A 53787-nucleotide genomic window follows, 5' to 3' on the forward strand; every position below is an offset into this window, starting at 1 on the left:
GGATGACGATCACCAGGATCCAGATGATCTTCATCGACATCTCGGCGTTGCTTTTCACCACGTTGATGATCGCCCAGATATCCAGGGCAAAGATGATCAGACTGATCAGGCCACTCAGGGTCGAACCCATATAGAAGATCCCTCTATGCAATTGTCGGCCTGATCAGCATAGCCGCCCGCGCCGCAACGGCACGGGCATGGGCATGGGCCAACGGTGGACTCAGACCCGCGCCGGGTCGATCACCGCAAAACTGGCCACGGTGTCGTGGCCTTCCAGCACACCACCCTCGCGGGCCAGGCCGATGGTCTGCAGACCGGCCTGCTGCGCGGCGTCCAGCTCCTGGACCACGTCGGACAGGAAGAGGATTTCCTCGCCCGGCAGGCCGATGGCAGCGGCGATGCGCTGGTAGGAATCAGCCTCGCGCTTGGGCCCGCTGGTGGTGTCGAAGTAGCCGGAGAACAGCGGCGACAGGTCGCCGGCCTCGGAGCAGCCGAAGATCAGCTTCTGCGCCTGGATCGAGCCGGAGGAATAGACGTACAGCTGGTAACCCTCGGCGTGCCAGTGACGCAGCGCGTCGACGGCGTCCGGGTAGACGTGCCCCTTGAGCTGGCCGGCACGGTAGCCCTGCTCCCAGACCATGCCCTGCAACGCTTTGAGCGGCGTGGCCTTGCGGTCTTCGGCAATCCAGCCGAGGAGGATGTCGATGCAGCGTTCGGTGTCGGCGTTCGCCTCGCCGCTGTCGGCGCGCACGGCAGCCAGCTGCTCGGCTACGGCGGGCTCCGCGGCGTGCTCGCGCACGTAGTGCGGCAGGTGCGCGGCGGCATAGGGGAAGAGCACATCGAAGACGAAGCTGACGGCGCTGGTGGTGCCTTCGATGTCAGTGAGGATGGCTTTGATGGGCATGGGAACTCCAGCTGCCCGCCCCTGGCACAGGCGGGGGATATGGCGGTAGGAGCGAGCAAGCTCGCTCCTACGAAAAGCAAGGAAAGCCCGGCAACGCCGAGGCGAAAGAATCAGTCTTCCAGCAACGGAAACCGCTTGGCGATCTCGTCACCCGTGAACTTCGCGACCCAGCCCTCGGCGTTGTTGAACAGGCGGATGGCGACGAAGTGCGGACGCTCACCCATGTCGAACCAGTGGCGGGTGCCGGCGGGCACCGAGATCAAGTCGTTCTTCTCGCACTGCACGGCGTACACGTGATCCTCGATGTGCAGGGTGAACAGCCCGCGGCCGGCGACGAAGAAGCGCACTTCGTCCTCGCCGTGGCGGTGTTCGTCGAGGAACTTGGCGCGCAACTCGTCCTTCTGCGGGTGGTCGGCAGTCAGGCTGACCACGTCGACAGTGACATAGCCCTCCTCTTCCTGCAGGCGACGAATCTCGTGCTGGTAGGCGGCGATCACTTCTTCCTGGCTGGCGCCGGGGACGATGGGTGCGTTGGCCGCCCAGCGCTGGAAGCGCACGCCCAGCTCGCCCAGGGTGGAGGCGATGTCCTCGGTGTGGGTCAGCAGCTTCAGTGGCTGCTCGGGGTTGGACTCGTGGTAGACGGTCAGGCTGCTCATGGTCGTTATCCTTCTGGGCTATTTCCGCAAAAGCGGGCCGGATTCGCTCAGCGCGTGCCGCCGCGAAGGCTCAGTACTTTCAGTTCGCATTCGAAGAGGAATTCGAAGGCTTCGATCTGGCGCAGGGCATCGGCCATGCGTGGACCCCAAGTGTACAGGCCGTGGCCGCGGATCAGGTAACCGGGGCAATCCGGATGCGCTTCCAGCCAGGGCTGCACCTGGGCGGCCAGGCGGGCGATGTCCTGGTCGTTATCGAAGATCGGCACAGTCACGCGACCTTCGTGGGTGGTGACGCCGCTGAAGGCCTTCTGCAACTCGTAGTCCTCCAGCTCCAGGCAGTCGCCGGCGGTCAGGCGCGACAGCACGGTGGCGTTGACCGAATGGGTGTGCAGCACCGCGCCGATCTCCGCGCGCCAGGCGTAGAGCTGGGTGTGCAGCAGGGTTTCCGCCGAAGGCTTCTTGCCCGGCTCCAGGCTGTTGCCGGAAAGATCCGTTTCCAGCACGTCGTCCTCGCCAAGCTGGCCCTTGTGCTTGCCCGAAACGGTGAGCAGCGCGCGGTCGGCCGCCAGGCGCGCCGAGTAGTTGCTGCTGGTGGCCGGCGACCAGCCACGGCCATAGAGGAAGCGGCCGGCGTCGATGATCTGCCGGGTCAGCTGTTCACGGGTGTCGTTCATGCGGGTCCTCGTTCAGACGGGTCCAGATGATGAAGGCGGCGGCCAGCGCGGCGATGCTGGCGATGGAAAAGGTCCAGGCCGGGCCAAGGCTACCCCAGCTGTAGCCGGAGTAAAGCGCGCCCAGCGCGCCACCGGTCCCCGCCAGCGCGGCGTATAGCGCCTGGCCCTGGCCCTGCTGGCGCGCCTGAAAGCTGCGCTGGACGAAGTGGATAGCGGCAGCGTGGAAGCTGCCGAAGGTCGCCGCGTGCAGCAACTGGGCGAACAGCAACACCACCAGGTGCCCGGCCAGCGTACCCAGCAGCAGCCAGCGCAAGGCCGCCAGCAGGAAGCTCGCCACCAGCACCTGGCGCAGGGAGAAGCGTTTGAGCAGGCGCGGCATGACCAGGAACAGCAGCACCTCGGCCACCACGCCCAGCGCCCAGAGCTGGCCGATCAGCCCACGGGCGTAGCCGAGCGCCTCCAGGTGCAGGGTCAGAAAGGTGTAGTACGGGCCGTGGGACAGCTGCATCAGGCACACGCAGAGGTAAAACGCGAGCACGCCGGGCTTGAGCAGTTGCTGGAGGAAACCGCCAGCGCTGGCCGCATCCTGTCGTGCCGGCGGTTGGGCGTTGGGCACCCACCAGCTGGCGCCGACGATACCGAGCATGATCGCCAGTAACGCTAGCGGATAGGCATCCAGGCTGGCGAACTCGAACAGCCAGCCGAGGCCGACCACGGTGCAGATAAAGCCGATGGAACCCCACAGGCGGATGCGACTGTAGCTCTCGGTGCGCCCACTCAGGTGCGCCAGGGTGATCACTTCGAATTGCGGCAACACCGCGTGCCAGAAGAACGCGTGCCCGGCCATGATCAGCGCCAGCCAGGCATAGCTTTGGCCGAGAAAGATGCCGGCGAAGCACAGTGCCGTGCACACCGCACCAAAGCGCACGATGGCCAGCCGCTGGCCGCTGCGGTCGCCCAGCCAACCCCACAGGTTCGGCGCCACGCAGCGCATCAGCATGGGGATGGCGACCAGCTCGCCGATGCGCGCGCTGGAGAAGCCCAGGTGATGGAAATACAGCGCGAGGAACGGCGCCGTCCCGCCCAGCAGGCAGAAGTAGAAGAAGTAGAAACTGGACAGCCGCCAGTAAGGGACCTGCGTCATCGGCGGCGCGACGAACCTTCCGCGAATCGGGTGATTCGCGGAAGGTTCTGGTCGGTCACAGCTGACCGAGGACCGGGGTGCCGGCCTTCACGTCGGCATTCTGCGCGCGATGGCGCAGCAGGTGGTCGAGCAGAACGATGGCCATCATCGCCTCGGCGATGGGGGTCGCGCGGATGCCCACACACGGGTCGTGGCGGCCCTTGGTGATCACGTCCACCGGGTTGCCGTTCACGTCGATGGAACGGCCGGGGGTGGTGATGCTGGAGGTCGGCTTGAGCGCCAGGTGGGCGATGATCGGCTGGCCGGAAGAAATACCGCCGAGGATGCCGCCGGCATTGTTCGACAGGAAGCCTTCCGGCGTCAGTTCGTCGCGGTGCTCGGTGCCGCGTTGGGCGACGCTGGTGAAGCCGGCGCCGATTTCCACACCCTTCACCGCGTTGATGCTCATCAGCGCGTGGGCCAGTTCGGCGTCCAGGCGGTCGAAGATCGGCTCGCCCAGGCCTGGCGGTACGCCTTCGGCGACCACGGTGATCTTCGCGCCGACCGAGTCCTGGTCACGGCGCAGCTGATCCATATAGGCCTCCAGCTCCGGCACCTTGTCCGGGTCGGGGCTGAAGAAGGCGTTCTCTTCGACGCTGTCCCAGGTCTTGAAGGGGATTTCGATCGGGCCGAGCTGGCTCATGTAGCCGCGCACGCTGATGCCCATGCCTGCCAGCACCTTCTTGGCGATGGCGCCGGCGGCCACACGCATGGCGGTCTCGCGCGCCGAGGAGCGGCCACCACCACGGTAGTCACGCACACCGTACTTGTGGTGGTAGGTGTAATCGGCGTGGGCCGGGCGGAACAGGTCCTTGATCGCCGAGTAGTCCTTGGACTTCTGGTCGGTGTTGCGGATCAGCAGGCCGATCGGGGTGCCGGTGGTCTTGCCCTCGAACACGCCGGAGAGGATTTCCACCTCGTCGGCTTCCTGGCGCTGGGTGGTGTGGCGGCTGGTGCCGGGCTTGCGGCGGTCCAGGTCGCGCTGCAGGTCTTCCAGGGAAATCTCCAGGCCGGGCGGGCAGCCGTCGACGATGGCGACCAGCGCCGGGCCGTGGCTTTCGCCAGCGGTGGTGACGGTGAACAGCTTGCCGTAGGTGTTGCCGGACATGCGAGGCTCCGCGAAAAGACTGGGATTCGAAAAGGCCGAGCAGTATACCTGCGTCACTCCGCCCTGCGAACCTTCGCGGACCTTGAGGATCAAAGCGCCATCAACCCCATCGTGAAGTCATCGATGCGCCGTCTCGCCCTGTTCTGCTTCCTGCTCATTTCTTCCTTCGCCCAGGCAGCCCCCACCAGCATCCTGCAACGCCCCTATGACCTGGACACAGGTCACGGCGTGCTGCGCGGCACGATGCTGCTGCCACAAACTGAAACTCCACCGCCGGTGGCCCTGCTGATCGCCGGCTCCGGTCCCACCGACCGCGACGGCAACAATCCCGAGGGCGGGCAGAACGCCTACCTGCGCAAGCTGGCCGAGGCACTGGCGGAGAACGGCATCGCCAGCGTGCGCTATGACAAGCGCGGCGTGGCCCGCAGCCTGCCCGCAGCGCCGCGCGAGGAAGAGCTCAGCGTCGAGGCCTACGTCAGCGACGTGGTGGCCTGGAGCGACAAGCTGGCCCACGACCCGCGCTTCGGCCGGCAGGTGCTCATCGGCCACAGCGAAGGCGCGCTGATCGCCAGCCTCGCCGCGCCGCAATCCCATGCCGAAGCGCTGGTTTCCCTGGCCGGCAGCGCCCGCCCGATCGGCGATGTGCTGCGCGAACAGTTGCAGGGCCGCCTGCCCCCGCCCCTGCTGACGCAAGCCAACCAGATGATCGACAACCTGCAGGCCGGACAGCTTCAGCCCAACGTGCCGGAGCCACTGAAGGTGCTGTTCCGCCCCAGCGTGCAGCCCTATCTGATCTCTCTGTTCCGCCAGGACCCGGCCCGCGCCTTCGCCACGCTCAAGCTGCCCACCCTGATCCTGCAGGGCACCAACGATATCCAGGTCGGCGTCGAGGATGCCCAGGCGCTCAAGCGCGCCAAGCCCGACAGCGACTTCCACCTGATCTCGGGGATGAACCACATCCTGCGCATCGTTCCGACCAGCGGTCCGCAGCAGCTCGCCTCCTACAACAACCCCAACCTGCCGCTGGCTCGTGAGCTGGTGCAGCACATCACGACTTTCATCCGGCAGGCGCAGAACCTGCCTGGTGGCACGCTGGCGGAATCTGGAGCGAACGTCTCAAGAAATCCGCCGGTGCGTCGATAAACCACGGGAGAGCCCTGGTCACGCCCACCAGGCCCCGAGGTAGATCCCCATGACTGAAGCCGAACAGACCGCCGTCGCCGCCGACGAGGCCGCCGCCCGCCCGCACCCGTGGGCCGAGCTGGCGCCGGAACACTATCGCCTGCTGCGCCTGGCGCCGCTGCCCACCGACCGTAGCACCGGTGCGCGCCCGCTGCGTTTCGTCCAGCTCGGTCGGGTGGAACGCCACAACGCCGAGCAGAGCCTGCTGCGCCTGACCGTCCAGGTGCCCGGCCAGGTGCTGCGCAAGGAAGTGAACCTGCTGGAGGTCTGGGCGGACCATCGCAACAAGGAGGTGCGTTTTGGCGCCGATTCAGGCTTCGCCACCGAACCGCTGAACCGCGGCCTCGGACGCTTTCTGCTGGCCCAGGGGGTGGCCTGGGCGAAAAAGAAGTGGTCGCACTACCGCGTCGAGGGTGGCGCGCTGGCGATGAAGGACGCGCCCAACGAAGAGGCCCGGCAGCGCCGCGACCACTTCCTGCGCGCCCAGGGCTTCGACGTGATCTACGAAGACTCGCGGTTGCTGAAGGCGCGCTACAGCGTCGGCCGGGTCAGCGAGCTGTATGACGACTGGCACAAGGAGAAGGTGCAGATACTGCCGCTGCTGGAAGCCGGTTCCATGCTGGAACAGGCCGACCAGAACCTCGCCACCCAGTCCAACGAAATCCGCCGGCTGGAGCAGCGCATCGAGACCTTCCGCCGCGACGACACCAGCCTGCGCTTCACCATTGCCTGCCTGACGGTGTTCGCCGTGTTCCAGGCCGGTCTGCTGATCTGGATCGCCACGCACTGAGGCGTGGCGATTCGCTGTAGGAGCGCCCCATGGGTGCGATCGCGGGCATGGCCCGCTCCTACAGGTTCATTCAGGCTTTGATCCGCGACCTGAACAGTTCCTGATGCTCGCGGCACTGCTTTGCCGAGAGCAGGAACACGCCGTGGCCGCCGTACTCGAAGTCCAGCCAGGTGAAGTCCACTTCCGGATAGAGCGCCGCCACGTGCACCTGGCTGTTGCCCACTTCCACTACCAGCGTGCCGCGTTCGGTCAGGTGGTCCCCGGCCTCGGCCAGCATGCGCCGCACCAGGTCCAGGCCGTCGTTGCCGCAGGCCAGGCCCAGTTCGGGCTCGTGGTGGTACTCCGCCGGCATGTCGGCGAAATCTTCGGCGTCGACATAGGGCGGGTTCGACACGATCAGGTCGAAACGCTGGCCCGGCAGGCCTTCGAAACCATCACCCTGCACGGTGTAGACGCGCTCGCCCAGCTCGTGGCGCTCGATGTTGATGTTGGCTACTTCCAGAGCGTCGAACGACAGGTCGCCCAGTACCACCTCGGAGTCCGGGAAGGCGCTGGCACAGGCGATGCCAATGCAGCCCGAGCCGGTGCACAGGTCAAGGATGCGTGCAGGGTCGGCCGCCAGCCAGGGCTCGAAGCGGCGTTCGATCAGCTCGGCGATGGGCGAGCGCGGCACCAGTACGCGCTCGTCCACCACGAAGGGCATGCCGCAGAACCAGGCTTCGCCCAGCAGGTAGGCAGTCGGCACGCGCTCCTCGATGCGCCGGCGCAGCAGGTGCATCAGGTAGTCGCGCTCCTCGTCCTCGAGGCGGCAGTCCAGGTAGGCATCGGCCATTTCCCAGGGCAGGTGCAGCGCGCCCAGCACCAGCTGGCGGGCTTCGTCCCAGGCGTTGTCGGTACCGTGGCCAAAGAACAGTTCCTCGGCGTGGAAGCGGCTGACGGCCCAGCGGATGTGGTCACGCAGGGTCAGCAAACGGGATTCGGTCACGGCAGCAGTCCTCGCAGCTCGCAAAAAGGGGCGCATTCTAGCGGAACGCGGGGGCTCTGGGGCGCCTCCGGGCGGTTCCTGAGAAGAATGCCAATACCACTTTGGCGCGAGTTCGCAAAGATTCACAGCGGACGCGTTACGGCCCACAATGAGTGAACATGCATTTACAGGAGTCCAGACATGTCCCATCCGCTCAGCATGCTGCAGATCAGTGGGCGCGGATATCCGCCGGCCACTCTGCGCCAGAGCACTCTGTTGATCATCGACGCCCAGGAGGAATACCGCAGCGGTGTGCTCGCCCTGCCTGACCTGGACGCCGCGGTGGCGCAGATTCGCCTGCTGCTGGAGACGGCCCGGAACATGGGCACTCCCGTCGTCCACGTACACCACCTGGGCGTGGTCGGTGGCCTGCTCGACCCGCAGGGCCCGCGCGGCCGCTTCCTGCCGGAACTGGCTCCGCTGCCGGGCGAGGTGGTGGTGGACAAACGCCTGCCCAACGCCTTCGCCGGCACCGACCTGCATGACCGCCTGCAGGCCAGCGGCCGCCTGGACCTGATCGTCTGCGGGTTCATGACCCACTCCAGCATCAGCACCACCGTCCGCGCCGCCAAGGACTATGGCTACCGCTGCACCCTGGTGGACGCGGCCTGCGCCACCCGCGACATCCCTACCCCCGAAGGTGGCGTGCTCGCGGCCCGTGACCTGCACCGCGCGGAAATCGCCGCGCTGGGCGACAACTTCGCCGCCGTTGTCGCGCAGGCCCAGGCGCTGGTCTGAAGCCACTCGTCCCGACGGGCGGCAACGACAAGCGCCCGGGGTTAGGCTCAGCTTAGGCGCGAAAGCCCGCGAACCCGCTCACCCAGCGGGTTCGCCGCGCTTCCCGACCCTGGGGTTGGAACCCCACCCCTCCCCACCGGTCATAGCCTCGTTCAACAGATGAGGAAGTCGGGATGAAGATGACCGAGAAGTTCGATCCACCCAGCCTGCGCCCGAAGCGTCCGGGGCGCTGGCGCTGGCGCTTCGCCGCCGCGATTGCCGCGGTGATCGCCACCTTCGGCATCCTGTCCAGCATGGCCGGCGTCGCCGCCCTGCTCCGCCGCCAGCCCGCGGTGGGCGTGCTGCACATCGAGCCGGGCGCCGGAGCCGTGCTGCTGGTCATCGGCCTGGTGTGCCTCTGGCTGGGCATCACCTTCTGGCGCGCCGCGCGCCGCCGTGCCCGTGGCCGCGACGGCCTGAGCCTGTCGCCGCGACTGATGAAGCGCCGCAACTGATTTCCTGGGCGAATTTCCGTAGGACCGGCACGATCCGTTAGACTGCGCGGCTCTTCGAGGAGGTGCGCATGCAAGACGACGATTTTTCCCAGTTCGCCCGCGAGATGCGCGGCGTCAAGCGCATCACCGTGGACCAGGCCGACACCGGCAAGCCCAAGGCCGACCGCAAGCAGCTCAAGGAGCTGCGGCAGAATGCGAGCGTGCGCACCGAGAACATCCGGGTGGACGGTCTGTCCGACCAGTTCGTCATCGACGTCGGCCCCGAAGACGAGCTCTACTGGGCCCGCGACGGCGTCCAGGAAGGCCAGATCCGCAAACTCAAGGCCGGCCAGATCGCCTTCGAGGGCAGCCTCGACCTGCACGGCATGAAGATCGAGACCGCCCGCGAAACCCTCTGGGACTTCATCGCCGAAGCCACCCGTTTCGAGATCCGCTGCGTCCGCGTCACCCACGGCAAGGCCGCACGCGTCGATGGCCGCAGCCCGATGGTGAAGAGCCACGTGAACACCTGGCTGCGCCAGCACCCGCAGGTGCTCGGCTTCGCCTCCTGCCTGCCACGCCACGGCGGCACCGGGGCGATCTACGTGATGCTGCGGCGCACCATGCTGGAAGGCCGCGACGAGTAATCAAGCCGGGAAACGCGCGCCGTAGCTTTCCCGCTCCACCTTCAGGCCGTTCACCACGAACGACACCGAATGGTAGAACCCCACCACCATCAGGCACTCGATCAACTGATCAGCGCTGAAGTGCTCGCTCAGCCACGCCCACAGCTCGTCGTTCACCGTCGCGCTGTCGTGCAGGCTGTCCGCCAGCGCCAGCAGAGCCCGCTGCGCGGGGCTCCACAACGCAGCGTCCGATGTTGCGCGGCAGGTGTCGGCCAGTTGCTCCTCGCTGAAGCCGGTCTTGCCGGTATAGAACGCCACGTGCACGCCCCACTCGTATTCCGCGCCGCAGCGCGCGGTGGTGCGCAGGAGCAGCAACTCACGGTCCTCCAGGGCGATGCTGCCGCGGTCCAGCAAGCCGCCAGCGAAGAAGCGCTGCAGCACCCGCGGGTTATGCGCCATGGTACGGAACAGCTTCAGCGGCTCCACGCCGGGCGGCATGATCCGGGTGAACGCGGCTTGCTGGTCTTCGGCGAACGGCGGTTGCAACGGCTCGATACGCGGTTGTGTCATGATGCGCCTCCGGCTGCTATCAATTAAGTAGCACTCAAGCTAGACCGCTACTGAAAAAGTAGCAAGGAGAGTCGATGACACTTCCCCTCCCCGGCAACCCCGTACGCGGCTCCGACAGCGGCCGGCCGATCATGGCGCTGCTCGACCTGCTCGGCCGCCGCTGGAGCCTGCGCGTGCTCTGGGAACTGCACCAGGGGCCGGCGAGTTTCCGCGAGCTGCAGGCGCGCTGCGAAGGCCTCTCGCCCTCGGTGCTCAATACCCGTCTGGGCGAACTGCGCGAGGCGCAGCTGGTGGAAAACGGCGCGGACGGCTACCAGCTTTCCGAGCAGGGCCAGGAGCTGGCGCTGCACTGCCTGCCGCTGGCGCAATGGGCCGAGGGCTGGGCGCAGCGCCTGGCGCCAAACCGGCAGCCATAACGCGCCAACCGGCGCGCGGGCCTTGCCAGAGGGGGCTGAGCGCCCTACCCTGCGCCACGGTTTTTATTTTTGTCATTGCCACAGGTAGATCATGTCCCTGGAACAAAACTACTCCGCGATCCTCAGCCAGCTTGGTGAGGACGTCACCCGCGAAGGTCTGGTCGACACGCCCAAGCGTGCCGCCAAGGCCATGCAGTACCTTTGCCGCGGCTACCAGCAGACGCTGGAGGAGATCGTCAACGGCGCCCTGTTCAGCTCCGACAACAGCGAAATGGTGCTGGTCAAGGACATCGAGCTCTACTCGCTGTGCGAGCACCACCTGCTGCCCTTCATCGGCAAGGCCCACGTCGCCTACATCCCCAACGGCAAGGTGCTGGGCCTGTCCAAGGTCGCGCGCATCGTCGACATGTACGCTCGCCGCCTGCAGATCCAGGAAAACATGTCGCGGCAGATCGCCGAGGCCGTGCAGCAGGTCACCGGCGCGCTGGGCGTGGCCGTGGTGATCGAGGCCAAGCACATGTGCATGATGATGCGCGGTGTGGAGAAGCAGAATTCCTCCATGGTCACCTCGGTGATGCTCGGCGAGTTCCGCGAGAACGCCGCCACCCGCAGCGAGTTCCTCAGCCTGATCCGCTGATCGCGAGCCGCCGCCATGAAAAAACCGGCCCTCGGCCGGTTTTTTTGTCCCTGCAAGAAGGCATCAGCGGGTGTAGTAACCCACCGCCACCAGGTAGTGACCGGCCTTGCGCAGGAAGGCGTGCTTGTTTTCCACCTTGCTGGTCACCGGGTTGCGCCACTGGTATTCGAACTCCGCCTCGCCCTTGGCCTTGACCAGCTCCAGCATGGCGTGGCCGATGGGGTTGCCGCCCGGGTCCTTCAACGAGTCGAAGTCGGTGCCGACCATGCGGGTATTGAAGCCGTGGGCGACGAACTTCGAGGACTCCAGGTCGACCACGAAGACGTAGAGGTCATCCTCGATGAAAGCCTTGTCCCGTGCGGTGATCTGCTTGAAGGTCCCTTGCGGGTCGGCCTCGACGGCCTTCACCGCCTTGTCGAGCATGGCCACCGCCTGCTGCGCCGAAGCACGCGGGATGTAGTAGCCCACCGCGAGGAAGCGCTCGCCAACGCGCTGGTAATAGACGTGCTTGCGTTCCACCTTGCCGTCCGCCCAGTTCTTCCAGCGGTAATCGGCCTGCTGCACCTTGCCGGTTTCCGGCGACTTCAAGGCCTTGGCAAACTGCTCCTGCAACGAAGGATCGAGCGTCGAGGAAACGTCGCGGTCGATCAGCACCACCGACGGCCCGCCGCTGGCGAGCATGGTGCCCTTGCTGTCCACCACGAACACATAGAGGTCGCCATCGACGAATTCGCCCTGGCGGCTGAATGCGGCGAAGGCCTTGTCGCCGTCCTGCTTGTAGGCAGCCACCGCCTTGGACAGCAGCGCCTTGGCGCGCTGGTCGTCAGAGCCTGAAGTGGCGCTCGACTGAGCGGCGAACAATGGGAAGGACGACAGGAAGGAAAGCAGCAACAGTGACTTCAACAGCGTCTTCATATGCGAATACCCCCGTGGCATAGCTTGTAGTTGTGCACAGAGCATAGCCAGCCAGGGGCGATTCGCGTCGGCATTCACTGCCGAAACAGCGGGCGATTCAGCCGAAGAATCGCTTCATCGAGCGAGAAAGCCAGCCGCCGTGGCCCTGGTCGCGGGTCAGCTCGTGCATGGTCGCCTTCACCGCCTCCACATAGTTGGCGTCGTCGTTGCGGATATGGTTGAACAGCCAGCGGCCGAGCAGCCCTTTGAGCTCCTCGGCGACGTCCTCGCCGGCCTCGAAGCGCGTGCGGTAATCGGAAACGCGCTTGATGAAGAGTTCATGGACCTTCTTGTGCGCGCGGGTGAACTGGTAGCCGGAGTCCTCCAGCAGGGTCTCCTCGAAGGCGAAGTGCGAGATGGTGTAGTCGACCAGCTCCTCCATCACGCCGCCGAGCAGGGCCCGGTCGTGATGGGCCTGGGCCTCGTGCAGCTGGTTGATCATTTCGACGATGCGCTTGTGCTGTGCGTCGATCACTCCGATCCCGGTGTCGAGATCCGCCTGCCAGACCAGATAGGCCATCTTTTCCCTCCCCATGCCAGGCGACGACACTGCCTGCCGCTCGCGCCCGGCCACATCGGTACATCCCGCATGGCAGCGCGTCCAGATTAGGGAGGGCGACAAAACGCCGCCATGATGCCGGTCAACCCCAAAGCGCCGGAATCCGCGGTTTAGAGCGGTTCTTTCGGATTCGTCTGATAGCATTTTGCCGGTTTTCTTCACCGACGCCCGGATCAGCCTGTAGGACGCACAACGAAAAACGCCGCTTCCAGGGAAGCGGCGTTTTCAAAAAGCAAGGCGCAGATCAGTCCTGCATGCCCACATGCCGCGGGTGATCCGCCACCCTCGCCAGCCAGGCGTTGATCGCCGGGAAGTTCGACAGGTCGAAGCCGCCCTGGTGAGCCACATGGGTGTAGGCGTACAGAGTGATATCGGCGATGGAGTACGTGTCGCCCACCAGATAAGGCGTCTGCTCCAGCTGCTTCTCCATCACCTTCAGCGCCTTGTAGCCGCCCTTGTGACAGCGCGCGTATTCCTCGCGGCGCTCCTCGGGCAGACCGAGGTAGAACTCGATGAAGCGCGCCACCGCCACGTAGGGCTCATGGCTGTACTGCTCGAAGAACTGCCACTGCAGCACCTGGGTGCGCAGGCGCGGTTCGCTGGGCAGCAGCTCGCTGCCATCGGCGAGGAAATTGAGGATGGCGTTGGATTCCCACAGGCAGGTGCCGTCCTCGAGCTTGAGCACCGGCACCTTGCCGTTGGGGTTCATCGCCAGGAACTCGGCGGTCTGCGTCTCGCCCTTGAGGATGTTGATCTCGCGCCACTGGTAAGGCAGGCCGAGCAGGTGCAGGGCCAGCTTGACCTTGTAGCAGTTGCCGGACAGTTGATCGCCGTAAACGGTGTACATGCTCATCTCCTCACTGGGCCTGGGCGTCACGGATCACCGTCGCCAGTCGACGGAGCCCTTCACCGGCGCGTTCGGGCGCCACGTGGCTGAAGTTAAGCCGCAAATAGCCGGGATTGGCATCCGGTTCGGTGAAGAAAGGCTCACCCGGCATGAAGGCCACGTTCTGCGCCAGCGCCGCGTCGAGCAGCGTGCGGGTGTCCAGCGGCTGCTTGAGCCTGAGCCAGAAGAACAGCCCGCCCTGGGGCACGTTCCACTCGGCCAGCTCACCGAAGTGCTCCTCCAGCTGCGCCTGCATGGCATCGCGGCGGATGCGGTAGAAATCGCGCAGCTCAGCCAGATGGCCACGGTACGCTTCGGTGCCGAACCACTGCAACGCCTGCCACTGGCCGACGCGGTTGGTATGCAGGTCGGCGGACTGCTTCAGCCGCAGCAAATGCGGGAACAGGTCCGGCGTGGCGATCAGGAAGCCCACGCGCAGGCCCGGCAGCAGCGTCTTCGACACGGTGCCGGTGTAGATCCAGCTGGACTTCTTCAGGCGGCTGACCAGCGGGGTCGCGGCGCCCTCATCGAACACCAGCTCGCGGTAGGGTTCGTCCTCGATCAGGGTCACGCCGAATTCGTCGAGCACGGCGGCCACCTCATCGCGGCGCTGTTCGCTGTAACGCACGCCGGACGGGTTCTGGAAAGTCGGGATCAGGTAAGCGAAGGCCGGCTTGCTGGTCTCCAGGCGCTGGCGCAGCGCGGCGACGTCCGGGCCTTCGGCGCCCAGCGGCACGGTCAGGCAGTTCGCGCCGAACAGTTGGAAGGCCTGCAGCGCAGCGAGGTAGGTCGGCGCCTCGAGCAGCACTTCGGTACCCGGATCGATGAACAGCTTGCTGGCCAGGTCGAGCGTCTGCTGCGAGCCGCTGACGATCAGCACCTGGCTTGCCTCGCAGGGCACGCCCAGTGCGCGCGCCTCGACGGCAATCGCTTCGCGCAGCGCCGGCTCCCCCTCGCTCATGCCGTACTGGCCCATGCTTGCGGGCATGGCGTCCCAGTTCACCTTCGGCAGCATCGGCTCGGCGGGCAGGCCGCCAGCGAAGGACATCACCTCCGGGCGCTGCGCCGCGGCGAGGATTTCACGGATCAGAGAGCTTTTCAGTCGGGCGATGCGTTCGGAGAAGGCCATGGGAGTCACCGGTAGCGGGAGCACGGAAGAATGAGTCAAACTGCTTGACCGAAGCTACGACGCCGGAGACGGATACGTCAATATGCCTGACCTAATAAAAAATGCCCTGCAACTCCAGGCCATGGAAGCCTTCTTCTTCAGCTACCGGGCCTTCACCGCGAAACCCGACGAGATGCTGGAGCGCCGCGGCCTGAGCCGTGTGCACCATCGCATCCTGTTCTTCATCGCGCGCAATCCGGGGCTGAGTGTCAGCGAGTTACTGTCCGCCCTGGGCGTGACCAAGCAGGCGCTGAACGTGCCGCTGCGCCAGTTGCTGGAACGCGACCTGATCCGCAGCGAAGCCTGCGACAACGACAAGCGCCGGCGCCTGCTGGAGCTGACGGCCGAAGGCGGCAAGCTGGAAAAGGCCCTGCGCCAGGAACAGGGACGCCTGCTACAACGCGCCTTCGACGAGGCCGGAGAAGACGCCGTGCGCGGCTGGCTGGCGGTCAACCAGGCCATCGCCTGGTCGCAGGACGAAGACTAGCGGGCGGCGGCTTCCAGCTCGCGGGCGGCGCGCAGGAACATCAGCGCCAGCGGCAGCAGGCTGGCCATCGCCAGCGCAGTGCCGGGCAGGAACAGCAGGACGCTGAGCAGGCACACCCCGGAGCTGACCTCCAGCCAGCCCATGACCTTCACCGACGGGTACGGCAACTCGATCTTCAGCAGGCGGATGCCGTACCACAGCGTGACGATACCGGTGGGCACGAACAGCCCCATGAAGCCCATCAGCGCGCCGTTGAATTCGCCGCTGAGCTGCTCGTCGAAGATCAGGCTGTAGACCTGCATCACCAGCGCGATGGCGATCGACAGCCCGACCGGCCAGGCCAGTCCACGGGCATTGAAGCGATCCTCGAGAAAGCTGCGGGTACGCCACAGCAGGAAGCAGCCGAGCACCGTGCTGAGCACGCCGACCCAGAGTTCGTAGCGCTGCCACGTACTCGACTCATGCAGCGCTGCCGCGAAGGACAAGGCGAACAACACCACATTGCACAGCAGCAGCGCGAGACTCAGGAAACCGAGCAGACGCAGGTGGCCGGGGTTCCAGCGCCCGGCGAGGAAGGCCCCCGGAGCGCTCTGATCCACCAGCTCGACCTTGGGCGCGGCGTAGGGATTCTGTTCCATGGTGGCGATCTTCCATCAGTCGTACGGCTTTCCCGCACCATACCGGCGCACTCCCGCGCACGCCACTGCCGCTCGCACTGTACGGGCCACTCGGCCGCTGGCTGTTATGGGACAGCCTGGAGCCCGCGGGATTAGGCTGGTCCTACAACTAGACCGGTATACCGCCATGCCCCTCGAACTCCTCGGCGCCTTCGTGCTCTTCGCCTTCGTCACCTCCATCACCCCCGGCCCCAACAACATGATGCTGCTGGCCTCGGGCGTGAACTTCGGCGTACGCCGGACCATCCCGCACATGCTCGGCATCAGCATCGGCTTCCTGCTGCTGGTGGTCGCCGTGGGCCTGGGCCTGCACCAGCTGTTCGAGCGCTTCCCGGCCACCTATACCGCGCTGCGCTACGCTGGCGGCGCCTATCTCCTGTACCTGGCGTGGAAGATCGCCCGTTCCGGCGCTCCCGAAGCCAATGGCGAGCACAGCGCCAAGCCGATGACCTTCCTTCAGGCTGCCGCCTTCCAGTGGGTCAACCCCAAGGCCTGGGTGATGGCCGTTGGCGCTATCGCCACCTACCTGCCAGCCAACAGCTGGATCGGCAACGTGGTGCTGATCGCCACCCTGTTCGCCGTGGTCAACCTGCCCAGCGTGGGCGTCTGGACGGTGCTCGGCAGCCTGCTGCGGCGCTGGCTGGAAGACCCGCTGCGACTTCGCCTGTTCAATGTCGGCATGGCGGCGCTGCTGGTCGCCTCGCTCTACCCTCTGTTCACCCGCACCTGATGGAAGTTCGTGCATGACTGACACCACTCCCGCCTCCGCGCCCATGCGCCCGCTGGCAGACTCCTCCCCCGCCGCCATCGTCGCCGGGTTCGTCGCCATGCTCACCGGCTACACCAGCTCGCTGGTGCTGATGTTCCAGGCCGGCCAGGCAGCAGGGCTGACCACCGCGCAGATTTCCTCGTGGATCTGGGCGCTATCCATCGGCATGGCCCTGACCACCATCGGCCTGACCCTGCGCTACCGCACGCCCATCGTCATCGCCTGGTCCACCCCCGGCGCCGCACTGCTGATCAGCAGCCTGCCCGGCGTGCCTTACGGCGAGGCCATCGGTGCGTTCATCGTGTGCGCCGCGCTGATCACCCTCTGCGGCGTCACCGGCAGCTTCGAGCGCCTGATGCGCCAGGTACCCGGTTCGCTGGCCTCGGCGCTGCTGGCCGGCGTGCTGTTCCGCATCTGCATCGAAATCTGCAACGCCGCGCAGCAGCAGACGGCGCTGGTGGTGGCGATGTTCGTCAGCTATTTGATCGCCAAGCGCCTGTCGCCGCGCTACGCGGTGTTCGCCGCGCTGCTGGTGGGCGTTGCCCTGGCCGGCTTCCTCGGCCTGCTCAACTTCAGCCACTTCCAGCTGGAAATCGCCCGCCCGGTGTGGACCACGCCGAGCTTCTCGCTCGCCGCCACCATCAGCATCGCCATCCCGCTGTTCATCGTGGCGATGGCCTCGCAGAACATGCCCGGCCTCGCCGTGCTGCGCGCCGACGGCTACCAGGTGCCCGCCTCGCCGCTGATCTCCACCACCGGTATCGCCTCGCTGCTGCTGGCACCGTTCGGCTCCCACGGCATCAACCTGGCGGCCATCAGCGCGGCCATCTGCACCGGCCCAGAGGCCCACGAAAACCCGCACAAGCGCTACACCGCCGCGCTCTGGTGCGGGCTGTTCTACGGCATCGCCGGCATCTTCGGCGCCACCCTGGCGGCGCTGTTCGCTGCATTGCCCAAGGCGCTGGTGCTGTCCATCGCCGCGCTGGCCCTGCTCGGTTCGATCACCAACGGCCTGACCAACGCCATGGCTGACGCGCGCCAGCGCGAAGCGGCGATGGTCACCTTCCTGGTCACCGCCTCGGGCTTCACCCTGTTCTCCGTCGGTTCGGCCTTCTGGGGACTGGTGGCCGGCCTGCTGACCCAGCTGGTGCTGAACTGGCGCCGCGCGCCGTAAAGGCGCAACCCTTCTGCTAGCATGCGGGCGATTGCCCGAACCGGATCGCCCCGCATGCTGCACACCCTGGCCGTCGCCAACTACCGCTCGATCAACTCGCTGGTGCTGCCGCTGGGCCGGCTGAACCTGATCACCGGCGCCAACGGCAGCGGCAAGTCCAACCTCTACCGCGCCTTGCGCCTGCTTGCGGAGACCGCCCAGGGCGGCGTGGTGAATGCACTGGCGCGCGAGGGCGGGCTGGAATCCACCTTCTGGGCCGGGCCGGAAACCCATTCCCGGCGCATGCGCACGGGCGAAGTGGAAGTCCAGGGCGGCCCGCGCAACGAAGTGAAGCGCCTGCGCCTGGGCTTTGCCGGCGAGGACTTCGGCTACGCCATCGCCCTCGGCCTGCCGCCACCGCCGGTGGTCAGCGCCTTCGGCCTCGACCCGGAGATCAAGCACGAAAGCATCTGGGCCGGCCCCTGGTACCGCCCCGCCTCGCAACTGGTGGAGCGCAACGGCCCGATGCTGCGCGCCCGCGAAGGCCGCAGCTGGCAGGTCATGGAACAGCACATTCCGACTTTCGACAGCCTGTTCACCCAGATCGGCAGCGGCTCGGACTGCCCCGAAGCCCTGCTGCTGCGCGAGCAGATTCGCGGCTGGCGTTTCTACGACCACTTCCGCACCGACGCCGACGCCCCCGCGCGCCAGCCGCAGCTCGGCACCCGCACCCCGGTGCTGCACCACGACGGCCGCGACCTCGCCGCCGCGCTGCAGACCATCCGTGAAATCGGCGACGCGACTGCGCTGGAAGCGGCCATCAGCGACGCCTTCCCCGGCGCCGAACTGCAGATCGACTGCCAGCCCGGCGGACGCTTCGCCGTGGCGCTGAAGCAATACGGCCTGCTGCGCCCGCTGAGCGCGGCGGAGCTCTCCGACGGCACCTTGCGCTACCTGCTGCTGGTCGCCGCCCTGCTCACCCCGCGCCCGCCGTCACTGATGGTGCTCAACGAACCGGAAACCAGCCTGCACCCGGACCTGCTGCCCGCGCTGGGGCGGTTGATCATCGAGGCCTCGAAGCACACCCAGGTCTGGGTCGTGTCCCACGCCAGCCGGCTGATCGCCACGCTGGAGGAGCACCCCGAGTGCAACTGCCTGCACCTGGACAAGGAACTGGGCCAGACACGCATCCGCGACCAGGGCATGTTCGATGCCCCGGCATGGCATTGGCCGGATTGAGACTGCGCCTTCAGGTCGACGCCGCAGTTGAAAGGGTCGTAGGAGCGGACTTCGTCCGCGAAGCCCTTCTGCCAGGAACGTGAGAACCCAACCGGCAAGGCACGGCGCCAACCTGTAGGAGCGCGCCATGCGCGCGATCGCGGGCATGGCCCGCTCCTACAGGGAAAATCCGGGCGTCAGGCGGGCGCCTGCTCCGGTGCGGTCTTGGCCACGCCACGGCTGACCCACCAGCCGAAGAGGCCGGCGGTGAAGAACATCAGCACGCCGTAGATGGCCGCCGGGATCGCCATGGTCTTGTTGTTCAGCAGCATCGGGCTGAGCGCCAGGGCGATGGCGAGGGTGCCGTTGTGGATGCCGATTTCCATGCCGATGGCGATGGATTGCGGCTTGGACAGCTTGAGCAGGCGCGGAATCCAGTAGCCCACGGCCAGGCTCAGCAGGTTGAAGCACAGTGCCGCCGCGCCGACGATGGGCGCATAAGTGAGGAACGTCTGCCAGTCCTTGGTCACGGCCACACCGATGATCACCGCCAGCAGCAGCGCGGAGAGGATCTTCACCGGCTTCTGCAGTGCCGCCGCCACGCCCGGCAGCAGGCGCCGCACGATCATACCGATGGCCACGGGGCCGAGGACAATGATGAACACCTGCACCACCTTGGCGAACTGCAGCGGGATGGTCTGGCCGTCGTTCATGAAGTACAGCAGCGACATGTTCACGATCAGCGGCATGGTGAGGATGGCGATCACCGAGTTCACCGCGGTCAGCGTGATGTTCAGCGCGACGTCGCCGTGGGCCAGGTGGCTGTAGAGGTTGGCGGTGGTGCCGCCGGGCGATGCGGCGAGCAGCATCATGCCCACGGCCAGCGCCGCTTCGAGGGCGAAGCCCAGGGTAATGAGGAAGCATGCCAGGGGCAGCAGGATGATCTGGCACACCAGGCCGATCAGCACGGGCTTGGGATAGCGCACCACGCGGGCGAAGTCGGCGATGGTCAGGGACAGGCCGAGGCCCAGCATGATGATGCCCAGGGCGATGGGCATGAACAGCGTCAGCAAGGGATCGTTGGTCATTGTCATTATTCTCCAACTGGAATGGGCCGATTGTTTCGGCCTCTTGGGCGCTTGTAACTGGCCTTGCAGGCCAATACCACTTCTTCCTGTAACAGAATGCGAAAGTTTGTAGCGAACGAGCGGGAACGTGAAGCGAGAGGGCCTTTCGTAGGACCGAGCGTGTAGGGCGCATAACCTGGAACAGGTTATCCGCCGCATGGTACGTGGCGGATAACGCTGGCGCGTTAAGCGCCCTACGGGGCTGCAGGTGCCTCACGGAAAAATGGTGAGGGCAGCCCGAACACCGGGCTGCCCCGAGACGATCAGATCGCTGTCGCCCCGCCATCCACCGGCAGCGCGATACCGGTGGTGAAGCCGGCGTGGTCACTGCACAGGTAGAGCACGGCGGAGGCGATTTCCTCGACGCGGCCGACGCGACCCACCGGGTGCATGGCGGCGGCGAACTCGGCCTTCTTCGGGTCGGCCTCGTAGGCGCGGCGGAACATGTCGGTGTCGATCACCGCCGGGCACACCGCGTTGACGCGGATTTTCTTCTTCGCGTACTCGATGGCGGCGGACTTGGTCAGGCCGATCACCGCGTGCTTGGAGGCGGCATAGATGCTCATCTTCGGCGCGGCGCCCAGGCCGGCAACCGAGGCGGTGTTGACGATGGCGCCGCCGCCCTGCTCCAGCATCACCGGAATCTGGTGCTTCATGCACAGCCAGACACCCTTGACGTTGACGCCCATGATGGCGTCGAACTCGCTCTCCTCGCCGTCGGCCAGCTTGCCCTTCTCGATCTCGATGCCGGCGTTGTTGAAGGCGTAGTCAAGGCGGCCGTAGCCAGCCACGGTGCCTTCCACCAGCGCCTTGACCTCGGCGTCGCGGGTCACGTCGCAACGGATGAAGGTCGCCTCGCCACCCGCCGCGCGGATCAGCTCGACGGTGCCTTCTCCGCCCTTGGCGTCGACGTCGGAAACCACGACCTTCACACCCTGCTGGGCGAAGGCCTGGGCGGTGGCGCGGCCGATGCCGTTGGCGGCGCCGGTGACCAGGGCGACCTGGCCGGAAAGCAGCTGACTCATGAGCGTTCCTCGAAAGCGTTGCGAAGCGAATGGGGATAACCGTCGCAGTCTAGCCAGCGCGTTACGGGCGCGAAGCACTATCAGGCGGGGCGACGTCGCTGCATCCATGCCGATGATGATTCGGCCAAATCCGGATCACTGGCACCAATGGGCGGACATTCCCCCGGCGGACGGAACTTGCCCCAACGCCGCGCGCGGACTATCACCTAGGCTTTCCCCCTGACTGAGTCCACTGCCATGTCCGCCCAGATCAACCGTCAGTTCCAGCTCGCCCAGCGCCCGGTCGGCGCCGCCACCCGCGACACCTTCGCCTACGTGGAAACCCCGGTCGACGAGCCCGGCCCCGGCCAGATCCTGGTGAAGAACCAGTACCTGTCGCTGGACCCGGCCATGCGCGGCTGGATGAACGACGCCAAGTCCTACATCGCCCCGGTGGCCATCGGCGACGTGATGCGCGCCCTGGGCGTGGGCAAGGTGATTGCCTCGCAGCACCCGGACTTCAAGGTCGGCGACGAAGTGAACGGCGCCCTCGGCGTGCAGGATTATTTCCTCGGCGAGCCCAAGGGTTTCTACAAGGTCGACAGCCAGCGCGCACCGCTGCCGCTGTACCTGTCCGCACTGGGCATGACCGGCATGACCGCCTACTTCGGCTTCCTCGACGTCGGCCTGCCCCAGGCCGGTGACACCGTGGTGGTTTCCGGCGCCGCCGGCGCGGTGGGTAGCGTGGTCGGGCAGATTGCGAAAATCAAAGGCTGCCGCGTGGTCGGCATCGCCGGCGGCGCCGACAAGTGCCGCTACCTGGTCGATGAACTGGGCTTCGACGGCGCCATCGACTACAAGGCCGAGGACGTCAACGCCGGCCTCAAGCGCGAATGCCCCAAGGGTGTGAACGTGTTCTTCGACAACGTTGGTGGTGACATCCTCGACGCCGTGCTGGCCCGCCTGGCGCCCAAGGCGCGGGTGGTGATCTGCGGCGCGATCAGCCAGTACAACAACAAGGAAGCCGTGCGCGGCCCGGCCAATTACCTCTCGCTGCTGGTCAACCGTGCACGCATGGAAGGCATGGTGGTGATGGACTACGCCCACCGCTTCCAGGAAGGCTTCAAGGACATGGCGACCTGGATCGCCGAGGGCAAGCTGAAGTCGAAGGAAGACATCGTCGAAGGCCTGGAAACCTTCCCCGAGACCCTGGCCAAGCTGTTCAGCGGCGAGAACTTCGGCAAGCTGGTGCTGAAGGTCTGACGGCCGCTCCTACCAGGATTCCTGTGCTCGGATCGGCCCTCACCCTCACCCTCTCCCTCTGGGAGAGGGTTAGGGTGAGGGAAAAGGCACTGCGCCAGAATTACAGGGGGAGGATGTTCGCGGACATGGCCCGCTCCCGGAGTTCTGCATTCCTCGCTCTATCTCGATGATTTCCGACAAGCTCTGTTGATCCTTTCCAGCTAGGATTTCCCCTGGTCGATTCCAAGGAAGATCCCCCCGAATGTCCCTCGCCCGTTGGCTGCCCGGCCTGGACAGCCTGCTGCACTATCGTTTCGACTGGCTACCGCGCGATGTGCAGGCCGGCCTGTCGGTGGCCGCGGTGCAGATTCCCACCGCCATCGCCTATTCGCAGATCATCGGCTTCCCGCCCCAGGTCGGGCTCTACGCCTGCATCCTGCCGATGCTGATCTACGCCATCGTCGGCAGCTCGCGGCAGCTGATGGTCGGCCCGGATGCCGCCACCGCGGCCATGGTCGCGGCGGCCATCACACCGCTGGCGGCCGGCAACCCGGAGCGCCTGCTGCAACTGTCGATGATCGTCGCGGTGCTGGTGGGCGCCATGTCCATCGCCGCCGGGTTCGCCCGCGCCGGCTTCGTTGCCAGTTTCCTCTCGCGGCCCACGCTGGTGGGCTACCTGAACGGCATCGGCCTGAGCCTGATCGCCGGCCAACTCGGCAAGATCCTCGGCTACCACAGTGAAACCGCCGGCTTCGTCCGCGGCCTGATCGCCCTGGTACGCAACCTCGCCGATACGCATTTCCCGACCCTGGCGCTGGGGGTCGGCACGCTGGCGCTGATGATCCTGTTGCCGCGTCGCTACCCGAAGATTCCCGGCGCACTGGTGGGCGTGCTGTTCGCCTCGGTCATCGCCGCCATATTCGGCCTCGACCAGTACGGCATAAAGCTGCTGGGTGAAGTGCCGCAAGGCCTCCCGCAGTTGAGCTGGCCGAAGACCAGCTACGAGGAACTGGGCAGCCTGTTCCGCGATGCCATGGGCATCACCATCGTCAGCTTCTGCAGCGCCATGCTGACCGCACGCAGCTTCGCCGCCCGCCACGGCTACGCCATCGATGCCAACCACGAGTTCATGGCACTGGGCATGGCCAACATCGGCGCGGGGATTTCCCAGGGCTTCGTCATCAGCGGCGCGGACTCGCGCACCGCGGTGAACGACATGGTCGGCGGCAAGAGCCAACTGGTCGGCGTGGTGGCCGCGCTGGTCATCGGCCTGGTCCTGCTGTTGTTCAGCAAACCACTGGGCTGGGTGCCGATGCCGGCGCTGGGCGCGGTGCTGCTGATGGCCGGCTGGGGGCTGATCGACTTCCGTGCGCTGCGCGGCTTCTGGGCACTGAGCCGGTTCGAGTTCGGCCTGTGCGTGCTGACCACGGCCGGTGTGCTCAGCGTCGGCGTGCTGCCGGGCATCTTCGTTGCCATCATGCTCGCCCTGCTGCGCCTGCTCTACCTCACCTATCGCCCGCACGACGCGGTGATGGGCTGGGTGCACGGCATCGACGGCCAGGTGGAGCTGGAGCAGTACCCCAACGCCCACACCCTGCCTGGACTGGTGATCTACCGCTTCGACGCGCCGATCCTGTTCTTCAATGCCGACTACTTCAAACAGCGCCTGCTGGAAGTAGTGGCCGAGGCGCCCAGCGCCCGCGCGGTGCTGCTCAATGCCGAGGGCATCCTCAACCTGGATATCAGCGGCCTGACCACCTTGCGCGAGGTTCAGCAAACCCTCGACGCCCAGGGCGTGCACCTGTCTCTGGCGCGGGTAACCGGCGAAGCCCTGGCCATGCTCAAGCGCTCCGGCGCCCTGGGTGAGGTAAAGCCGCCGCTGGTATTCAGCTCGGTGCGCGCCGGCGTCAACGCCTACCGGCGCGTGCATCAGCAACACAAGCGTGAACAGGCGGCCGAACGATCCGCGCCGGCTTCAGAGACGGAACTGCCCGACCAGCCCCTGTAGCTCGCGGCTGAGCTGCGCCAACTCGACGCTGGAAGACGCAGTGGACTCCATGGCCTGCGCCGATTCGTCGGCGATGCCACGGATGCTGCTGACGCTGCGGCTGATCTCCTCGGCCACCGCGCTCTGTTGCTCGGAAGCGGCGGCGATCTGCTGGTTCATCTGGTGGATCACCGCCACCGCCGAGGCGATGGTGCCCAGCGCGGCCTCGGTCTGTACCGCGTCGCCGACGGTCATTTCCACCAGCGCGTGACTGCGCTGCATACGTTGCACCGATGTATTCGCGCCGCTCTGCAGGGCGGCAATCAGCGTCTCGATCTCCGCGGTGGACTGCTGGGTGCGCCGCGCCAGCGCCCGCACCTCGTCCGCCACCACGGCAAAGCCCCTGCCCTGCTCGCCCGCCCGCGCGGCCTCGATGGCGGCGTTGAGTGCCAGCAGGTTGGTCTGCTCGGCGACGTTCTTGATCACGTCCAGCACGCTGCCGATGCTCTGGCTCTCGCGGCCAAGCTGCTCGATGCTCTGCGTGGCCGCTCGCACCGCATCGGCCAATTGTTCGATGCGACCCAGCGTCTGGCGCACCACGTCCTGCCCGCTGGCCACTTTGCCGTCAGCCTGTTCGGCGGAGCTGGCGGCTTCTTCGGCATTGCGCGCCACGTCATGGACGGTGGCCGCCATCTGGTTCATCGCCGTGGCAACCTGGTCAGTCTCGGCCTTCTGGCTGTTCACCCCGTGCTGGGTGCGCTCGGTGACGCTGGACAGCGCCTGCGCCGAGGCTGTGATCTGCCCCACGCCGTCGCTCAGGCGGCTGACGATGCCGCGCAGGCTGCCGGCCATGCTGCCGACTGCGCCCATCAGTTGGCCGACCTCATCCTTGCGCCGCACCTCGATGCTCACGCTCAGGTCACCCTCGGCGATGCGCCGAGCCATGCCGATCACCTGGCGCAGCGGTCGCACGATCATCCAGGTGATCAGCAACGAGGCCAGCGCGCCGACCAGCAGCGCCAGCGCCGCCGAAGCGACGATCAGCAGCGTATTGGTCCGCAACTGGCTCTGCATCGCCGCACGCTGGGCAGCGTAGGCATCGTCGACCTGCTGCATGACCAGTGCCGCACGGTCGTTCATCTGCGCATGAACCTGCTTTTCCTGCTCAAGGCTGGTGGTGTATTCGTCGAGCTTCTCGACGAAGGCGTTGATGTTGGTGATGACGTCCTTGAGTACCGAAACGTAGGTCGGATCGGTGATGGCCTCCTGCAGCTTGGCGGACAGCTCCAGCGCCTCGGCGGCGGACTTGATGCGTCCGCCCTCGGTCTTCTCGTCGCTGCCCGCTTCCATGCGCGAGCGGGCCTCGTTCAGCCCCTGCAGCACCAGGCGGTAAAGCTGGCTGACCTGGGCGGCCTGCTGCAGCAGTTCCTCACCCTTCTGGCCCTGGGAGTCCTTGAGTTCGTAGGCGCCGTCATCGGCCAGGCTGGATTGCAGGATGTCCAGACTGTTGGACGCGCCGTTCACCGACCAGGTGGCGGCGTCCAGCGACAGGCGCCGGCTCTTGCTGGATTTCTCGAAGCGGGCGAACGCCGCAAGGTAGTCGGCGACGCCCTGCTCCACGCGGGCCATGGCCGCAGCCTGATCCGGCTGGGTCTTGAGACGCGCCACCGCTTCGCCGAGGTTGCCGGCGTGTTCGCGCAGGCGCTTGGCCGAGGCATCGCTGGCGTCGATCACGAAGTCCTTCTCGCTCTGGCGCATCTCCAGCAACTCGCGGTTGATGGTCGACATGTCGCCGAGCAGGTCGAAGCGCTGGGAAATCGCCCGCAGTGAGGTCACGCCGATCACCGCCACCACGGCCGTCAGCAACAGCACCAGGCCGAATCCGATAGCCAGTTTCTTCGCCGTTCCCATGTCGGCCAGACGACGCTGCACGAAGGCAACCATGGCTTCTCCCCCCATCCGCAATGGCGTTGCAGGAAATCCCGAAGGTCTCCTGATCGTTATCGCTGCTTTTGCGCGGAACATTAGGAGCGCCGCCCACCGACTGGATAGAGGGCACGACGGTGATGGCACGGTGATGCTGCACAGAGATACGTGGAGGTCGTATCCAGAACACTGAACAGGACATTCCTGGCCCGGATACGGAAATCGCCGACAGCGAGCTGACAGCCTGACCGTTCAGATTCCGACACCTGACTTTCCACTCCAGGTGCTCGGATGAACGCCTACTACCAACTGGTCCTGCAGCGCCCGCTGGCGGGATTCGCTCACGCACTCCAATTGCCGGAGCTGTACCGCGAGCAGCGCCGCCTCGATCCGCTGCTGCTGGCTCGCGGGCAACTGCCGATCCGCCGCTTCGTCTGCCCGCTGGCCTGCGACGAGGTCAAGGGCGAGTGGCTCGACTGCTGGTTCGATGCCCAGACCGGCTGGCGCCTGGTGCACGGCATCGTCAGCCTGATTCACGGCAGCACGCCGGACTTCACCCGCCGTGACGAACTGCTCTCCGAACTCTTCGCTCTCGGCGAACGGTTCGATGTGGCGCGGATGGGTGGCATCCACTGGCAGCTCGGGCTGGAACTGGAGTTCGCCTGACGCCGCCGCGTCAGGCGCGCAGCACTACTTCGGACGGATCATGCTGAAGGTGTCGCGGGTGTAGCTGTACTGGGTGCCGCCCAGGCGACCGACCAGGTCCAGCTTCGCCGGGTCGACGTGGCGCTCGTCCTGCATCACCGATTCATCGATGTGCGCCAGCAGCACGCGGGCGAAGATCAGCATGCTGGAGGGGTTTTCTGCCGGGTACGGCATGATTTCCGCCAACTGGCATTCAAAGGCCACCGGCGCACCGAGCACGCGGGGCGGTGCCACGCGCTCGCTGGGCACGGTGGCGATGCCGGCTTGCTCGATCTCGCTGACGCCGTGGGGCAGCCAGGCTGCGGTGGCGTTCATGTGCTCGGCCTGATCGGCGCTGACCAGGTGGATCACCAGCTCGCCGGTCTCGCGCACGTTGCGCAGGGTGTCCTTGACGCTGCCGTCCTCACGCACGCTGGTGTTGACCAGCAGGGTCGGCGGTGAATCGCTGATGACCTGGAAGAAGCTGAACGGCGCGAGGTTGCTCTGGCCGTCCCTGGACAAGGTGGTAACCCAGGCAATGGGGCGTGGCGTGACGGTGGAGGCCAGCCAGCGGTAGGCCTCGGCCTTGGACAATTGGGTGAAGTCGAGTTGCATGGGCTGATCCTGGCAGAACGGCGGGCGGTGCGGTGGGAAAGGCGCGGGCCGCTTCAGGCAGCCCGGCGATGCGCGGCTCAGCGACCGGCGCGGGATTCCTTGATGTAGAAGCGCGCGCGGCTGGCCTTGTCGGCGCAACCGTCGTAGGCCTCGACCTGCTGCTGGGTCTTGGCGGCGGTCAGCAGGCCGACGGCCTTGGAGTAGCTGACGGTGCCGGCGAAACCTTCGGCCTTGGCCAGGTCCAGCTCGTGCCAGGCCGCGTTCAGCTCGTTGGCGCAGCTGTCGCGGTTGACGGTCTTGCCCGAGCAGCCGGCAACGGCGAGCAGCAGGGCGATGATCAGGGGAATGCGCGGCATGACGAAACTCCTGGAAGTATTCGGGGGTGAATCCAGCTTAGAACGCGGCGCAGGGGCCTGCCGGACGGCGCCGCAGTATGCCACCGGACGGATGGCATTCAAGCGACTACTACACTGTTTGCCCACGGGGTATCCCGACAAGGAGAAGGACCATGGTGCACCAGGGCAGCTGCCATTGCGGGCAGATCGCGTTCGAAGTGGAAGGGGATGTCGGTGAAGTCGTGTCATGCAACTGCTCGATCTGCCGGCGCAAGGGCTCGCTGCTGTGGTTCGTGCCGCGCGGCAAGCTGAAGCTGACGACTCCTGAGAGTGCGATGAGCACCTATACGTTCAACACCCATCGCATCGAACACCGCTTCTGCCCCACCTGCGGCTGCGCGCCGCTGGCCTACGGCGCGATGCCGGACGGCACGCCGATGGCGGCGATCAACGTGCGCTGCCTGCCGGGGGTGGACCTGGCGGGACTGACGGTGAAGGAGTACGACGGCAAGAGCGTGTGAGCACCTGTTGGTCCGCGGCAGCGTGCAGGGCGCATAACCCGGAACGGGTTATCCGCCGATGGCATAACGGCGGATAACGCTGGCGCGATATGCGCCCTAAGAAACTGAAAGCTAGTCGTAGGATGGCGTGGAGCGAAGCGATACCCATCGCTCTCATGCACCGACAGCAGCATGGGTATCGCAAGCTCCACCCATCCTACGTTGGTGCTCCGTCGTGATGCCGGTGCGGGCCGGTATGGCCCGCACCTGTAGGGGAACGCCGGGATCAGCGCTCCGCGCGGAAGCGCAGGTACTCCACCACCTCGTCCTGGGTGCCGCGGAACTCCACGCGCTCGCCCTTGCTCTCGCGCTGGAAGGCGTACATCGGGTCGTAGTATTCGCCCAGCAGCCCTTCGATCCAGCCCCGGTGCAGGTCCACCGCGCCGCTGCGCTTCTGCTCTTCCAGGGCTTCATCCATGATCGCCGCCAGGCGCTGGTAGCGCTCGCCGCCCAGGCGCTTGACGATGCCCGACAGGCTTTTGCGCAGGTAGGCGGCGAAGGACTCGAAGCCGCCCTCCTCGCCCACTACCTGCACGTGGTCGGCGCACAGGTTCACCACGTAGTCCTTGAGGATGCGCTCCACGCGCTGCTCGAAGCTGTCTTCCAGCCACACCAGCGGGTAGTGCTGCATGCCCTGGTACAGCTCCAGCGGCACCGAGCAGCTGCCGACGATGCGCCCCTCGTCCTCCAGCACGAACTGCTCCGTGCCGGCGTGGCGCTTCTTCAGGATGTCGATGGCCAGGCGGTTCTCGAAATCGATCTGCGCCGGCTGCGGCGTGGCGCGGCGGCCGAAGGCGGAACCGCGGTGGTTGGCGTGGCCTTCGAGGTCCAGGCTGTTGGCCAGCTGGGCGATGACTTCGGTCTTGCCGGTGCCGGTCAGGCCACCCACCAGCACGAACTGGCATTCCTCGACGGCGGCGCGGGTGGTGTCGAAGAGGAAACCGCGCATCGCCTTGTAGCCGCCGACCACACGCGGGTACTCGATGCCGGCTTCGGTCTTCAGCCACTGCTGGGTGATCTGCGAACGCAGCCCGCCACGGAAGCAGTACAGATAGCCCTCGGGGTTGGCCCTGGCGAAGTTCGCCCAGGCCTCGATGCGTGCGGCCTTGAGCTTGCCCATGACCAGCTCGTGGCCCAGGGCGATGGCCGCCTGCTGGCCGTTCTGCTTGTAGCAGGTGCCAACCTTCTGCCGCTCGCTGTCGTTCATCAGCGGCAGGTTGATCACATTGGGGAACGCGCCCTTGTCGAACTCGACCGGAGCGCGCACGTCCATCATCTTCACATCGCCGAGGAACAGTTCGCGGTAGTGGCGGGTGTTGTCGCGCATCACATCACCTCGACCGCGTGACGCTGTCGGCCGACCAGTTCGCCGATGGGTGCCAGGTCCATGCCCAGCTCCTTCGCCGTGGCGAGGAACTGCGCCTCACCCGCAGGCTCGACCGCCACCAGCAGGCCGCCGCTGGTCTGCGGGTCGCACAGCAGCAGCTTGTGCAGTTCGGGCAGCGGCGCGATGCGTTCGCCGTAGCTGTCGAAGTTGCGCAGGGTCCCGCCGGGGACGCAACCGGCTTCCAGGTAGTACTCGACGCTGGCCAGACGCGGCACGGCGTCATAACGAACGCGCGCGGTCAGGCCGCTGCCGTCGGCCATTTCCACCAGGTGGCCGAGCAGGCCGAAGCCGGTGACGTCGGTCATCGCCTTCACTCCGTCGAGCTTGCCGAAGCGCGCGCCGGGCTTGTTCAGGGTGCACATCCAGTCCCGGGCGACGCCCACGTCCTCGGCGCGCAGCTTGGCCTTCTTCTCGGCGGTGGTGAGGATGCCGATGCCCAGCGGCTTGGTCAGGTACAGCTTGCAGCCGGCGGTGGCGGTGTCGTTGCGCTTCATGAAGCGCTTCTCCACCAGCCCGGTGACGGCCAGGCCGAAGATCGGCTCGGGCGCATCGATGGAGTGCCCGCCTGCCAGCGGGATGCCGGCTTCGTCGCAGACCTTGCGGCCACCGGCGATCACTTCGCGGGCGATTTCCGGCGCCAGCACGTTCACCGGCCAGCCGAGGATGGCGATGGCCATCAGCGGGTCGCCGCCCATGGCGTAGATGTCGCTGATGGCATTGGTGGCGGCGATACGGCCGAAGTCGAAGGGATCATCGACGATCGGCATGAAGAAGTCGGTGGTGGATACCACGCCGCGCTCGGCATCGATTTCGTAGACGGCGGCGTCATCGCGCGAGGCGTTGCCGACCCAAAGCTTGGGGTCGAGGTTCTGCGCGCCGCTGCCCGCGAGGATGACCTCCAGGACCTTGGGGGAAATCTTGCAGCCACAGCCGGCACCATGGCTGTACTGGGTCAGGCGGATCGGTTCGCTCATCGGGAGGCTCCGGGCAGGGAAATCAAACGGCGATTCTAGCAAAGCCCGGCTTGGCGCGGCCGCTGCCCCCGGCGTATCGTCGCAGGGTTCGTCACGCGGAGTTGCCCCATGTCAAAACAGATCGCGCTGGTACTCGGTTCCGGCGGCGCGCGCGGTTATGCGCATATCGGAGTGATCGAGGAGATCGAACGGCGCGGCTATGAGGTGGTGTGTATCGCCGGCTGCTCCATGGGCGCGGTGATCGGCGGCATCTACGCCGCCGGCAAGCTGGGCGAGTACCGCGACTGGGTGGAAAGCCTGGACTACCTCGACGTGCTGCGCCTGCTGGACGTCAGCTTCCGGCTCGGCGCCATCCGTGGTGAGCGGGTATTCGGCAAGATCCACGAAATTCTCGGCGAGATCGACATCGAACAGCTGCCGATCCCCTACACGGCGGTGGCCACCGACCTCACCAACCAGCAGGAAATCTGGTTCCAGGAAGGCTGCCTGCACCAGGCCATGCGTGCTTCGGCGGCGATCCCCAGCCTGTTCACCCCGGTCATGCAGGGCACCCGCATGCTGGTGGACGGCGGCCTGCTCAACCCGCTGCCGATCGTTCCGGTGGTCTCGACCCACGCCGACCTGATCGTCGCAGTCAATCTCAACGCCACCAACCAGCGCCAGTACTCGCTGCCGGTGATCGAGCGCCCCGCCGCCCTCAAGGGCCGCTTCGACTCGGTGATCTCCGGACTGTCGAACAAGCTGAGCTTCTTCCGCCGCGGCGAAGCCGAGTCGCCGCCGGAACTGATCGCCGATGCCCTGCTGCACCCGGTACCGGTCGCCTCCGAAGAGCCCGCCGAACCGGAAATGCAGCAACCTGCCGCCGCCCCGCAGGCCAAGGGCTCGCCACGCTCGGCCACCGGCAGCCACGTGATCGACAGCAGCAGCCCGGCCTCGCTGCTGGAGTTGGTGAACCAGAGCTTCGAGGTCATGCAGACCTCGCTGGCACAGTACAAGATCGCCGGCTACCCGCCGGACATCCTGATCAACGTGCCCAAGCGCGTTTGCCGCTTCTTCGAGTTCTACAAGGCCCCTGAACTCATCGCCCTCGGCCGGCAGATCGCCAGCGATACGCTGGATCGGTATGAGGCGGAGAATCCTTATTGACCGGCTGGCGGGAGGCTTTTGCCATGCGGAGCGAACGGCGTATGCTTTGGCAAATTTTGCCATTTCCGAGAGAACCGGCATGAGCACGATGAATATCTCCCTGCCTGAATCATTGAAAGGCTTCGTCGATGATCAGGTCAGCCAACGTGGCTACGGCACCAGCAGCGAATATGTTCGCGAATTGATCCGCAAGGACCAGGACCGCCAGCACCTTCGTGATCTACTTCTGGCCGGTGCGGCGTCCGAGCCTGGTGAAGCGGTGGATGAAGGCTATTTCGAAGCACTGCGTGATCGCGTGCGCAGGCGCGACTCGTGAAAGCACGCCCGGTCAAGCCCCGGGGCATCGCCCGGCGGGATGTCGAAGAGTCCTTGGAATACTATCTGAGCGAAGGTGGCGAGAAGGCCGCCTTCGGCTTCATCGACGAGCTACAGCGTGCCTATCAGTTGATTGCACGTAATCCCACAGCATCCTCTTCACGATATGCCCACGAACTAGACATACCAGGTCTACGCAGTTGGCCTCTGAAACGCTATCCACACTTGGTGTTCTTCATCGTGCGAACCGACCACATTGATGTCTGGCGGGTACTTAATGACAAGCGGGATATTGCTGCGTGGCTACTGACTGGCGAAGACACAGATATCAATAAGTAGTGCCGGCTTTTCAACCTTCCCGCAACCGATAACCAACCCCCGCCTCGGTCACGATAAATCTCGGCGTCGCCGGATCATCCGCGAGCTTCTGCCGCAGATGCCCCACCACCACCCGCAGGTAGTGCGTGTCCTCGGTATGCGTCGGCCCCCAGATATCCTTGAGCAGTTGCTGCTGGGTCACCACCCGGCCCACATGGCGCGCCAGGGTCGAGAGCACCGCATACTCCTTGCGGGTCAGCGAGACTTCCTCACCCTCGAGCAGCACGCGGCGATAGGAGAAATCCACACTCAGCGGCCCCACCGCGACCACCGCCTCCTGCGTCTCGCCACTGGCGCCCTGGCGCAGCAGCACGCGGATGCGCGCGAGGAATTCCTGGATGCCGAAGGGCTTGGTCACGTAGTCATTGGCGCCGCTGTCCAGCGCCAGCACCTTCTCGCTTTCGCTGGCACGCACGGAAAGCACCAGCACCGGCACCTGCGACCACTCGCGCAGTTCGCGCAGCACGTCCTGACCGTCCTTGTCCGGCAGGCCGAGGTCGAGCACCACCAGGTCCGGGCGGCCCAGTGCGGCCTGGGCCAAACCTTCCTCGCCGGTGCCGGCTTCGAGCACCTTGTAGCCACCGGCGCTGAGGCTGATGCGGAGGAACTTGCGGATCTGCGGTTCGTCGTCGACGACCAGGATGGTGGCGGCGCTGGCGTTCATCGGCAGTCCGGGCTGGCGGGGGGCGTCCAGCTTGAGCCTTTCAGACAGCAGCATCAAGCTGCTCCAGGTCCGGCTGTTGCTGCAGCGGCAGGTGCAGCACGAGGGTGGTGCCGCGCCCGTCGATGCCGTCCTCGACGGTGATCCGCCCACCGTGGGCGCCAACCATGCCCTGGCAGATCGCCAGGCCCAGCCCGGTGCCCTGCCCGCCGCGGTCGCCACGTGCTGCGGTGTAGAACATGTCGAAGATCTTCTCGCGCTCGGCCGGCGGAATACCCGGCCCCTCGTCACTGACCAGGAAACGCAACTCCTCCTCGCCCTGCTCCACTGCCACCCGCAGGCGACCTTGCGGCGGCGAGAAGCGCGCGGCGTTTTCCAGCACGTTGACCAGCGCCTGTTCGATCAGTGCGGCATGCACATAGAGCAGCGGCAGTTCCGGCGCGACGCGGGTTTCCACCCGATACGGGGCGACCACCGCGCGCAGGCGATTGAGCGCGCTGCCAACGATATCGCCGGGCGATACCCAGTCGCGCGACAGCTTCAGGCCGCCATGGCCGAGACGGGTCATGTCCAGCAGGTTCTGGATGTAGCGATCCAGACGCTCGGCCTCGTCGCGGGTGCTTTCCAGCAGCTCGCGGCGATCCGGCGGCGGGATGGCATCGCCGAGGGCCAGCAGGCTGTCGATGGCGCCGCGCATGGAGGTCAACGGCGTGCGCAGGTCGTGGCTGACCGAGGCTAACAGCGCGCTGCGCAGTTGTTCGGTTTCGCCGTGCAGACGCGCGGCTTCGAGGTCTTCGGCCAGACGCGCACGGGCTAATGCCTGCGCCAGCGGTTGACCCAGAGCAGCCAGCAGACGGCGGCGCGATCCGGACAAAGGTTGCGAATCACGCGGGCTGACGCCGAGCAGCGCCAGCGGGCCGTCCTCGCCGGACAGCGACCACCACCACCAGCGCCCGCCCGGCAGCGTGCCGGTGCCCAGGCCGGCGGGCTGGTCGTGCTGCCAGGCCCAGTCGGCGGCGGCGCGCTCCTGGTCCTCCAGCGTGCGGTTGAGGCCACCCTCCAGTTTCCATTCGCCGTTGACCCGACCGAGCAGGCAGATATCCAGCCCCTCCCAACCGCCGAGCTGCTGCGCGGCGGCAGCCATCACTGCCTGGCGGTCGGTGGCGGCGGTGAGCTTGCGCGACAGTTCGAGCATCTGGCTGGTCTCTTCCTGCGTTTCGCGCAGCGCCTGCAACTGCCGACGCTGGCGGGCCGCGAGGTTGCCGGTGAGGCCGGCCATGAGGAGGAAGAACAGCAAGGTCAGTACGTCTTCTTCGCGCTGGATGGAGAAGGAGAAATGCGGCGGGATGAACAGGAAGTCGTAGGCCAGGAACGACAGCACCGCGCAGGCCAGCGCCGGGCCGAGGCTGCTGCGTACCGCCACCAGCAGTACGGCGGCGAGGAACACCAGGGAGATGTTCGGCAGCTCCAGCACACTGGCCACCGCCCAGGCCAGGGCGCTGGCGCAGCCGGCAGCCAGCGTAGCGAGCAGGTAGTTGCCCCAGGGCCAGGGCGATTGCGGACGGGCCCTGGGTGGCGCGAGGTCGGCCTCGCTGTCGAGCACGCTGACCTCCAGCCCGTCGCCCAGGCGCAGCAGGCGCGCCGCCAGGCCTCCGCCGAACAGACGGCGATACCAGCGTTGCCGCGAGCGGCCGACCAGCAACAGCGTGGCACGACGTTCCTTGGCATGTTCGACCAGGGTGCGCGCGACTTCGCCGCCGCGCAGTTCGACCACGTCGCCACCGAGGCGCTCGGCCAGTTGCTGGGCGTTCTGCAACTGCATGCGCGACGTTTCGCTGCGCGCCTCGCCGGTATCGACGTGGACCAGCGACCAGGGCAGATGCCGGCGTTCGGCGACGCGGCTGGCATGGCGCACCAGCCGTTCGGCGTTGTGTTCTCCATCCACCCCCACCAGCAACCGTCCGCGCACAGCGGGGGCGTCGCCGCCCTGCTGGCGATAGCGATGGGCGAGATCGTCGTCAACCCGCGCGGCAGCGGTCTGCATGGCCAGCTCGCGCAGCGCGGTGAGGTTGGTCTGACTGAAGAAGGCGTCGATGGCGGCGCGCGCCTGCTCGGGCACGTAAACCTTGCCCTCGCGCAGGCGCTCCAGCAGCTCGCGCGGCGGCAGGTCCACCAGCAGCAGCTCGTAGGCTTCCTGCAATACCCAGTCGGGCACGGTTTCGCGCACCTGCACGCCGGTGATGTCGCGCACCTGGTCGTTGAGGCTTTCCAGGTGCTGGACGTTGACCGTGGTGTAGACGTCGATGCCGGCGGAGAGTAGTTCCTGGATGTCCTGCCAGCGTTTGGCGTGGCGGCTGCCGGGGGCGTTGCTGTGGGCCAGCTCGTCCACCAGCGCCAGCGCCGGCGGGTCGCCCAGCAGGCCGTCGAGGTCCATTTCCTCCAGGGTGATGCCGCGGTAGACCGAGCGCTTGAGCGCCTGCTGCGGCAGGCCGGCGAGCAAGGCCTCCGTCTCCGCGCGGCCGTGGGTTTCGACGACGCCGACGCGCAGCTTCACGCCCTGGCGCAACTGGCTCTGGGCGGCCAGCAGCATGGCGTAGGTCTTGCCGACGCCCGGTGCGGCGCCAAGGAATACCTTGAGGCGGCCACGGCCCACGGGGGGCAGGTCGGCCAGCAGGGCGTCGGCGCGGTTGGGGTCGGTCATGGGGCTATCCTCGGAGCGCGCGGGGCGCTCGTTTCATGTTTTGCCAAGGCGCAGACAAGCCCCTCTCCCCAGCCCTCTCCCTGGAGGGAGAGGGAGCTGTCCGCAGCAGGCCGGCACCCTCGTGCAGCGGCCTGGACGGCTCTGGCGCTGGAGTCTAGCGAGGCAGGCTGGCCAGGGCCATGTTCAGCGCCAGTACGTTGACCACGGCGGGGCCGATCAGCGGGCGTTCGGTGTTGGCTTCCACCAGTTTCTCCAGGCTCGCCGCCGGTACGCCGCGCTCCAGGGCGATGCGCGGCACCTGGTACAGCGCGGCGGCGGGCGGCAGTTGCGGGTCAAGACCGCTGCCGGAAGTGGTGACCAGCGCCAGCGGCACCGGTTGCGCGCCGATCTGCTGGGCAGCGGCATCCTTGGCGATGCGTTCGGCCAGCGCCGGGTTGCCGGGCGCGAGGTTGCTGGCGCTGCTGGAGACGGTGGCGAAGTCGCCGGCGGAGGGGCGCGAGTGGAACCACTGGGCACCGTCGAATTTCTGCGCGATCAGCGCCGAGCCGCGCACGTTGCCCTGGTCGTCGCGAACCAGGCTGCCGTTGGCCTGGTCGTGGAAGGCGACCTGGGCAATGCCGGTGACGGCCAGCGGGTAGGCAACGCCGGTAACGGCGCTGAGCAGGACCAGCGAGGCGATGGCGGGGCGGAGTTGGTTGAGCATGTTCGTGTTCCTCTGTTGGGTTCGGAGCGGGGCTGTTTACCCTCTCCCCCGCCCTCTCCCTGAAGGGAGAGGGCGTTGTTCGGAGCATCCGGCGAGCTCCACATTTCCCGATACCACCGGACGGTCCCCTCTCCCTTCAGGGAGAGGGTTAGGGAGAGGGCGCACGGCACCAACGCCTCCCGTCAGTCGATCAAAGAAGCCCGTCAAGCCAGACCCACGGCGACGAGGATCATGTCGATTACCTTGATCCCCACGAACGGCGCCAGCAGCCCGCCCACGCCGTAGATCAGCAGGTTGCGCCGCAGCAGCTGCGAAGCGTCGCTGGCCTGCACGCGCACGCCGCGCAGGGCCAGGGGGATCAGCGCGACGATGATCAGCGCGTTGAACACGATGGCCGAGAGGATGGCGCTCTGCGGGCTGGCCAGCTTCATCACATTGAGCACGCCCAGTTGCGGGTAGATGCCGGCGAACAGCGCGGGGAGGATGGCGAAGTACTTGGCCACGTCGTTGGCCACCGAAAAGGTGGTCAGCGCACCACGGGTCACCAGCAGTTCCTTGCCCACCTGCACCACGTCCAGCAGCTTGGTCGGATCGCTGTCCAGGTCCACCAGGTTGGCGGCCTCACGGGCGGCCTGGGTGCCGTCGTTCATGGCCATGCCGACATCCGCCTGCGCCAGGGCCGGGGCGTCGTTGGCGCCGTCGCCGCACATGGCGACCATGCGGCCCTCGCCCTGCTCCTGGCGGATCCGCGCCAGTTTCTTCTCCGGCGTGGCTTCGGCAATCACGTCGTCCACCCCCGCTTCGGCGGCGATGGCGGCGGCGGTCAGCGGGTTGTCGCCAGTCACCATCACGGTGCGGATGCCCATGCGGCGCAGCTCGGCGAAGCGCTCGCGGATGCCCGGCTTAACCACGTCCTTGAGGTGGATGGCGCCGAGCAGCGTGCCGTCAGCCACCACCAGCAGCGGAGTGCCGCCACTCTGGGCGATGCGCTCGATTTCCTTGGCGAGGCTTTCGGGCATCTGCGCACGGTCCATGCCGACGAAGGCCAACGCGGCGTCCACCGCGCCCTTGCGGTACACGTGGCTGTCGATGTTGATGCCCGACAGGCGCGTCTCTGCACTGAAGGCCACCGGAGTCACGCGGTTGCGGTCCGGCTCCGGCAGGATGATCTGCGCCCTCAAGAACTCCACTATGGATTTGCCCTCCGGCGTGTCGTCAGCCAGCGAGGCGAGGAACGCGCCCTCGGCCAGCTCCAGCGGCTGCACGCCAGGAGCGGTGTGCAGCGCGCTGCAGCGGCGATTGCCGAAGGTGATGGTGCCGGTCTTGTCGAGCATCAGCACGTGCACGTCCCCCGCCGCTTCCACGGCGCGGCCGGACTTGGCGATGACGTTCAGGCGCACCAGGCGGTCCATGCCGGCGATGCCGATGGCCGAGAGCAACCCGCCGATGGTCGTGGGAATCAGCGTCACCAGCAGCGCCACCAGGAACACCAGCGGCAGGTTGCCGCCGACGAACAGGGCGAAGGGCTTCAGGGTCACGACCACCAGCAGGAAGATCAGCGTCAGGCCGATCAGCAGGATGTCCAGCGCCACTTCGTTGGGGGTCTTCTGGCGCTTGGCGCCTTCCACCAGGGCGATCATGCGGTCGAGGGTGGACTCGCCGGGGTTGGCGGTGATCTTCACCAGCAGAGCGTCGGAGACCAGCCGGGTGTTGCCGGTCACGGCCGAGCGGTCGCCGCCGGATTCGCGGATCACCGGCGCGGATTCGCCGGTGATGGCGGCCTCGTTGACCGCCGCCACGCCTTCGATCACTTCGCCGTCGCCGGGGATCAGTTCACCGGCTTCGACGCGCACCACGTCACCCTTGCGCAGGCTGCTGGCGGCGACCTTCTCGAAGTGCCCGCTGGCAGTCCGGCGCATGGCCTGCAGGCCCTGGGTGCCGGCCTTGAGGCTGTCCGCGCGGGCCTTGCCACGGCCCTCGGCGAGGGCTTCGGCGAAGTTGGCGAAGAGCACGGTGAACCACAGCCACACGGCAATCTGCACGGCGACGAAGGTGGGCACCGAGTCCCCGCCTGCCACGCAAAGCACAGTGGTCAGCACGGCGGTCAGGGCCACCACCAGCATCACCGGCGAGCGTTGCAGCTGGCGCGGGTCGAGCTTGACGAAGGCCTGTACCAGCGCCGGCTTCCACAGGGCGGACAGCGCGGTGGTCGGGCGTTTTTCGACGGCCTTGTTCAAGGCCAGTTCCTGGGTTTTCGCATTCATGGAGGCGGCTCCTCAGAAGCCAAGCGTCAGGTGATCGGCCACCGGGCCCAGCACCAGCGTCGGCAGGAAGTTCAGGCCGCCCACCAGCAGGATGGTGGCGGTCAGCAGGCTGACGAACAGCAGGCCGTGGGTCGGGAAGCTGTTGGGGCCGACCGGGGTGGCTTTCTTCGCCGCCAGGCTGCCGGCGATCGCCAGCACCGGGAGGATGTAGCCGAAGCGGCCGATCAGCATGGCCAGGGCGATCATCAGGTTGTGGAACGGGGTGTTGGCGCCGAAGCCGCCGAAGGCCGAACCGTTGTTCGCAGTGCCCGAGGTGTAGGCGTAGAGCAGTTGGCTGAAGCCGTGGGCACCGGGGTTGCTCACCGCCGAGGCCGGGCCCGGCAGGCTGGCGGCGATGGCGCCGAGCACCAGCACGCCGACCGGCATCACCAGCAGGGTCGCCACCAGCAGGCGCACTTCGCGGGCCTCGAGCTTCTTGCCGAGGTATTCCGGGGTGCGGCCGACCATCAGCCCGGCGAGGAACACCGCCACCAGGACGAACAGCAACATGCCGTAGAGGCCCGCACCGACGCCGCCGAAGATCACTTCGCCAACCATCATGTTGAGCATCGCGACCATGCCCGACAGCGGGTTGAGGCTGTCATGCATGGCGTTCACCGAGCCGTTGGAGGCCGCCGTGGTGGTCACCGCCCAGAGCACGCTGGCGGTGGTGCCGAAGCGGCTCTCCTTGCCCTCCAGCGGAGCGACCTGCTCCACCGGCAGCGCGCTGAGCGCGGGGTTGGGCTGGTACTCGGCCCACAGCGTCACGCCCAGGCCCAGGGCGAACAGCACCAGCATGCAACCGAGGATGGCGCGGCTCTGGCGCAGGTCCTTCACGTAATGGCCGAAGGTGAACACCAGCGCGGCCGGGATCAGGATGATCGACACGACCTCGAACAGGTTGCTCCAGATGGTCGGGTTCTCGAAGGGGTGCGCCGAGTTCACGCCGAAGAAGCCGCCGCCGTTGGTACCCAGCTGCTTGATGGCGATCTGGCTGGCCGCCGGGCCCAGCGGGATGGACTGGTCGGCGCCCTGCACGGTCAGCGCGTGGGCATAGTCGAGGAAGGTCTGCGGCACGCCCTGCCAGACCAGCAGCAGCGCCAGCAGCAGGCACAGCGGGATCAGCCCGTAGAGGGTGGCGCGGGTCAGGTCGACCCAGAAGTTTCCGAGGTTGTTCGTCGACTTGCGCGAGATGCCTCGGGCCAGCGCCACCAGCACGGCCAGGCCGACGGCGGCGCTGACGAAGTTCTGCACGGTCAGGCCGAGCATCTGGCTCAGGTAGCTGAGCGAAGCCTCGCCGCTGTACGCCTGCCAGTTGGTGTTGGTGACGAAACTCACCGCCGTATTGAACGCCAGCGTCCATTCCAGGCCAGGCAGGTTCTGCGGGTTGAGCGGCAGCAGGCCCTGCAGCAGGAGGATGGCGAACAGCAGCACCAGCCCCACCAGATTGAATGCCAGCAGGGCCAGGGTGTAGCTCTTCCAGTCCTGTTCATCTTCGGGGTGGATGCCGCACGCGCGGTAAATGGCCTGTTCAACCGGCAGGAACACGGGGCTGAGGAAGGTGCGCTGGCCCTCCATCACCTTGTAGTAGAAACGCCCGAGGAATGGCGCCGGCACCAGCACCAGCACCAGGAAGGCGACGATCAGCAACAGGTCATGACTGTTCATGACGTCTCCTAGGAACGGTCGGCGCGCAGCAGCGCCACCAGCAGGTAGATGAACAGTCCCGTGGCCAGGACCAGTGACACACCGTCGAGCACGCTCATGATTGCTTTCTCCTCACGCGGGCGACTCCATCGCTTGGGCGGCCGTTGCCGCCTGACGGAAATTTTCCGCAAGCGGCGCGTAAAGGAGCGATTCCCAGCCCCGGCGGGCGGCATAAAGAAAGCGTAAAAAACCGCTCTGGCGCGGTGACCGGAAGGCTTTGTATCGAGCCCGATACAGAGCGGACACGCTGGCGACACCCGCGTACCGCAGCCTCGCCGACCATGGCCCGCGCACGCGATGACGGGTTAGCATGCGAACGTCGCATGCCCCCTGGCGGCCCCTGGCCATCCTGCCCCACGTTTTCCCGCGACAGGTTTCTTCATGTACCCGACCACTACCGACGACCCACGCCGCTGGACTACCCGTGCCCTGCTGGTGGATGACGACGAGCCGATCCGCGAACTGCTCTGCGGCTACCTCGCGCGTTTCAACATCGAGACCCACGGCGTCGCCGACGGCGTCGAAATGCGCCGCGCGCTGGAGAACGAAAGCTTCGACGTGGTAGTGCTGGACCTGATGCTGCCCGGCGAAGACGGCCTGTCCCTGTGCCGCTACCTGCGCGCCGAGTCGGACATCCCGATCCTCATGCTCACCGCCCGCTGCGAACCGGCGGACCGCATCATCGGCCTGGAACTGGGCGCCGACGACTACATGGCCAAGCCCTTCGAGCCGCGCGAACTGGTAGCGCGCATCCAGACCATCCTGCGTCGCGTGCGCGGCACCAGCCTCACCAGCGAGGAAGGCACCCGCGGCGAACCGCGCGCCCAGGTGCGCTTCGACCAGTGGCGCCTGGACAGTGTGCTGCGCCAGCTGCATGCGCCCGATGGCCTGGTGGTCCCTCTGTCCAATGCTGAATTCCGCCTGCTCTGGGTGTTCCTCGAACGCCCTCGGCGGGTGCTCAACCGCGAATTGCTGCTGGATGCCGCCCGGGGCCGCGCCATCGAGGCCTTCGACCGCAGCATCGACCTGCTGGTCTCGCGCCTGCGGCAGAAGCTCGGCGACGATCCGCGCTCGCCCAGGCTGATCAAGACCGTGCGCGGCGAAGGGTACCTGTTCGATGTCCGCGATATCGCCTGAGTCCGCGCCCGAGCGCGCGAAGGAAAAACCCCTGGAGCGTGCCGACAGCCTGTTCGCCCGGCTGTTCGGGGTGTTCCTGCTGGCCATCGTGGTCGCGCACCTGCTGGCCTTCGCCTGGTTCCACCACTACGGCCCGCACCGGCCCGACATGCCGCCACCCCCGCCGCCGGAGCAGGGCTTCGAACGCGGTCCACCGCCGCAAGGTTTCGCGCCCGGCCCCGAGGGGTTCCGCCCGCCGCCTCCCCCGCCGCCGCGCCTGCCCTTCTGGAGCGCGCCGTTCGCCTTCCAGCTGCTGGCCCTGATCCTCGCCGCCGGCATCGGCGCCCGCCTGCTCGCCCGCCCGGTGCAGCGCATGGGCGACGCCGCGTTGCGCCTCTCCGAGGACCTGGACAGCCCGCCGCTGCCGGAAACCGGCCCGCGCGAAGCGCGCCAGGCCGCCCACGCCTTCAACCGCATGCGCGAACGTATCCGCGAACAGGTCCAGCAGCGCAGCCGCATGCTGGTGGCGGTGTCCCATGACCTGCGCACCCCGCTGTCGCGGCTGCGCCTGCGCGTCGAGGAAATCGACAACCCGCAGCTGCGCACCCGCATCGGCCAGGACCTGGCCGAGATGATCGGCATGCTCGATTCCACCCTGCACTACCTGCAGCAGGAGCGCGCCAGCGAACCGCTGCAGTGGTTCGACGTGAAGGCCCTGGCCGATTCGCTGGCCGAGGACGCCTGCGAGCGCGGCGCCGATGTCGGCGTGGAAGGCTTCTGCGCGCCGCTCAAGGTCCAGCCGATGGCGCTGCGTTCGTGCCTGAACAACCTGCTGGACAACGCCCTGCGCTACGCCGGTGATGTCAGCATCGAGCTGCGCGACGGCACCCGCGAAGTGGAAATCCGCGTCCGCGACCACGGCCCGGGCATCCCCTCAGAGCTGCGTGAGCAGGTGTTCGAACCGTTCTTCCGCCTGGAAGGCTCGCGCAACCGCAATTCCGGCGGCGTCGGCCTGGGCCTTTCCATCGCCCGCGATGCCGCGCGGCGCCAGGGCGGCGACCTGACCTTCGAGGAAACCCCCGGCGGCGGCGCCACCGCCGTGCTGCGCCTGCCCAGAAGCACAACGGCGTAACGCCGTTGTAGCGGCCAGCAAACAAAGCGCACAAACCCGCGACACAGGCGGACCCGAGGCTGTCATCAGCGGAGAACCCTCCGCTTCGGCAACCACGGAGACTCTCCCATGATCAGCGGCGTGAGCAGCAGCTATGCGAGCTACTACACCAGCTCGCTCGCCCGGACCCAGACCGCCACCAGCACCACCGCGACGCAGAGCGGTAGCACTGGCGGTTCCCAGGGCGCGGCGAAATTCCAGGAAGACCTGTTCAAGTCCATCGACAGCGATGGCGACGGCAGCATCAGCAAGGACGAACTGACCAGCGCGCTGTCCTCCAGCGATGACTCGGACAGCAGCGACATCGACATCGACGCCCTGCTCAGCGAGCTGGACAGCGACAGCAGCGGCGGCATCTCCCAGGACGAACTGGCAGCGGCCATGCCCCCGCCTCCCCCGCCGCCCGGCGACATGGGTGGCATGGGCGGTATGGGCGACTCCGCCGAAGACCTGATCAGCGCGCTGGACAGTGACGGTGACGGCAGCATCAGCAGCGACGAGCTCTCCGCCCTGGGCAGCAGCGACGACGATAGCGCGCGCCTGAGCGAACTGTTCAGCCAGCTCGACGCCGACGGCAGCGGCTCCATCAGCAGCGACGAACTCTCCAGCGCACTGCAGGCCCAACGCCCGGACGGCCCGCCGCCGCCCCCGCCGGCTTCGGCCTCCAGCGGTTCGTCCGACGATTCCGCCAGCAGTGCTTCGGACAGCTCGACGACCACCGCCTCCAGCGCTTCCTCGACCAGCGCCAACACGGGCGCCGCCTACCAGAAGCTGGTGGCCAACCTGCTCAAGCAGTACCAGAGCAGCGAAGTCACCGCCCTCCAGGCGACCAGTGGCAGCCTGGTGAACATCGCCGCCTGATCCGCGTCGATGCCCACCGCCGGAGCGCCCCCCGCTCCGGCGGCCTTCTCTTCTCCCCGCATTGCCAGCCAACACCGAACTGTCCTAATCTTGGCCACCTAAAATTCATCCGATGATTGGATGTTTCCATGCCAAGCCCCATTCAGAAGCGCTCGCTGGTGGACATCGCCCTCGAGCAGATCCACCTGCGTATCGACGACGGCACCTGGCCGCTGGGCCAGCGCCTGCCGCCGGAACCCGAACTGGCCGAGTCCCTCGGTATCAGCCGCAATACCGTGCGCGAAGCAGTGCGCGTGCTGACCTTCTCCGGCGTGCTGGAAGTGCGCCAGGGCGACGGCACCTATGTGCGCGCCCGCGCCAACCCGCTGGACACCATGCTGGTGCTGGCCCGCAGCTCGGTGGAGCAGGCGCTGGAAGCGCGCGGCGTCATCGAAGTGGAAGCCAGCCGACTGGCCGCCGAGCGCCGCACCGAAGCCGACCTCGCTGCCCTGCGCGAAGCGCTGGAGACCTCCGCCGTTCATCACGGCGGTGCGCTGGATGAGTACATCGCCCACGACCTGGCCTTCCACCAGCGCGTGGTGGACAGCGCCCACAACCCGGTGCTCAGCGAGCTGTACCGCTACTTCTCGCAGGTGATCCGCGCCGGCCTGGAGCGCACCATCAGCGACCCGAACCGGCCGCAACCGAGCTTCGAACTGCACCGCGAGCTGGTGGATGCCATCGCCCGTGGCGACGCCGACGCAGCCGCAAAAGCGAACCGCGCGCTGCTGATCTGACTCTGAATGCTTTCATCTGCCTTGCTGCCCTGGAATGCCCACCATGTCCTTGCCCAATGACCCGAAAGACACCGAGCACAAGGTGTCCTGCCCGCCCGAAGAACTGCTGATCGACGCCGAGGACGACGGCGCTAAAGCCGCGCCACGCCCGCAACGCACCTGGCTGTTGCTGCTGGGCCTGGTGCTGGTGGCGATCAACCTGCGCCCGGCGCTTTCCAGCCTTTCGCCGCTGCTCAACACCGTGCGTGACGGCACCGGCCTGTCCGCTGCCGCTGCGGGCCTGCTGACCACCCTGCCGGTGCTCTGCCTGGGCCTGTTCGCACCGCTGGCGCCGATGCTCGCACGACGCCTGGGCGCCGAGCGCACCGTCCTGCTGATCCTCTTCACCCTGGCCGGCGGCATCTTCCTGCGTAGCCTGTTCCCGGTGGCCGGGCTGTTCCTCGGCAGCCTGGTGGCCGGCGCCAGCATCGGCATCATCGGCGTGCTGTTGCCGGGCATCGTCAAGCGCGACTTCCCGCACATCGCCGGGACCATGACCGGCGTCTACACCATGGCGCTGTGCCTGGGCGCCGCTACTGCGGCCGGCTCCACCGTGCCGCTGGCGACTCTGATGGACAATAGCTGGCAACTGGCGCTGGCGTTCTGGGCCATCCCCGCTGTGGTCGCCGCGGCGATCTGGCTGCCGCAGACCCGCCAGATCCACCACGCCCACCGCGCGGTGTACAAGGTGAAAGGCCTGTGGCGCGACCCGCTGGCCTGGCAGGTGACGCTGTACATGGGCCTGCAGTCCTCGCTGGCCTACATCGTCTTCGGCTGGGTGCCGTCGATCCTCATCGACCGTGGCCTGAGCGCGGTGGAGGCCGGGCTGGTGCTCTCCGGCTCGGTAATGGTGCAGCTGTTCAGCGCCCTCGCAGCGCCCTGGCTGGCCACCCGTGGCAAGGACCAGCGCATCGCCGTGGTGATCGTCATGGCCCTGACCCTGGCCGGCCTGCTCGGCCTGCTGTTCGCTCCGCTCTCGGGCATCTGGGGCTGGGCGGTGGTGCTCGGCCTCGGCCAGGGCGGCACCTTCAGCATTGCGCTGGCGCTGATCGTGCTGCGCTCGCCGGACTCCCACATCGCCTCCAACCTCTCCGGCATGGCCCAGGGCGTGGGCTACACCCTGGCAGCCTGCGGGCCGTTCCTGGTCGGTGTGGTGCACGACGCCACCGGCGGCTGGGCAGCGACCGGGGTGATCTTCGTGGTGGTGACGGTAGCGGGGATCGTCTTCGGCCTGGGCGCCGGGCGGGACAAGCTGGTGCAGGTGAAGAGCGAGCACGTCTGACTTCGCAGGATCGTAGGGCGGATAACGCCCCAGGCGTTATCCGCCATGGCGGCGGATAACCCGTTCCGGGTTATTCGCCCTACGCAGAGATCTTGCCTGTAGGAGCGAGCTTGCTCGCGAACAGCGCTTACGATGAACACCGGAGCTGCCGGCTGCCCCCTCTCCCTTCAGGGAGAGGGCCGGGGGGAAGGCAAAAACCCGCTCCGAACCATCAAACCACCGGCGGCGGCGGCGGCCGTTGCGAGCTGGCCACCCAGGCGCTGACCAGGTTGTAGACCACCGCCAGCAGCACCGGGCCGAGGAACAGGCCGATGAAGCCGAAGCTGAGCAAGCCGCCGAGCACGCCCAGCAGCACCACCACCAGCGGCAGGTTGCCGCCGCGGCTGATCAGGTAGGGCTTGAGGATGTTGTCCACGCCGCTGATCACGAAGAAGCCCCAGATCGCCATGAACACCGCGTAGCCGTAGCTCTCCTGGTAGAACAGCCAGATCACGGCCGGGCCCCACACCAGCGGAGGCACCATCAGCAGGCTGCAGACGAAGGTCAGCAGGCCGAGCACCAGCGCCCCCGGCACCCCGGCGATGAGAAAGCCGATAGTGGCCAGCACGGCCTGGGCGGCGGCGGTGCCGATCACGCCGTTGACCACCCGTTGCACGGTGCCGGCGATGATGTCCATGTACTGCTGCGCGGCGGCGCCGATCAGGCGTTCCAGCACGCCATGAGCGAACGCCTGCAGGCGCTGGCCATCGCGGTAGAAGAAGAAGATCAGCACCAGACTCAGCACCAGTTCGAAGATGCCCGCGCCCAGCTTGGCGCTACGCGCCAGGGCCCAGTTACCGACCTCGCCCATGTACGGTTTGAGCGCGGAGAACATCGCCACGCCCTGCTGGTCGGCCTGGTACCACCAGCCGATCAGCCGGTCGCCGATCAGCGGCACCCGCGCCATCCACTCAGGTGGCGGCGGCAGGCCGGACACCTGCAGGTTCTTCACCAGCTCGACGCCTTCGCGCACCCGGTCGACCAGGCCGAAGCCCAGCCACACCAGCGGCAGCGCCACCAGCACGATCCAGCCGATGGTCAGCAAGCCCGCCGCAGAGGCCTGGCGACCGCCCAGCAACTGCGTCAGCAGACGCATCAGCGGCCAACTGGCGAAGGCCAGCACGGCAGCCCAGAACAGCGCCGACCAGAACGGCAGCAGCACCCAGATACTCGCGCCCAGCAGGCCGAGCAACAGCAGGCGCAGCAACAGGCGATCGTTGTCGAACATTGGAATCCCCGGTTGGCTCGAAAGCCCCAGTGTAGGGCGTTTCCGCTCTCAACGTAGGATATTCAGCATGGAGAATCAGTTCAGGGAAGTCAGCGCAGCCAGGTCAGGTGCAGACCGTCACCGTCATCCTTGCCCTGCTCCAGCCGCGCATCGCGTACGCCCTGGGCGGTGAGCGCGGCGCGCCAGTCTCCAGCGTGCTGGCCGGCCAGTTCGACGCGCACGCCGGTGTCCAGGCGCAGGGTGCGCACCAGCAGGTCGAGCCAGGCGCCGCCCGGCTCCTGCGGCACGTGGCTGAGGGTCAGCTCGCCGTTGGCCTTGAGCAGGCGCATCAGGGTCGCCGGGCTGGGCAGCAGTTCGCCGAGGGCGGCGGTGCTGTCCAGCTGTTCGGCATGCAGGTAGGCGCGGCGGTTGCCACGGGTAATGGTGTAGACCGCCAGCAGGCTGTTCTCGTGGGGCGCAGCGAGGCGCACCAGCAGGTAGGCCTGCTGGTCGTCCGGACCGAACAGTTTGGAGTTGCCGAACACCGAGTTGGCCAGCAGGTTGCTGGAGCCGCAGTCACGGCTCTCGCACCAGAACAGCGGCGTAGCGTCGGCTTTGAGCAGGTCCTTGCGCGCGGCGGCGAAGGCGCTCTGGCTGGAATCCTCGTCGGGCAGGCGATAGGTCACGGCAGTCAGGTCGCCGATGGCGCGCACCTCCCCTTCCATGCGCAGGCGCCCGCTGATGCGGCTGATCGAGCCCTGCGGGTAGATGCGTTCCTGGCTGGCGGTCTGGTTGAAGTCGACGATCTCCGAGCGCGGGAAGCGCGGGAGTATTTCCAGGTCGTGGCTGTCAGGCAGGTCGGCAGCGCCGGCGAGGCTGGCGAAACCGAGCAGGCCGCCGGCGAGCAGCGTGCGAAGCAGCCGTGACATCCGGTGCGCGTCGGTCCTGACGAAGTGAGGGTTTTCCGGCCCCTGGCGCGCGGCGGTCTGGATGTCGAGCATGCACAATCTCCCTGAAGCGATCCGTGCAGCGTCGCGGCCGGCCCCGCTTTAGTCAAGCCGCAGGGCGCTACGGGGTGTTTCCCTCAGGCCTGCAGGAAGGGTCGGAAGATCGCCGCGACGGCTTCGGCACCCGCCTCGTCATCCAGGTGCAGGTGGTGCTGGCCGGGCAGCTCATGGACCGCGAAGGGCCTGTCTTTCAGGAGCTCGCGGGTGGCTGGCTCGACCAGCATGAGACCCTGCTGCGCCAGCACGAGGCTGGTCGGGCATTGCACGGAGTGGACGAATTGTCGCGCATGGGCGCGGGTCAGGCGCAGCGGCGACGGCAGGGTCAGGCGTGCATCAGTGCGCCAGGTGTAGCCACCGGGTACCGGCACCAGGCCACGGGAGGCCAGCAACTCCGCCGCTTCTCGGCTGACCGCGCCGACACCTTTCATGCGCGCTTCCACGGCGCGGTCGATGGCTTCGTAGACCGGCTTGCGCTTGTTCGGCAGGGCCAGCTGGGCACGTAACGCTTCGCCGAGTTTCTGCGGCGAGGTGTCCGGCTCGCCGGTGTAGGGTACCAGGCCGTCGATCAGAGCGAGGCGCTCGATACGCTCGGGCATGGCGCCGGCCAACAACACCGAAACGATGGCCCCCATGGAATGCCCAAGCAGGGAGAACCGCTCCCAGCCCATCTGATCGGCCACCATCAGCACGTCCAGCGCGTAGTCCCACAGCAGGTAGCTGGCCCCCGGCGCGCGGTGGCCGGAATGGCCGTGGCCGGCGAAGTCCAGGGCGAGGATGCGCACACCTTCGAGCTTGGGCGCCAGGCGGGCGAAGCTCATGGCGTTGTCCAGCCAGCCGTGCAGGGCGATCACCGGGCGGCCGTCTTCCGGGCCGAAGAGGTGTGCGGCCATCTCGATGTGCGGCAGGTTCAGGCGGATTTCCTGGACTTTGGCGGTCATGGCGATTCCTTAGGCGTTGGCGCGCTGTTGCCAGCGGGCGAAGACGGTCTTGAGCAGCGCGGCGGTGTCCTGCGGGCGCTCCAGCGGGAACATGTGGCCGCCCGGCAGCGACAGGCTCTCGCCCATGGGGATGCGGCCGATCAGGCGGGCATGGTGCGGCAGCACCACGCGGCTGTGGCGGCCGCGCACCATGGTCAGCGGCACGGCCAACTGTTTGGCACGCCCCGGCGCGGTATGCGGCACGTTGCGGTAGATGGAGATCTCGGTGGCCGGATCGAACTTCAGCCGCAGGCCGCGCGCGTCGACCGGCGCCAGCCCGTGGCGCACGTAGGCCTCCAGGCAATCGCGGTCGAAGCGCTTGAACAGCGGCTTACCGGCGAAGTATTCCAGCGCCTCGGCGAAGTCGTCGAAGTCCTCGCGGCGGCCGAGGGTGCGGCCGGCGGGCGTCAGCCGGTCGATGAAGCCGAAGCGCTTGGCGACGCGGATCACCAGTTGGTCCGCCAGCGTCAGCAGCGGCGAATCGAGCATCACCACGCCGCGGTACAGCTCGGGTTTGCGCAGCGCCGCGTGGTAATGCAGCACGCCGCCGAGGGAATGGCCGACGCCCCACACGGGCTCGTCCAGCGCCTCGAGGTGATGCAGCAGCTCTTCCACCAGATTTTCCCAGTTGGCGTTCACCGGGAAGCGCGGGTCATGGCCGTGCATGTCCAGCCGATGGACCCGGTAATCCGGCTCCAGGGCATCGAACAACTTGCCGTAGGTCCCCGAGGGGAAACCGTTGGCGTGGGCGAAGAAGACCGCTTGCGACATGCTGCGTGAACTCAGGGGAATGACAGCCTGAATTTTCCGACAGCACCGGGGGCGCGGCAATGACCCGTGCTCCCGCGAATGACGGCACTACGGCCAAACTCCATGGCGCTCCGGCGGATTTGCCCTGATCCGCCCGCTATCGGCGGATAACCGCGAGCGGTTATGCGCCCTACGGGAACCCCATCGTAGGGCGCATAACTTGGAACAAGTTATCCGCCGATACCCTCAAGCCAAGCGCGTCACACCCAATGCGCCGCGTGATTCACCACGCTGAACAGGATGCCGCCCGCCACCAGCAGGAACACCAGCCCGCAAGCGCCGTCGATCACCGGCACCGCGCGCAGCAGGCGCTGCTGCCACAGCGGTCGGGTGAGGATCACGCTGAGCAGGCTGAACCAGGCGAAGCCGACGACGAACAGCATCACTGCCACCGAGACCTTGCCGGGCGCCGACATGCCCACCGGGATCAGGCTGCTGAGCAGCGCGAGGAAGAACACCAGCGCCTTGGGGTTGAACAGGTTGGTCGCCAGCCCGCGCAGCCAGGGCCCGAGCTTCGATGCGGACAACTCGCCGTCGATGCGCCCTGCCCCGCCCGGCTTGCGCAACGCACGCAGTGCACCGATGCCGAGCCAGCCGAGGTAGGCCGCGCCCACCAGTTGCAGCGCGCTGAACAGCAGCGGCGAGCGGCTGAGCAGCAACGACACGCCGGTCAGCACCAGGGTGCCGTGGACCAGGATGCCGCAGGCCAGCCCGAGGGCGCTGAGCACCCCGGCGCGGCGGCCCTGGTGCAGCGAGGTGCGCACCACCAGCGCGACGTCGGGGCCGGGACTGACCAGGGCGACCGCGAACACGGCGGTGAGCATGAGCAAGACGTGAACCTCCTGCATGGCGGGATTCTCCAGTGGGAAAGAAAACGAGATTGGGTGGCGGATCAGCGCTGGCGTAGTCGCGCGGGCGGCAATCCGTAGGTACGGCGGAACAGGCGGCTGAAGTGCGCCTGGTCATAGAAGCCCAGGCTCAGGGCGATCTCCGACAGCGGCTGGCCCTTGATCACCCGCGGCAGCGCACGTTCCAGGCGCAGCTGGGTGAGCCACTGGTGCGGCGGCAATCCGCACTGGTGGCGGAAGCGGCGCAGCACCTGCCAGGGGCTGAGGTCGCAGAACTCGGCGATCTCTTCCAGGGTCGGCGGGGTTTCCAGGCGCGATTCCAGCCACTCGCGAATACGCGCCCAGGTCACGGCGTCGAAACCCTGCCCCGGTTCGCGGATGCGCAGGCTGGAGGCGCGCTCCAGCAGTGCGGCCAACGCTTGCCAGAGCTGGCCTTCCTGCGCCAGCCGCTCGCCGCCGAGCATCAGGGCGTGTGCGCGTTGCAGCTCGACCTGCAGCAGCGGATCGCGCAGCTGAGCGGCAGTCAGGCGCGGCGCGCCCTGGCGGCCATCGCTGAAGGCGCGGCAGGCGTCGTCCAGCCATTGCGGGTCGATGGACAGCACGCGGATGCGGTAGCCGTCCTCGCCTTCGCTGGAACCGTCGTGGATGCTTTCGGGGCTCATCAGCAGGATGTCGCCATTCCCGGCCAGCGAGCGTTCACCGCGATGGGTGTAGCGCTGGCAGCCGTCCAGCATCAGCCCGACGTGGTAGTCGAGATGAAAGTGCCGGGGAAAGGCAAAACGGCGGTACTCGGCGTCGATGAAACGGACGCCGGGCAGGCCGCTGCTGTGGTGTTCGATGCGTTCCATGGGCCTACTCTACCGGCGCGGGAACGGCGGGTCTTGGACAAAATTGCGAGGGTGCCGGGCGGCGCTGCTCCTACTGACGGATGTAACCACAGTGAGCGCCTTTGCAGGATGGGTGGGGCCTAGGCGATACCCATGCTGCTGGTGCAGGGATCGATGGGTATCGCTTCGCTCCACGCCATCCTACGGCGCAGGCGCAGGCTCAGCGCTCCAGCGGCACCACCGCCATGGTCAGGCGCGAGATGCAGCTCGGCTTGCCGTCATCCCCATGCAGGCGGATTTCCCAGACGTGGGTCGAGCGGCCGATATGCACCGCCTTGGCCACCGCCGTCACCCGCCCGCTGCGCAGGCCGCGCAGGTGGTTGGCGTTCACTTCCAGGCCCACGCAGTAGTACTTGCTGTTGTCCAGGCACAGGTAGCTGGCGGTGGAGCCGACGGTTTCCGCCAGCACCACCGAGGCGCCACCGTGCAGCAGTCCGTAGGGCTGGTGGGTGCGCGAATCCACCACCATGCTGGCGGTCAGCGAGTCGTCGTCGAACGCCTCGAAACGGATGTCGAGCACTTCACCGATGGTGTTCTTCAGGTTCGCATTGAGCTTTTCCAGGTCGGGCGTGGTGCGCCAGGTCATTCCGCATTCCTTCTGTCATTCATGCCATTGCACCGCCTCGCGGCGCTCCGCCCATTCATTGAAGCGCTTGCCGTAGGTCCCTTCCACCACGTTGCGCTTGATCTTCAGGGTCGGCGTGAGGAAGCCGTTGTCCACGGTCCAGACGTCCTTGACCAGCACCAGCCCGGCCAGGCGCTCGTGCTTGTCCAGCGCATCATTCACCTCCGTCAGCAGCTCCTGCAGGCTCTGCTCCAGCTGGCTGCGCGAGCCGTTGGCGGCTTCCTGGCGGCCGACTTCGGAAAGCACGCAGAGGCCCAGCGGGGCGATCAGGCCGTCGCCGACCACGCAGATCTGCTCGATCCGCGAATGCACAGCCAGGCGGTTCTCAATGGGCGCCGGAGCGACGTACTTGCCTTTGGCGGTCTTGAAGATTTCCTTGATGCGGCCGGTCAGGCGCAGGTGGCCTTCGGCGTCCTGCTCGCCCTTGTCGCCGGTGCGCAGGAAGCCGTCTTCGGTGATGGTCTCGGCGGTGCGCTCCGGGTCCTTGAAGTAGCCGACCATGGTCGCGCCGCTGCGTACCTGCACCTCGCCTTCGTCACTGATGCGTACTTCCACGCCGGGGCTGTTGCGGCCAATCCAACCGACCCGCTGCTCACCCGGCCGGCAGACGTGGGAATAACCGCAGTTCTCGGTCATGCCGTAGACCTCGAGCACGTTCAGGCCCAGGCGCTGGTACCAGCCCAGCAGCGCCTCGGGAACCGGCGCAGCCCCGCACAGGGCGAAGCGCACGGCGTCCAGGCCAAGGCCGGCAAGCACTTTGCGGCCCACAAGGCGGCCGACGATGGGCAGGCGCAACAGGCGGTCGAGCTTCTGCGCCGGCATCTGCGCGTAGACGCCCATCTGGAACTTGGTCCAGATGCGCGGCACGCCGAAGAACACCGTGGGCCGCGCGCGGCGCATGTCGGCGACGAAGGTGTCCAGGCTTTCGGCGAAGAAGATCGTCTGCCCGGCGTAGATCGATGCCATCTGCACGAACATGCGCTCGGCCACGTGGCACAGCGGCAGGTAGGACAGCAGGCGGTCCTCCTCGCCGACGCCGAACAGGTCGATGGCATGGCTGGCGGCAAAGGCGAAGTTACCGAAGGTGTGCATTACGCCCTTGGGCGTGCCCGTGGTGCCGGAGGTGTAGATGAGTGTCGCCAGCGTCGCGGCGTCCGGGCGCGGATCGTCGCTGATCGGCGCCTGCTGCTGCAGGTCGTTCCACTGCTGGTCGAAGTGGCCCTGCGGGTGCAGCGGCAGGGCAACAGTGGGCACGCCGTCGGGAATGCCGCCCTCCATCGCCGGCCAGTCGTCCAGCTTGCCGATGAAGGCCACCCGCGCTTCGGAGTGGGTCATCACCTGGCGCACAGAATCGGCGGTTAGATTGGGGTACAGCGGCACCGAGACGTGGCCAGCCATCCAGATGGCGATATCGGCGACGATCCAGTGCGCGCAGTTCTTCGAAATGATCGCCACCCGGCTGCCTTCGGGCAGGTCCAGGCTGCGCAGCCAGGCCGCGGCACGACGGGCCTGCTCGCCCACCTCGCCCCAGGTCA

At 66.9% G+C, this 53787-nt stretch carries 57 protein-coding genes (2 of these 57 cut by a window edge); 23 read left to right on the forward strand and 34 right to left on the reverse strand.

The genetic code is table 11. From position 1 onward, the window contains the following. The 6 genes from IB256_RS24825 to aroC all read right to left on the reverse strand — a co-directional run. Window positions 1–130, reverse strand: the 5' portion of a protein-coding gene (locus tag IB256_RS24825) for a PLDc N-terminal domain-containing protein (protein WP_045208647.1). The gene continues 62 nt to the left of window position 1, outside the view; 130 of the gene's 192 nt are visible here — the first part of the coding sequence; it begins with the start codon at window positions 128–130; its stop codon lies beyond the left edge, outside the window. Between the two features lie 90 nt (window positions 131–220). After that, a complete protein-coding gene (mtnC, locus tag IB256_RS24830) occupies window positions 221–904 on the reverse strand; it encodes an acireductone synthase (RefSeq protein ID WP_192295375.1) in 684 nt (227 codons plus the stop codon). 110 nt (window positions 905–1014) lie between these two features. Continuing rightward, window positions 1015–1560 carry a 1,2-dihydroxy-3-keto-5-methylthiopentene dioxygenase gene (locus IB256_RS24835; RefSeq protein ID WP_192295374.1) on the reverse strand — a complete coding sequence of 182 codons (546 nt, stop codon included), beginning with the start codon at window positions 1558–1560 and terminating at the stop codon, window positions 1015–1017. 47 nt (window positions 1561–1607) lie between these two features. After that, complete coding sequence (locus IB256_RS24840; protein ID WP_192295373.1) at window positions 1608–2234, reverse strand: methylthioribulose 1-phosphate dehydratase; 627 nt, start codon at window positions 2232–2234, stop codon at window positions 1608–1610. Then, window positions 2218–3378: an MFS transporter gene (locus IB256_RS24845; protein ID WP_192404473.1), complete on the reverse strand. Its 1161-nt coding sequence runs from the start codon at window positions 3376–3378 to the stop codon at window positions 2218–2220. The genes IB256_RS24840 and IB256_RS24845 overlap by 17 nt, the downstream gene beginning before the upstream one ends. 55 nt (window positions 3379–3433) lie before the next feature. Beyond that, window positions 3434–4525 carry a chorismate synthase gene (aroC, locus tag IB256_RS24850; RefSeq protein WP_192404475.1) on the reverse strand — a complete coding sequence of 364 codons (1092 nt, stop codon included), beginning with the start codon at window positions 4523–4525 and terminating at the stop codon, window positions 3434–3436. 123 nt (window positions 4526–4648) lie between these two features. Between aroC and IB256_RS24855 the strand changes: the two genes are divergently transcribed. Further along, entirely contained in the window at window positions 4649–5668 is a 1020-nt protein-coding gene (locus IB256_RS24855) for an alpha/beta hydrolase (protein WP_192295370.1), read from the forward strand. A gap of 49 nt (window positions 5669–5717) precedes the next feature. Continuing rightward, the gene (locus IB256_RS24860) at window positions 5718–6497 is read left to right on the forward strand and encodes a hypothetical protein (RefSeq protein WP_192295369.1); all 780 of its coding nucleotides are present in this window, start codon (window positions 5718–5720) and stop codon (window positions 6495–6497) included. Between the two features lie 70 nt (window positions 6498–6567). Here the strand turns inward: IB256_RS24860 and prmB are convergent, their stop codons facing one another. Continuing rightward, complete coding sequence (gene prmB / locus IB256_RS24865; RefSeq protein ID WP_192295368.1) at window positions 6568–7482, reverse strand: 50S ribosomal protein L3 N(5)-glutamine methyltransferase; 915 nt, start codon at window positions 7480–7482, stop codon at window positions 6568–6570. Window positions 7483–7662: 180 nt separating this feature from the next. On the opposite strand from prmB, the gene IB256_RS24870 reads away from it, so the two are divergent. The 3 genes from IB256_RS24870 to IB256_RS24880 all read left to right on the forward strand — a co-directional run bounded on the left by IB256_RS24870 (window position 7663) and on the right by IB256_RS24880 (window position 9379). Then, entirely contained in the window at window positions 7663–8259 is a 597-nt protein-coding gene (locus IB256_RS24870; protein WP_045208668.1) for a cysteine hydrolase family protein, read from the forward strand. 173 nt (window positions 8260–8432) lie between these two features. After that, window positions 8433–8753 (forward strand): hypothetical protein, encoded by a 321-nt coding sequence (locus IB256_RS24875; protein WP_192295367.1) that lies wholly within the window; start codon window positions 8433–8435, stop codon window positions 8751–8753. A gap of 68 nt (window positions 8754–8821) precedes the next feature. Next, window positions 8822–9379: a Smr/MutS family protein gene (locus IB256_RS24880; RefSeq protein ID WP_192295366.1), complete on the forward strand. Its 558-nt coding sequence runs from the start codon at window positions 8822–8824 to the stop codon at window positions 9377–9379. Here IB256_RS24880 and IB256_RS24885 read toward each other — a convergent pair whose 3' ends face one another. After that, window positions 9380–9928 carry a carboxymuconolactone decarboxylase family protein gene (locus IB256_RS24885; RefSeq protein ID WP_192404477.1) on the reverse strand — a complete coding sequence of 183 codons (549 nt, stop codon included), beginning with the start codon at window positions 9926–9928 and terminating at the stop codon, window positions 9380–9382. A 74-nt stretch (window positions 9929–10002) separates the two neighbouring features. Between IB256_RS24885 and IB256_RS24890 the strand changes: the two genes are divergently transcribed. Together IB256_RS24890 and folE are read left to right on the forward strand one after the other, a co-directional pair. Further along, a complete protein-coding gene (locus tag IB256_RS24890) occupies window positions 10003–10344 on the forward strand; it encodes a winged helix-turn-helix transcriptional regulator (RefSeq protein ID WP_081520637.1) in 342 nt (113 codons plus the stop codon). Window positions 10345–10435: 91 nt separating this feature from the next. Beyond that, entirely contained in the window at window positions 10436–10981 is a 546-nt protein-coding gene (gene folE / locus IB256_RS24895) for a GTP cyclohydrolase I FolE (RefSeq protein ID WP_024765420.1), read from the forward strand. A 63-nt stretch (window positions 10982–11044) separates the two neighbouring features. Here the strand turns inward: folE and IB256_RS24900 are convergent, their stop codons facing one another. The 4 genes from IB256_RS24900 to IB256_RS24915 form a co-directional block, all read right to left on the reverse strand. Further along, a complete protein-coding gene (locus IB256_RS24900; protein WP_225601938.1) occupies window positions 11045–11896 on the reverse strand; it encodes a cache domain-containing protein in 852 nt (283 codons plus the stop codon). 97 nt (window positions 11897–11993) lie between these two features. Further along, window positions 11994–12455, reverse strand: coding sequence for a bacteriohemerythrin (locus tag IB256_RS24905; RefSeq protein WP_151186517.1), 462 nt, complete (start codon window positions 12453–12455; stop codon window positions 11994–11996). Between the two features lie 283 nt (window positions 12456–12738). Beyond that, window positions 12739–13341: a glutathione S-transferase family protein gene (locus tag IB256_RS24910; protein WP_081520639.1), complete on the reverse strand. Its 603-nt coding sequence runs from the start codon at window positions 13339–13341 to the stop codon at window positions 12739–12741. Window positions 13342–13351: 10 nt separating this feature from the next. Next, the gene (locus IB256_RS24915; protein ID WP_192404479.1) at window positions 13352–14509 is read right to left on the reverse strand and encodes a PLP-dependent aminotransferase family protein; all 1158 of its coding nucleotides are present in this window, start codon (window positions 14507–14509) and stop codon (window positions 13352–13354) included. Window positions 14510–14591: 82 nt separating this feature from the next. On the opposite strand from IB256_RS24915, the gene IB256_RS24920 reads away from it, so the two are divergent. Beyond that, a complete protein-coding gene (locus IB256_RS24920) occupies window positions 14592–15035 on the forward strand; it encodes a MarR family transcriptional regulator (protein ID WP_081520641.1) in 444 nt (147 codons plus the stop codon). Here the strand turns inward: IB256_RS24920 and IB256_RS24925 are convergent. Further along, window positions 15032–15673, reverse strand: coding sequence for a hypothetical protein (locus IB256_RS24925; protein WP_192404481.1), 642 nt, complete (start codon window positions 15671–15673; stop codon window positions 15032–15034). The two genes, IB256_RS24920 and IB256_RS24925, sit on opposite strands and share 4 nt — an antisense overlap. Before the next feature lie 166 nt (window positions 15674–15839). Here IB256_RS24925 and IB256_RS24930 point away from each other — a divergent pair, with 166 nt between their 5' ends. Genes IB256_RS24930 through IB256_RS24940 form a run of 3 tightly spaced genes read left to right on the forward strand, consistent with a single transcriptional unit; the run spans window position 15840 to window position 18873 of the window. Beyond that, on the forward strand, window positions 15840–16442 hold the full coding sequence (locus IB256_RS24930) for a LysE family translocator (RefSeq protein WP_192404483.1): 603 nt from the start codon (window positions 15840–15842) through the stop codon (window positions 16440–16442). A gap of 13 nt (window positions 16443–16455) precedes the next feature. Beyond that, window positions 16456–17655: a benzoate/H(+) symporter BenE family transporter gene (locus IB256_RS24935; protein WP_138216415.1), complete on the forward strand. Its 1200-nt coding sequence runs from the start codon at window positions 16456–16458 to the stop codon at window positions 17653–17655. 54 nt (window positions 17656–17709) lie between these two features. Beyond that, window positions 17710–18873 (forward strand): AAA family ATPase, encoded by a 1164-nt coding sequence (locus tag IB256_RS24940; protein WP_192295362.1) that lies wholly within the window; start codon window positions 17710–17712, stop codon window positions 18871–18873. A gap of 176 nt (window positions 18874–19049) precedes the next feature. Here IB256_RS24940 and IB256_RS24945 read toward each other — a convergent pair whose 3' ends face one another. Continuing rightward, a complete protein-coding gene (locus IB256_RS24945; RefSeq protein ID WP_081520646.1) occupies window positions 19050–19940 on the reverse strand; it encodes a bile acid:sodium symporter family protein in 891 nt (296 codons plus the stop codon). A gap of 302 nt (window positions 19941–20242) precedes the next feature. Next, on the reverse strand, window positions 20243–21004 hold the full coding sequence (locus tag IB256_RS24950) for an SDR family oxidoreductase (protein ID WP_192404485.1): 762 nt from the start codon (window positions 21002–21004) through the stop codon (window positions 20243–20245). A gap of 237 nt (window positions 21005–21241) precedes the next feature. Between IB256_RS24950 and IB256_RS24955 the strand changes: the two genes are divergently transcribed. Beyond that, window positions 21242–22246 (forward strand): NADP-dependent oxidoreductase, encoded by a 1005-nt coding sequence (locus tag IB256_RS24955; protein WP_192295361.1) that lies wholly within the window; start codon window positions 21242–21244, stop codon window positions 22244–22246. Window positions 22247–22487: 241 nt separating this feature from the next. Beyond that, on the forward strand, window positions 22488–24233 hold the full coding sequence (locus tag IB256_RS24960) for a SulP family inorganic anion transporter (RefSeq protein ID WP_192404487.1): 1746 nt from the start codon (window positions 22488–22490) through the stop codon (window positions 24231–24233). Here the strand turns inward: IB256_RS24960 and IB256_RS24965 are convergent. Beyond that, window positions 24201–26156 (reverse strand): methyl-accepting chemotaxis protein, encoded by a 1956-nt coding sequence (locus IB256_RS24965; protein WP_192404489.1) that lies wholly within the window; start codon window positions 26154–26156, stop codon window positions 24201–24203. The two genes, IB256_RS24960 and IB256_RS24965, sit on opposite strands and share 33 nt — an antisense overlap. 273 nt (window positions 26157–26429) lie before the next feature. On the opposite strand from IB256_RS24965, the gene IB256_RS24970 reads away from it, so the two are divergent. Next, on the forward strand, window positions 26430–26804 hold the full coding sequence (locus IB256_RS24970) for a hypothetical protein (protein WP_192295358.1): 375 nt from the start codon (window positions 26430–26432) through the stop codon (window positions 26802–26804). A 24-nt stretch (window positions 26805–26828) separates the two neighbouring features. On the opposite strand, the gene IB256_RS24975 is transcribed toward IB256_RS24970, so the two are convergent. Together IB256_RS24975 and IB256_RS24980 are read right to left on the reverse strand one after the other, a co-directional pair. Next, window positions 26829–27437, reverse strand: coding sequence for a flavin reductase family protein (locus tag IB256_RS24975; RefSeq protein WP_192295357.1), 609 nt, complete (start codon window positions 27435–27437; stop codon window positions 26829–26831). A 77-nt stretch (window positions 27438–27514) separates the two neighbouring features. Continuing rightward, window positions 27515–27793: a hypothetical protein gene (locus tag IB256_RS24980; protein WP_081520653.1), complete on the reverse strand. Its 279-nt coding sequence runs from the start codon at window positions 27791–27793 to the stop codon at window positions 27515–27517. A 152-nt stretch (window positions 27794–27945) separates the two neighbouring features. Between IB256_RS24980 and IB256_RS24985 the strand changes: the two genes are divergently transcribed. After that, entirely contained in the window at window positions 27946–28293 is a 348-nt protein-coding gene (locus tag IB256_RS24985; RefSeq protein WP_081520654.1) for a GFA family protein, read from the forward strand. Between the two features lie 265 nt (window positions 28294–28558). On the opposite strand, the gene mnmH is transcribed toward IB256_RS24985, so the two are convergent. Further along, a complete protein-coding gene (gene mnmH, locus IB256_RS24990) occupies window positions 28559–29659 on the reverse strand; it encodes a tRNA 2-selenouridine(34) synthase MnmH (protein ID WP_151186509.1) in 1101 nt (366 codons plus the stop codon). Further along, window positions 29659–30693 (reverse strand): selenide, water dikinase SelD, encoded by a 1035-nt coding sequence (gene selD, locus IB256_RS24995; protein ID WP_192295356.1) that lies wholly within the window; start codon window positions 30691–30693, stop codon window positions 29659–29661. The genes mnmH and selD overlap by 1 nt, the downstream gene beginning before the upstream one ends. Before the next feature lie 108 nt (window positions 30694–30801). On the opposite strand from selD, the gene IB256_RS25000 reads away from it, so the two are divergent. The 3 genes from IB256_RS25000 (at window position 30802) to IB256_RS25010 (ending at window position 32493) form a co-directional block, all read left to right on the forward strand. Next, on the forward strand, window positions 30802–31839 hold the full coding sequence (locus IB256_RS25000; protein WP_192295355.1) for a patatin-like phospholipase family protein: 1038 nt from the start codon (window positions 30802–30804) through the stop codon (window positions 31837–31839). Window positions 31840–31918: 79 nt separating this feature from the next. Continuing rightward, window positions 31919–32155, forward strand: a complete 237-nt coding sequence (locus tag IB256_RS25005; protein ID WP_192295354.1) for a type II toxin-antitoxin system ParD family antitoxin — start codon at window positions 31919–31921, stop codon at window positions 32153–32155. Then, complete coding sequence (locus IB256_RS25010) at window positions 32152–32493, forward strand: type II toxin-antitoxin system RelE/ParE family toxin (RefSeq protein WP_192295353.1); 342 nt, start codon at window positions 32152–32154, stop codon at window positions 32491–32493. The genes IB256_RS25005 and IB256_RS25010 overlap by 4 nt, the downstream gene beginning before the upstream one ends. A 10-nt stretch (window positions 32494–32503) precedes the next feature. On the opposite strand, the gene IB256_RS25015 is transcribed toward IB256_RS25010, so the two are convergent. The 6 genes from IB256_RS25015 to kdpF form a co-directional block, all read right to left on the reverse strand. Continuing rightward, window positions 32504–33196: a response regulator gene (locus IB256_RS25015; RefSeq protein ID WP_192295496.1), complete on the reverse strand. Its 693-nt coding sequence runs from the start codon at window positions 33194–33196 to the stop codon at window positions 32504–32506. Window positions 33197–33236: 40 nt separating this feature from the next. After that, entirely contained in the window at window positions 33237–35894 is a 2658-nt protein-coding gene (locus IB256_RS25020; protein WP_192404491.1) for a sensor histidine kinase, read from the reverse strand. Window positions 35895–36048: 154 nt separating this feature from the next. After that, window positions 36049–36597 carry a potassium-transporting ATPase subunit KdpC gene (kdpC, locus tag IB256_RS25025; protein WP_138525202.1) on the reverse strand — a complete coding sequence of 183 codons (549 nt, stop codon included), beginning with the start codon at window positions 36595–36597 and terminating at the stop codon, window positions 36049–36051. 203 nt (window positions 36598–36800) lie between these two features. Beyond that, on the reverse strand, window positions 36801–38861 hold the full coding sequence (kdpB, locus tag IB256_RS25030) for a potassium-transporting ATPase subunit KdpB (protein WP_192404493.1): 2061 nt from the start codon (window positions 38859–38861) through the stop codon (window positions 36801–36803). A gap of 12 nt (window positions 38862–38873) precedes the next feature. Further along, window positions 38874–40568 carry a potassium-transporting ATPase subunit KdpA gene (gene kdpA, locus IB256_RS25035; RefSeq protein WP_192295349.1) on the reverse strand — a complete coding sequence of 565 codons (1695 nt, stop codon included), beginning with the start codon at window positions 40566–40568 and terminating at the stop codon, window positions 38874–38876. A gap of 8 nt (window positions 40569–40576) precedes the next feature. Then, the gene (gene kdpF / locus IB256_RS25040; RefSeq protein WP_009618573.1) at window positions 40577–40666 is read right to left on the reverse strand and encodes a K(+)-transporting ATPase subunit F; all 90 of its coding nucleotides are present in this window, start codon (window positions 40664–40666) and stop codon (window positions 40577–40579) included. Window positions 40667–40988: 322 nt separating this feature from the next. Between kdpF and IB256_RS25045 the strand changes: the two genes are divergently transcribed. From IB256_RS25045 to IB256_RS25065, 5 genes are all read left to right on the forward strand, one after another. After that, window positions 40989–41744: a response regulator gene (locus IB256_RS25045; RefSeq protein ID WP_192295348.1), complete on the forward strand. Its 756-nt coding sequence runs from the start codon at window positions 40989–40991 to the stop codon at window positions 41742–41744. After that, complete coding sequence (locus IB256_RS25050; RefSeq protein WP_192295347.1) at window positions 41725–42855, forward strand: sensor histidine kinase; 1131 nt, start codon at window positions 41725–41727, stop codon at window positions 42853–42855. Before IB256_RS25045 ends, IB256_RS25050 begins: the two co-directional genes overlap by 20 nt. 108 nt (window positions 42856–42963) lie before the next feature. After that, a complete protein-coding gene (xopAW, locus tag IB256_RS25055) occupies window positions 42964–43755 on the forward strand; it encodes a XopAW family type III secretion system calcium-binding effector (protein ID WP_192404495.1) in 792 nt (263 codons plus the stop codon). Between the two features lie 128 nt (window positions 43756–43883). Then, window positions 43884–44531: a FadR/GntR family transcriptional regulator gene (locus IB256_RS25060; protein ID WP_192295345.1), complete on the forward strand. Its 648-nt coding sequence runs from the start codon at window positions 43884–43886 to the stop codon at window positions 44529–44531. 43 nt (window positions 44532–44574) lie between these two features. Then, complete coding sequence (locus IB256_RS25065; protein WP_192404497.1) at window positions 44575–45852, forward strand: CynX/NimT family MFS transporter; 1278 nt, start codon at window positions 44575–44577, stop codon at window positions 45850–45852. A gap of 211 nt (window positions 45853–46063) precedes the next feature. Here the strand turns inward: IB256_RS25065 and IB256_RS25070 are convergent, their stop codons facing one another. The 8 genes from IB256_RS25070 to IB256_RS25105 form a co-directional block, all read right to left on the reverse strand. Further along, window positions 46064–47119, reverse strand: a complete 1056-nt coding sequence (locus IB256_RS25070) for an AI-2E family transporter (protein ID WP_192295343.1) — start codon at window positions 47117–47119, stop codon at window positions 46064–46066. A gap of 89 nt (window positions 47120–47208) precedes the next feature. Then, window positions 47209–48099, reverse strand: a complete 891-nt coding sequence (locus IB256_RS25075) for a DUF4892 domain-containing protein (protein ID WP_405307727.1) — start codon at window positions 48097–48099, stop codon at window positions 47209–47211. 83 nt (window positions 48100–48182) lie between these two features. Then, the gene (locus tag IB256_RS25080; protein WP_192404499.1) at window positions 48183–49043 is read right to left on the reverse strand and encodes an alpha/beta fold hydrolase; all 861 of its coding nucleotides are present in this window, start codon (window positions 49041–49043) and stop codon (window positions 48183–48185) included. Window positions 49044–49052: 9 nt separating this feature from the next. Then, on the reverse strand, window positions 49053–49853 hold the full coding sequence (locus tag IB256_RS25085; RefSeq protein ID WP_138216440.1) for an alpha/beta fold hydrolase: 801 nt from the start codon (window positions 49851–49853) through the stop codon (window positions 49053–49055). 239 nt (window positions 49854–50092) lie between these two features. After that, window positions 50093–50740, reverse strand: coding sequence for a LysE family translocator (locus tag IB256_RS25090; RefSeq protein WP_138216441.1), 648 nt, complete (start codon window positions 50738–50740; stop codon window positions 50093–50095). A 44-nt stretch (window positions 50741–50784) separates the two neighbouring features. Next, entirely contained in the window at window positions 50785–51588 is an 804-nt protein-coding gene (locus IB256_RS25095) for an AraC family transcriptional regulator (protein ID WP_192404501.1), read from the reverse strand. Window positions 51589–51787: 199 nt separating this feature from the next. After that, window positions 51788–52213 (reverse strand): hotdog fold thioesterase, encoded by a 426-nt coding sequence (locus tag IB256_RS25100; RefSeq protein WP_081519161.1) that lies wholly within the window; start codon window positions 52211–52213, stop codon window positions 51788–51790. A 15-nt stretch (window positions 52214–52228) separates the two neighbouring features. Then, window positions 52229–53787, reverse strand: the 3' portion of a protein-coding gene (locus IB256_RS25105) for an AMP-binding protein (protein WP_192404503.1). It continues 109 nt past the right edge of the window; 1559 of the gene's 1668 nt are visible here — the last part of the coding sequence; the start codon falls outside the window, past its right edge; its stop codon occupies window positions 52229–52231.

The sequence above is a fragment of the Pseudomonas sp. PDM17 genome, from assembly GCF_014851985.1.
Classification (GTDB): Bacteria; Pseudomonadota; Gammaproteobacteria; order Pseudomonadales; family Pseudomonadaceae; genus Pseudomonas.

Excerpts from the sequence above, each read along its gene's own strand:
- IB256_RS25095 (WP_192404501.1), bottom strand. The coding sequence starts at position 51,588 with ATGGAACGCATCGAACACCACAGCAGCGGCCTGCCCGGCGTCCGTTTC.
- kdpA (WP_192295349.1), bottom strand. The coding sequence starts at position 40,568 with ATGAACAGTCATGACCTGTTGCTGATCGTCGCCTTCCTGGTGCTGGTG.
- IB256_RS24955 (WP_192295361.1), top strand. The coding sequence starts at position 21,242 with ATGTCCGCCCAGATCAACCGTCAGTTCCAGCTCGCCCAGCGCCCGGTC.
- IB256_RS24860 (WP_192295369.1), top strand. The coding sequence starts at position 5,718 with ATGACTGAAGCCGAACAGACCGCCGTCGCCGCCGACGAGGCCGCCGCC.
- IB256_RS24885 (WP_192404477.1), bottom strand. The coding sequence starts at position 9,928 with ATGACACAACCGCGTATCGAGCCGTTGCAACCGCCGTTCGCCGAAGAC.
- IB256_RS24930 (WP_192404483.1), top strand. The coding sequence starts at position 15,840 with ATGCCCCTCGAACTCCTCGGCGCCTTCGTGCTCTTCGCCTTCGTCACC.
- IB256_RS24880 (WP_192295366.1), top strand. The coding sequence starts at position 8,822 with ATGCAAGACGACGATTTTTCCCAGTTCGCCCGCGAGATGCGCGGCGTC.
- IB256_RS24945 (WP_081520646.1), bottom strand. The coding sequence starts at position 19,940 with ATGACCAACGATCCCTTGCTGACGCTGTTCATGCCCATCGCCCTGGGC.
- IB256_RS24915 (WP_192404479.1), bottom strand. The coding sequence starts at position 14,509 with ATGGCCTTCTCCGAACGCATCGCCCGACTGAAAAGCTCTCTGATCCGT.
- mnmH (WP_151186509.1), bottom strand. The coding sequence starts at position 29,659 with ATGCGCGACAACACCCGCCACTACCGCGAACTGTTCCTCGGCGATGTG.
- IB256_RS25000 (WP_192295355.1), top strand. The coding sequence starts at position 30,802 with ATGTCAAAACAGATCGCGCTGGTACTCGGTTCCGGCGGCGCGCGCGGT.
- IB256_RS25045 (WP_192295348.1), top strand. The coding sequence starts at position 40,989 with ATGTACCCGACCACTACCGACGACCCACGCCGCTGGACTACCCGTGCC.
- IB256_RS25060 (WP_192295345.1), top strand. The coding sequence starts at position 43,884 with ATGCCAAGCCCCATTCAGAAGCGCTCGCTGGTGGACATCGCCCTCGAG.
- IB256_RS24900 (WP_225601938.1), bottom strand. The coding sequence starts at position 11,896 with ATGAAGACGCTGTTGAAGTCACTGTTGCTGCTTTCCTTCCTGTCGTCC.
- IB256_RS25080 (WP_192404499.1), bottom strand. The coding sequence starts at position 49,043 with ATGACCGCCAAAGTCCAGGAAATCCGCCTGAACCTGCCGCACATCGAG.
- IB256_RS25075 (WP_405307727.1), bottom strand. The coding sequence starts at position 48,099 with ATGCTCGACATCCAGACCGCCGCGCGCCAGGGGCCGGAAAACCCTCAC.
- IB256_RS24855 (WP_192295370.1), top strand. The coding sequence starts at position 4,649 with ATGCGCCGTCTCGCCCTGTTCTGCTTCCTGCTCATTTCTTCCTTCGCC.
- IB256_RS25090 (WP_138216441.1), bottom strand. The coding sequence starts at position 50,740 with ATGCAGGAGGTTCACGTCTTGCTCATGCTCACCGCCGTGTTCGCGGTC.
- IB256_RS24970 (WP_192295358.1), top strand. The coding sequence starts at position 26,430 with ATGAACGCCTACTACCAACTGGTCCTGCAGCGCCCGCTGGCGGGATTC.
- kdpF (WP_009618573.1), bottom strand. The coding sequence starts at position 40,666 with ATGAGCGTGCTCGACGGTGTGTCACTGGTCCTGGCCACGGGACTGTTC.
- selD (WP_192295356.1), bottom strand. The coding sequence starts at position 30,693 with ATGAGCGAACCGATCCGCCTGACCCAGTACAGCCATGGTGCCGGCTGT.
- IB256_RS24940 (WP_192295362.1), top strand. The coding sequence starts at position 17,710 with ATGCTGCACACCCTGGCCGTCGCCAACTACCGCTCGATCAACTCGCTG.
- IB256_RS24835 (WP_192295374.1), bottom strand. The coding sequence starts at position 1,560 with ATGAGCAGCCTGACCGTCTACCACGAGTCCAACCCCGAGCAGCCACTG.
- folE (WP_024765420.1), top strand. The coding sequence starts at position 10,436 with ATGTCCCTGGAACAAAACTACTCCGCGATCCTCAGCCAGCTTGGTGAG.
- IB256_RS24975 (WP_192295357.1), bottom strand. The coding sequence starts at position 27,437 with ATGCAACTCGACTTCACCCAATTGTCCAAGGCCGAGGCCTACCGCTGG.
- xopAW (WP_192404495.1), top strand. The coding sequence starts at position 42,964 with ATGATCAGCGGCGTGAGCAGCAGCTATGCGAGCTACTACACCAGCTCG.
- IB256_RS24960 (WP_192404487.1), top strand. The coding sequence starts at position 22,488 with ATGTCCCTCGCCCGTTGGCTGCCCGGCCTGGACAGCCTGCTGCACTAT.
- IB256_RS24840 (WP_192295373.1), bottom strand. The coding sequence starts at position 2,234 with ATGAACGACACCCGTGAACAGCTGACCCGGCAGATCATCGACGCCGGC.
- IB256_RS25085 (WP_138216440.1), bottom strand. The coding sequence starts at position 49,853 with ATGTCGCAAGCGGTCTTCTTCGCCCACGCCAACGGTTTCCCCTCGGGG.
- IB256_RS24985 (WP_081520654.1), top strand. The coding sequence starts at position 27,946 with ATGGTGCACCAGGGCAGCTGCCATTGCGGGCAGATCGCGTTCGAAGTG.
- IB256_RS25005 (WP_192295354.1), top strand. The coding sequence starts at position 31,919 with ATGAGCACGATGAATATCTCCCTGCCTGAATCATTGAAAGGCTTCGTC.
- IB256_RS25070 (WP_192295343.1), bottom strand. The coding sequence starts at position 47,119 with ATGTTCGACAACGATCGCCTGTTGCTGCGCCTGCTGTTGCTCGGCCTG.
- IB256_RS25065 (WP_192404497.1), top strand. The coding sequence starts at position 44,575 with ATGTCCTTGCCCAATGACCCGAAAGACACCGAGCACAAGGTGTCCTGC.
- IB256_RS25015 (WP_192295496.1), bottom strand. The coding sequence starts at position 33,196 with ATGAACGCCAGCGCCGCCACCATCCTGGTCGTCGACGACGAACCGCAG.
- IB256_RS24925 (WP_192404481.1), bottom strand. The coding sequence starts at position 15,673 with ATGGAACAGAATCCCTACGCCGCGCCCAAGGTCGAGCTGGTGGATCAG.
- IB256_RS24890 (WP_081520637.1), top strand. The coding sequence starts at position 10,003 with ATGACACTTCCCCTCCCCGGCAACCCCGTACGCGGCTCCGACAGCGGC.
- IB256_RS24935 (WP_138216415.1), top strand. The coding sequence starts at position 16,456 with ATGACTGACACCACTCCCGCCTCCGCGCCCATGCGCCCGCTGGCAGAC.
- IB256_RS24910 (WP_081520639.1), bottom strand. The coding sequence starts at position 13,341 with ATGTACACCGTTTACGGCGATCAACTGTCCGGCAACTGCTACAAGGTC.
- IB256_RS24950 (WP_192404485.1), bottom strand. The coding sequence starts at position 21,004 with ATGAGTCAGCTGCTTTCCGGCCAGGTCGCCCTGGTCACCGGCGCCGCC.
- IB256_RS24905 (WP_151186517.1), bottom strand. The coding sequence starts at position 12,455 with ATGGCCTATCTGGTCTGGCAGGCGGATCTCGACACCGGGATCGGAGTG.
- aroC (WP_192404475.1), bottom strand. The coding sequence starts at position 4,525 with ATGTCCGGCAACACCTACGGCAAGCTGTTCACCGTCACCACCGCTGGC.
- mtnC (WP_192295375.1), bottom strand. The coding sequence starts at position 904 with ATGCCCATCAAAGCCATCCTCACTGACATCGAAGGCACCACCAGCGCC.
- kdpB (WP_192404493.1), bottom strand. The coding sequence starts at position 38,861 with ATGAATGCGAAAACCCAGGAACTGGCCTTGAACAAGGCCGTCGAAAAA.
- IB256_RS24920 (WP_081520641.1), top strand. The coding sequence starts at position 14,592 with ATGCCTGACCTAATAAAAAATGCCCTGCAACTCCAGGCCATGGAAGCC.
- IB256_RS24870 (WP_045208668.1), top strand. The coding sequence starts at position 7,663 with ATGTCCCATCCGCTCAGCATGCTGCAGATCAGTGGGCGCGGATATCCG.
- IB256_RS24845 (WP_192404473.1), bottom strand. The coding sequence starts at position 3,378 with ATGACGCAGGTCCCTTACTGGCGGCTGTCCAGTTTCTACTTCTTCTAC.
- IB256_RS25020 (WP_192404491.1), bottom strand. The coding sequence starts at position 35,894 with ATGACCGACCCCAACCGCGCCGACGCCCTGCTGGCCGACCTGCCCCCC.
- IB256_RS24965 (WP_192404489.1), bottom strand. The coding sequence starts at position 26,156 with ATGGTTGCCTTCGTGCAGCGTCGTCTGGCCGACATGGGAACGGCGAAG.
- IB256_RS25050 (WP_192295347.1), top strand. The coding sequence starts at position 41,725 with ATGTCCGCGATATCGCCTGAGTCCGCGCCCGAGCGCGCGAAGGAAAAA.
- IB256_RS24875 (WP_192295367.1), top strand. The coding sequence starts at position 8,433 with ATGAAGATGACCGAGAAGTTCGATCCACCCAGCCTGCGCCCGAAGCGT.
- IB256_RS24980 (WP_081520653.1), bottom strand. The coding sequence starts at position 27,793 with ATGCCGCGCATTCCCCTGATCATCGCCCTGCTGCTCGCCGTTGCCGGC.
- kdpC (WP_138525202.1), bottom strand. The coding sequence starts at position 36,597 with ATGCTCAACCAACTCCGCCCCGCCATCGCCTCGCTGGTCCTGCTCAGC.
- IB256_RS25100 (WP_081519161.1), bottom strand. The coding sequence starts at position 52,213 with ATGACCTGGCGCACCACGCCCGACCTGGAAAAGCTCAATGCGAACCTG.